52 protein-coding genes (2 of these 52 running past the window's edge) are annotated in these 56,321 nt (G+C 73.0%); 27 read left to right on the top strand and 25 right to left on the bottom strand.

Going from position 1 to position 56,321, the window contains the following annotated elements; genetic code table 11:
* On the top strand, positions 1-2,656 hold the 3' portion of the coding sequence (locus ACTVAJ_RS27510; RefSeq protein ID WP_470391194.1) for a condensation domain-containing protein. The gene continues 833 nt to the left of window position 1, outside the view; only the last 2,656 of its 3,489 coding nucleotides appear in the window; its start codon lies off the left edge, out of view; the stop codon is at positions 2,654-2,656.
* Between the two features lie 70 nt (positions 2,657-2,726).
* Here ACTVAJ_RS27510 and pyrF read toward each other — a convergent pair whose 3' ends face one another.
* The 3 genes from pyrF to ACTVAJ_RS27495 are packed head-to-tail and all read right to left on the bottom strand — an operon-like array spanning position 2,727 to position 4,599.
* Positions 2,727-3,617, bottom strand: coding sequence for an orotidine-5'-phosphate decarboxylase (gene pyrF / locus ACTVAJ_RS27505; protein ID WP_470391193.1), 891 nt, complete (start codon positions 3,615-3,617; stop codon positions 2,727-2,729).
* Positions 3,618-3,634: 17 nt separating this feature from the next.
* Positions 3,635-4,357, bottom strand: coding sequence for an HAD family hydrolase (locus tag ACTVAJ_RS27500; RefSeq protein WP_470391192.1), 723 nt, complete (start codon positions 4,355-4,357; stop codon positions 3,635-3,637).
* Complete coding sequence (locus tag ACTVAJ_RS27495) at positions 4,354-4,599, bottom strand: MbtH family protein (protein WP_470391191.1); 246 nt, start codon at positions 4,597-4,599, stop codon at positions 4,354-4,356. Before ACTVAJ_RS27495 ends, ACTVAJ_RS27500 begins: the two co-directional genes overlap by 4 nt.
* A gap of 188 nt (positions 4,600-4,787) precedes the next feature.
* Between ACTVAJ_RS27495 and ACTVAJ_RS27490 the strand changes: the two genes are divergently transcribed.
* A complete protein-coding gene (locus ACTVAJ_RS27490) occupies positions 4,788-5,804 on the top strand; it encodes a 3-deoxy-7-phosphoheptulonate synthase (RefSeq protein ID WP_470391190.1) in 1,017 nt (338 codons plus the stop codon).
* Positions 5,805-5,862: 58 nt separating this feature from the next.
* On the opposite strand, the gene ACTVAJ_RS27485 is transcribed toward ACTVAJ_RS27490, so the two are convergent.
* Positions 5,863-7,602: a condensation domain-containing protein gene (locus ACTVAJ_RS27485; protein WP_470391189.1), complete on the bottom strand. Its 1,740-nt coding sequence runs from the start codon at positions 7,600-7,602 to the stop codon at positions 5,863-5,865.
* Positions 7,603-7,629: 27 nt separating this feature from the next.
* Entirely contained in the window at positions 7,630-8,910 is a 1,281-nt protein-coding gene (locus ACTVAJ_RS27480; RefSeq protein ID WP_470391188.1) for a helix-turn-helix domain-containing protein, read from the bottom strand.
* A gap of 284 nt (positions 8,911-9,194) precedes the next feature.
* Here ACTVAJ_RS27480 and ACTVAJ_RS27475 point away from each other — a divergent pair, with 284 nt between their 5' ends.
* Entirely contained in the window at positions 9,195-9,458 is a 264-nt protein-coding gene (locus ACTVAJ_RS27475; RefSeq protein ID WP_470391187.1) for an acyl carrier protein, read from the top strand.
* Between the two features lie 1,013 nt (positions 9,459-10,471).
* Entirely contained in the window at positions 10,472-10,828 is a 357-nt protein-coding gene (locus ACTVAJ_RS27470; protein WP_470391186.1) for a hypothetical protein, read from the top strand.
* Positions 10,829-12,299: 1,471 nt separating this feature from the next.
* On the opposite strand, the gene ACTVAJ_RS27465 is transcribed toward ACTVAJ_RS27470, so the two are convergent.
* A complete protein-coding gene (locus tag ACTVAJ_RS27465) occupies positions 12,300-14,078 on the bottom strand; it encodes a PhoX family protein (RefSeq protein WP_470391185.1) in 1,779 nt (592 codons plus the stop codon).
* A gap of 176 nt (positions 14,079-14,254) precedes the next feature.
* Between ACTVAJ_RS27465 and rpmG the strand changes: the two genes are divergently transcribed.
* The 4 genes from rpmG to ACTVAJ_RS27445 all read left to right on the top strand — a co-directional run bounded on the left by rpmG (position 14,255) and on the right by ACTVAJ_RS27445 (position 15,155).
* A complete protein-coding gene (rpmG, locus tag ACTVAJ_RS27460) occupies positions 14,255-14,419 on the top strand; it encodes a 50S ribosomal protein L33 (protein WP_470391184.1) in 165 nt (54 codons plus the stop codon).
* Between the two features lie 19 nt (positions 14,420-14,438).
* The gene (locus tag ACTVAJ_RS27455; protein ID WP_470391183.1) at positions 14,439-14,681 is read left to right on the top strand and encodes a type B 50S ribosomal protein L31; all 243 of its coding nucleotides are present in this window, start codon (positions 14,439-14,441) and stop codon (positions 14,679-14,681) included.
* A 47-nt stretch (positions 14,682-14,728) separates the two neighbouring features.
* Entirely contained in the window at positions 14,729-14,902 is a 174-nt protein-coding gene (gene rpmF / locus ACTVAJ_RS27450; protein ID WP_470391182.1) for a 50S ribosomal protein L32, read from the top strand.
* A gap of 109 nt (positions 14,903-15,011) precedes the next feature.
* Positions 15,012-15,155: a hypothetical protein gene (locus ACTVAJ_RS27445; protein WP_470391181.1), complete on the top strand. Its 144-nt coding sequence runs from the start codon at positions 15,012-15,014 to the stop codon at positions 15,153-15,155.
* A gap of 49 nt (positions 15,156-15,204) precedes the next feature.
* Here ACTVAJ_RS27445 and ACTVAJ_RS27440 read toward each other — a convergent pair whose 3' ends face one another.
* A complete protein-coding gene (locus tag ACTVAJ_RS27440) occupies positions 15,205-16,557 on the bottom strand; it encodes a hypothetical protein (protein ID WP_470391180.1) in 1,353 nt (450 codons plus the stop codon).
* Between the two features lie 219 nt (positions 16,558-16,776).
* Here ACTVAJ_RS27440 and ACTVAJ_RS27435 point away from each other — a divergent pair, with 219 nt between their 5' ends.
* Both ACTVAJ_RS27435 and ACTVAJ_RS27430 read left to right on the top strand, forming a co-directional pair.
* On the top strand, positions 16,777-18,822 hold the full coding sequence (locus ACTVAJ_RS27435; protein WP_470391179.1) for an acyltransferase family protein: 2,046 nt from the start codon (positions 16,777-16,779) through the stop codon (positions 18,820-18,822).
* Positions 18,823-19,120: 298 nt separating this feature from the next.
* On the top strand, positions 19,121-21,397 hold the full coding sequence (locus ACTVAJ_RS27430; RefSeq protein ID WP_470391218.1) for a lysylphosphatidylglycerol synthase domain-containing protein: 2,277 nt from the start codon (positions 19,121-19,123) through the stop codon (positions 21,395-21,397).
* A gap of 22 nt (positions 21,398-21,419) precedes the next feature.
* Here ACTVAJ_RS27430 and ACTVAJ_RS27425 read toward each other — a convergent pair whose 3' ends face one another.
* From ACTVAJ_RS27425 to ACTVAJ_RS27405, 5 genes are all read right to left on the bottom strand, one after another.
* Positions 21,420-21,818 carry a hypothetical protein gene (locus tag ACTVAJ_RS27425; RefSeq protein ID WP_470391178.1) on the bottom strand — a complete coding sequence of 133 codons (399 nt, stop codon included), beginning with the start codon at positions 21,816-21,818 and terminating at the stop codon, positions 21,420-21,422.
* Positions 21,819-21,986: 168 nt separating this feature from the next.
* Positions 21,987-22,760 (bottom strand): hypothetical protein, encoded by a 774-nt coding sequence (locus tag ACTVAJ_RS27420; protein WP_470391177.1) that lies wholly within the window; start codon positions 22,758-22,760, stop codon positions 21,987-21,989.
* 230 nt (positions 22,761-22,990) lie between these two features.
* The gene (locus ACTVAJ_RS27415; RefSeq protein ID WP_470391176.1) at positions 22,991-24,253 is read right to left on the bottom strand and encodes an MFS transporter; all 1,263 of its coding nucleotides are present in this window, start codon (positions 24,251-24,253) and stop codon (positions 22,991-22,993) included.
* A 160-nt stretch (positions 24,254-24,413) separates the two neighbouring features.
* Positions 24,414-24,854 carry a MarR family winged helix-turn-helix transcriptional regulator gene (locus tag ACTVAJ_RS27410; RefSeq protein WP_470391175.1) on the bottom strand — a complete coding sequence of 147 codons (441 nt, stop codon included), beginning with the start codon at positions 24,852-24,854 and terminating at the stop codon, positions 24,414-24,416.
* A gap of 79 nt (positions 24,855-24,933) precedes the next feature.
* Complete coding sequence (locus tag ACTVAJ_RS27405) at positions 24,934-26,730, bottom strand: acyl-CoA dehydrogenase (RefSeq protein WP_470391174.1); 1,797 nt, start codon at positions 26,728-26,730, stop codon at positions 24,934-24,936.
* A 149-nt stretch (positions 26,731-26,879) separates the two neighbouring features.
* On the opposite strand from ACTVAJ_RS27405, the gene aroQ reads away from it, so the two are divergent.
* Positions 26,880-27,347 carry a type II 3-dehydroquinate dehydratase gene (gene aroQ / locus ACTVAJ_RS27400; RefSeq protein WP_470391173.1) on the top strand — a complete coding sequence of 156 codons (468 nt, stop codon included), beginning with the start codon at positions 26,880-26,882 and terminating at the stop codon, positions 27,345-27,347.
* 553 nt (positions 27,348-27,900) lie between these two features.
* Positions 27,901-28,512, top strand: coding sequence for a hypothetical protein (locus tag ACTVAJ_RS27395; RefSeq protein WP_470391172.1), 612 nt, complete (start codon positions 27,901-27,903; stop codon positions 28,510-28,512).
* Positions 28,513-28,648: 136 nt separating this feature from the next.
* Here the strand turns inward: ACTVAJ_RS27395 and ACTVAJ_RS27390 are convergent, their stop codons facing one another.
* Both ACTVAJ_RS27390 and ACTVAJ_RS27385 read right to left on the bottom strand, forming a co-directional pair.
* The gene (locus tag ACTVAJ_RS27390) at positions 28,649-28,981 is read right to left on the bottom strand and encodes an SCO4225 family membrane protein (protein ID WP_470391171.1); all 333 of its coding nucleotides are present in this window, start codon (positions 28,979-28,981) and stop codon (positions 28,649-28,651) included.
* Between the two features lie 169 nt (positions 28,982-29,150).
* The gene (locus ACTVAJ_RS27385) at positions 29,151-30,164 is read right to left on the bottom strand and encodes a GlxA family transcriptional regulator (protein ID WP_470391170.1); all 1,014 of its coding nucleotides are present in this window, start codon (positions 30,162-30,164) and stop codon (positions 29,151-29,153) included.
* A 70-nt stretch (positions 30,165-30,234) separates the two neighbouring features.
* On the opposite strand from ACTVAJ_RS27385, the gene ACTVAJ_RS27380 reads away from it, so the two are divergent.
* Together ACTVAJ_RS27380 and ACTVAJ_RS27375 are read left to right on the top strand one after the other, a co-directional pair.
* Positions 30,235-31,074, top strand: a complete 840-nt coding sequence (locus ACTVAJ_RS27380; RefSeq protein WP_470391169.1) for an alpha/beta fold hydrolase — start codon at positions 30,235-30,237, stop codon at positions 31,072-31,074.
* A 119-nt stretch (positions 31,075-31,193) separates the two neighbouring features.
* Positions 31,194-32,540: a TIGR01777 family oxidoreductase gene (locus ACTVAJ_RS27375; RefSeq protein WP_470391168.1), complete on the top strand. Its 1,347-nt coding sequence runs from the start codon at positions 31,194-31,196 to the stop codon at positions 32,538-32,540.
* 20 nt (positions 32,541-32,560) lie between these two features.
* On the opposite strand, the gene ACTVAJ_RS27370 is transcribed toward ACTVAJ_RS27375, so the two are convergent.
* The gene (locus tag ACTVAJ_RS27370; protein WP_470391167.1) at positions 32,561-33,430 is read right to left on the bottom strand and encodes a LysR family transcriptional regulator; all 870 of its coding nucleotides are present in this window, start codon (positions 33,428-33,430) and stop codon (positions 32,561-32,563) included.
* Positions 33,431-33,498: 68 nt separating this feature from the next.
* Here ACTVAJ_RS27370 and ACTVAJ_RS27365 point away from each other — a divergent pair, with 68 nt between their 5' ends.
* Complete coding sequence (locus ACTVAJ_RS27365) at positions 33,499-34,371, top strand: EamA family transporter (RefSeq protein WP_470391166.1); 873 nt, start codon at positions 33,499-33,501, stop codon at positions 34,369-34,371.
* 216 nt (positions 34,372-34,587) lie between these two features.
* Here the strand turns inward: ACTVAJ_RS27365 and ACTVAJ_RS27360 are convergent, their stop codons facing one another.
* The 4 genes from ACTVAJ_RS27360 to ACTVAJ_RS27345 all read right to left on the bottom strand — a co-directional run bounded on the left by ACTVAJ_RS27360 (position 34,588) and on the right by ACTVAJ_RS27345 (position 38,855).
* Positions 34,588-36,909: an FdhF/YdeP family oxidoreductase gene (locus ACTVAJ_RS27360; RefSeq protein ID WP_470391165.1), complete on the bottom strand. Its 2,322-nt coding sequence runs from the start codon at positions 36,907-36,909 to the stop codon at positions 34,588-34,590.
* 66 nt (positions 36,910-36,975) lie between these two features.
* Entirely contained in the window at positions 36,976-37,452 is a 477-nt protein-coding gene (locus tag ACTVAJ_RS27355) for a YbaK/EbsC family protein (RefSeq protein ID WP_470391164.1), read from the bottom strand.
* 121 nt (positions 37,453-37,573) lie between these two features.
* Entirely contained in the window at positions 37,574-38,371 is a 798-nt protein-coding gene (locus ACTVAJ_RS27350; RefSeq protein ID WP_470391163.1) for a siderophore-interacting protein, read from the bottom strand.
* 88 nt (positions 38,372-38,459) lie between these two features.
* Positions 38,460-38,855, bottom strand: a complete 396-nt coding sequence (locus ACTVAJ_RS27345; protein WP_470391162.1) for a winged helix-turn-helix transcriptional regulator — start codon at positions 38,853-38,855, stop codon at positions 38,460-38,462.
* Positions 38,856-38,971: 116 nt separating this feature from the next.
* Between ACTVAJ_RS27345 and ACTVAJ_RS27340 the strand changes: the two genes are divergently transcribed.
* Complete coding sequence (locus ACTVAJ_RS27340) at positions 38,972-39,829, top strand: SDR family oxidoreductase (protein WP_470391161.1); 858 nt, start codon at positions 38,972-38,974, stop codon at positions 39,827-39,829.
* A gap of 228 nt (positions 39,830-40,057) precedes the next feature.
* On the opposite strand, the gene ACTVAJ_RS27335 is transcribed toward ACTVAJ_RS27340, so the two are convergent.
* Genes ACTVAJ_RS27335 through ACTVAJ_RS27320 form a run of 4 tightly spaced genes read right to left on the bottom strand, consistent with a single transcriptional unit; the run spans position 40,058 to position 43,622 of the window.
* Positions 40,058-40,678: a response regulator gene (locus ACTVAJ_RS27335; protein WP_470391160.1), complete on the bottom strand. Its 621-nt coding sequence runs from the start codon at positions 40,676-40,678 to the stop codon at positions 40,058-40,060.
* Positions 40,675-41,931, bottom strand: coding sequence for a sensor histidine kinase (locus ACTVAJ_RS27330; protein WP_470391159.1), 1,257 nt, complete (start codon positions 41,929-41,931; stop codon positions 40,675-40,677). The genes ACTVAJ_RS27335 and ACTVAJ_RS27330 overlap by 4 nt, the downstream gene beginning before the upstream one ends.
* A gap of 3 nt (positions 41,932-41,934) precedes the next feature.
* Entirely contained in the window at positions 41,935-42,687 is a 753-nt protein-coding gene (locus ACTVAJ_RS27325) for an ABC transporter permease (protein ID WP_470391158.1), read from the bottom strand.
* A gap of 26 nt (positions 42,688-42,713) precedes the next feature.
* On the bottom strand, positions 42,714-43,622 hold the full coding sequence (locus tag ACTVAJ_RS27320; RefSeq protein WP_470391157.1) for an ABC transporter ATP-binding protein: 909 nt from the start codon (positions 43,620-43,622) through the stop codon (positions 42,714-42,716).
* 656 nt (positions 43,623-44,278) lie between these two features.
* Here ACTVAJ_RS27320 and ACTVAJ_RS27315 point away from each other — a divergent pair.
* The 9 genes from ACTVAJ_RS27315 to ACTVAJ_RS27275 all read left to right on the top strand — a co-directional run bounded on the left by ACTVAJ_RS27315 (position 44,279) and on the right by ACTVAJ_RS27275 (position 53,400).
* Positions 44,279-45,682, top strand: a complete 1,404-nt coding sequence (locus ACTVAJ_RS27315) for a family 2B encapsulin nanocompartment shell protein (RefSeq protein ID WP_470391156.1) — start codon at positions 44,279-44,281, stop codon at positions 45,680-45,682.
* A 35-nt stretch (positions 45,683-45,717) separates the two neighbouring features.
* Positions 45,718-47,073, top strand: a complete 1,356-nt coding sequence (locus ACTVAJ_RS27310) for a family 2 encapsulin nanocompartment cargo protein terpene cyclase (RefSeq protein ID WP_470391155.1) — start codon at positions 45,718-45,720, stop codon at positions 47,071-47,073.
* 78 nt (positions 47,074-47,151) lie between these two features.
* Positions 47,152-48,012, top strand: a complete 861-nt coding sequence (locus ACTVAJ_RS27305) for a geranyl diphosphate 2-C-methyltransferase (RefSeq protein WP_470391154.1) — start codon at positions 47,152-47,154, stop codon at positions 48,010-48,012.
* 112 nt (positions 48,013-48,124) lie between these two features.
* The gene (idi, locus tag ACTVAJ_RS27300; protein WP_470391153.1) at positions 48,125-48,724 is read left to right on the top strand and encodes an isopentenyl-diphosphate Delta-isomerase; all 600 of its coding nucleotides are present in this window, start codon (positions 48,125-48,127) and stop codon (positions 48,722-48,724) included.
* Positions 48,725-48,737: 13 nt separating this feature from the next.
* Entirely contained in the window at positions 48,738-49,277 is a 540-nt protein-coding gene (locus ACTVAJ_RS27295; RefSeq protein ID WP_470391152.1) for a class IV adenylate cyclase, read from the top strand.
* Between the two features lie 535 nt (positions 49,278-49,812).
* Positions 49,813-51,351: an alanine/glycine:cation symporter family protein gene (locus ACTVAJ_RS27290; RefSeq protein WP_470391151.1), complete on the top strand. Its 1,539-nt coding sequence runs from the start codon at positions 49,813-49,815 to the stop codon at positions 51,349-51,351.
* A gap of 197 nt (positions 51,352-51,548) precedes the next feature.
* A complete protein-coding gene (locus ACTVAJ_RS27285) occupies positions 51,549-51,848 on the top strand; it encodes a DUF1540 domain-containing protein (RefSeq protein WP_470391150.1) in 300 nt (99 codons plus the stop codon).
* A gap of 231 nt (positions 51,849-52,079) precedes the next feature.
* Positions 52,080-53,009 carry a CobW family GTP-binding protein gene (locus tag ACTVAJ_RS27280; protein ID WP_470391149.1) on the top strand — a complete coding sequence of 310 codons (930 nt, stop codon included), beginning with the start codon at positions 52,080-52,082 and terminating at the stop codon, positions 53,007-53,009.
* A gap of 1 nt (position 53,010) precedes the next feature.
* Complete coding sequence (locus ACTVAJ_RS27275; protein ID WP_470391148.1) at positions 53,011-53,400, top strand: Fur family transcriptional regulator; 390 nt, start codon at positions 53,011-53,013, stop codon at positions 53,398-53,400.
* Here the strand turns inward: ACTVAJ_RS27275 and ACTVAJ_RS27270 are convergent.
* Positions 53,355-53,831, bottom strand: a complete 477-nt coding sequence (locus ACTVAJ_RS27270; protein WP_470391147.1) for a MarR family winged helix-turn-helix transcriptional regulator — start codon at positions 53,829-53,831, stop codon at positions 53,355-53,357. The genes ACTVAJ_RS27275 and ACTVAJ_RS27270 overlap by 46 nt on opposite strands.
* 104 nt (positions 53,832-53,935) lie before the next feature.
* Here ACTVAJ_RS27270 and ACTVAJ_RS27265 point away from each other — a divergent pair, with 104 nt between their 5' ends.
* Complete coding sequence (locus tag ACTVAJ_RS27265) at positions 53,936-54,619, top strand: NADPH-dependent F420 reductase (RefSeq protein WP_470391146.1); 684 nt, start codon at positions 53,936-53,938, stop codon at positions 54,617-54,619.
* A 7-nt stretch (positions 54,620-54,626) separates the two neighbouring features.
* Here the strand turns inward: ACTVAJ_RS27265 and ACTVAJ_RS27260 are convergent, their stop codons facing one another.
* A complete protein-coding gene (locus ACTVAJ_RS27260; protein WP_470391145.1) occupies positions 54,627-55,505 on the bottom strand; it encodes a helix-turn-helix transcriptional regulator in 879 nt (292 codons plus the stop codon).
* Positions 55,506-55,612: 107 nt separating this feature from the next.
* Here ACTVAJ_RS27260 and ACTVAJ_RS27255 point away from each other — a divergent pair, with 107 nt between their 5' ends.
* Positions 55,613-56,321, top strand: partial view of an AMP-binding protein gene (locus ACTVAJ_RS27255; protein ID WP_470391144.1) — the start only. Its footprint extends 980 nt past the window's final position; only the first 709 of its 1,689 coding nucleotides appear in the window; the start codon lies at positions 55,613-55,615; the stop codon falls past the right edge of the window.

Raw genomic sequence — 56,321 nt, 5'->3', positions numbered from 1 at the left:
CTTCGCCGCGGTCCTACACCGCTACACCGGCCGCGACGACCTCGTCCTGGGGACGGCCGGCCTGGGTCGGCCCGGGGCGGAGTTCCAGCGCACCATCGGCTATTTCGCCACCACGCTGCCGCTGCGGCTGCGCCCGTCGGCCGGGCTGTCCTTCGAGGGCTTCCTCGACCAGGTCGCGGACACGCTCTACGACGCGCTCGACCACCAGATCGTGCCCTTCGGCAAGATGGTCGAGGAACTGCGGCCGGAGCGGGGCCCCAGCCACGGCCCCCTGGTCCAGGTGATGTTCTCCCGTATCGAGCCGATGGCGGGCGAACTGGTGCCCGGTGTGTTGTCGGTGCGCGCCGAGGAGAAGGCCGCCCGGCTGCGCTCCCGGTTCGACCTGATCCTCGAACCCGAGCTCACCCCCCGGGGGCTGCGGGCCTGGGTCGAGTACGACACGGGACTGTTCGACGAGGAGTGGGTGCGCTCCCTGTGCGCTCACTACGCCCGATTCCTCACCGGAGCGCTGCGTGCCCCGGGGACCCCGATCGGTGAGGTGCCCATGCTGGTGCCGAAGGAGGACCCCACCCTGGCGCATGGCGACGGCCCCGTGGACGTCGTCCTCAACGACGCCGGCACGGTCGCACCTCCGCGGCTCCTCGGCCTCGTCCACCGGTACACCCCCGGCCCGGCCGACGCCCCGTCGCCCGGTGGTGCCTTCGAACCCGAATGGGAGCTGGGTCACCGGACGGCGGCCGGCGAGACGGTCCGGGTCGGCCGGGCCGACCGCATCCCCGAGGTCAACGGGATCAGGGTCCCCCTGGACGTGGTCGGTGCGGTGGTGGCCGTCCACCCGGACGTGCGCTCCTGTGACGTGGAGGTCGAGCGCGACGAGCGGGGGAGGGACACGATCGTCGCCCGTCTGAGGCCCTCGTCCCCGGGCACCGGGGTCACCCCCGCACTGGAGGAGTACCTGGCGGAGAAACTCCCCCGGTACGCGATGCCCACCCTGGTCGTGATCGGTGGCGCGGGGGCGGACACGGCCCCCGCCGCGGACCGGGAGGAAAGCTCCGAGAGAACGCTCGGGATCGTCCTGGACCTGTTCCGCGAGGCCCTGGAGGACCCCTCGGCGGGGCCCGACGACGACTTCTTCGCCGCGGGCGGGTACTCCATGCTCGCCGCGAACCTGGTGCGCACGCTCCGCCTCCGGCACGGGATCGACGTCCCGCTCAAGCTGTTCTTCCGGTCGCCCACACCGCGTGGCCTGGCCGAGGCGCTCACCCGCGCCGTGCGACCCGGCACCGCTGCCGGGGAGGACGGTCGCCGTGCGGGCGGCGGGGAGGGCGAGGGGGCGCCGCTGACCGCAGCCCAGGCGGACATGTGGGTGGTCAGCAGGCTCTCCCCGGACGTCCCGGTGTACAACGTGCCGATGGACGTCACCATCGACGGCCCGCTGTCCGTGGACGCGTTCAAGCACGCCTTCGACACCGTCGTGGCCCGCCACGAGGTGCTGGGCAGTACCTTCTCGCTCAGCTCCGGGGCCCTGGTCCGTCTCCGTCCGGGATCGGGGCATCCGCGCCTGCGCACCTTGGACCTGTCGTGTCTGGCCGACGACACCGGGCGGGAGGTCGACCGACTGGCCGCGCGGGAGGCCCGGCACGTCTTCTCCCTCGGTCAGGAGGCGCCCCTGAGGGCCGTCGTGGTGAGACAGCACGAGCGTCGGCACCGGCTGCTGCTGACCTTCCACCACATCGCCATGGACGGGGTCGGTTTCTCCGCGTTCTGCCACGAGTTGGGCGTCGCCTACCGGGCGGCCCTGGAGGGTGCGGATCCCGGCCTGCCCGAGCCCGAACCCACCTGGGACGAGTACGCCCGTTGGGAGGGCGAGTGGATCGCGGGTGGCCAGCAGGACCTGGTCGCCTACTGGACCGAGCGGCTGGGCGACATGGGTCGGCCGGGTGTACCCGCCGAGCTGCCCCGCGGCCCCCGGAAGGGGTTCGGTGGCGCCTCGGTCCGCCACCGGCTCGACGACGCTCTGGCCTCGGGGCTGGCGGCCCTGGCCTCCCGGTGCCGCGTCAGCCCGTTCGCGGTCACCACCGCGGCCCTGTGCGTCCTGTGGTCCTCCCTGACGGGGGAGACCGACCTACCGATCGGCACTCCGGCGGAGAACCGGCACCTGCCTGGCTCGGGGAGCCTGGTCGGCTGCTGTGTCGGCTCCCTCGTCCTGCGGATCGACCTGTCCGGGGCCCCCTCCTTCGCTGAGGTGGTCCGCAGGGCGGAGCGGACGACGCGGGAGGCCTACCGGCACCAGGGCGTGCCGATGTCCACCCTGCTGCGGCTGGCCGGGGCCGACCGGGGCGCGGGGCGCACCGCTCTGTTCCAGGTGTCCTCCGAGTGGCAGGAGCGGTCCGGCTCCGACCTGGAGCTGGAGGGCTGCGTGGTCAACGTCGGGTTCACTCCGAGCGGGGCCATCCACAACGAGCTGTCGCTGACCGCCACGCGCACCGGCGCCGGAACCGACCTCGAACTGGGCTACAGCACCGCTCTGTGGACTGAGGACGGGGCCCGGTCCTGGCTTGACGCTGTGGTGCGGATCCTGACCCTGGCGGTGGAGGAGCCCGGGACCGTGCTCGGCGGGTTCGCCGACTGCGCCGGGGCCGTCCGCGGGGCCTGAGGCGGTCGGGGCCGGACCCGCGTCCGGCCCCGGTTCCTCCCGCCGCGGGAACCGGCGGGAGGACGGCTCGCTACACCCCGCCCGGGAGCCGGGCATCGCCGTGCCCTGCGTCCCCGCGGAGCAGGACCGACCGCCACCGGTCCAGCGAGGAGCGCAGTGCCCCCCGGTCGGGGCCGTGGCGCAGGACACCGGTGGTGACGGTGAACAGCGCCCGGTCCCGGAGCGGAGCCGCGGCCCCGAGGACCTCAGCGGTGACGCGGTCCCCCCGTCCCAGTCCGGGGACCTCCACCAGAGAGGTCGCCAGCCTGCGGTACAACCCGGCGGACTCGGGCGACCGCGCGCCGACCACGGCGGCGGCCGGGCCGATCGGCAGGTCGGGGGCCCGCCGTCGGTTCCACGCGCTCACCTCGTCGGCCAGGTGTTGGGCCACGGTGCCCGCCCCGCGGCGGGCGAGCTGTGTCGCGTCCGTGGCGTGGTTGGAGGTCCGTACCAGGACGAACACCTGGGCGCCCGTCTCCTCGGCCCGGTGCAGCAGGGGTGCCAGGGAGGGGAGGCCCATGAAGCACTGAGCGGTGACGGCATCCCCTCCCAGGACGCTGTCGGCGCCGAGGTAGAGGTCGGCGTACGCCTCCATCGTGTCGTCGGCGTCCCCCACCTTGGCGTCCATGAGGACCAGCGAGCCCCGGTCGTGCGCCCGGTCGGTGAACCATCGGAGCAGATCCAGGCCCGGAGGGCCGAAGCGCGCGAAGAAGGGGGTCTGGACCTTGAACACGGCCAGGGAGTCCCCGGCGGCCTCCAGGACGGTCGAGCAGTAGGCGCGGGCCCCGGCGGGGCCCGGATCCAACCCCCAGGCGGTGAGCCATCGGTCGGAGGGAGCCACACCCAGGCACAGGGGGGAGCGCTCGGCCGCGAGCGCCGCCCATCGTTCGGGGAACCCGGGGAGCTGAACGGTGGCGTGCACGGTGCGGAGACCTTTCGTCAGGAGGCGGTCGACAGGTCGGCCGCCTCGTCGAGGGAGCGGATCGTGGTGACACGCGCGGGACGCGGCCCGGGAGGGGGACCCGTGCCGTCCCGGTCGAGCCAGACCCCGTGGAGCCCCGCCCGGGCCGCACCCAGGGCGTCGGCTTCCCAGCGGTCCCCGACGTAGAGGGTCGCGGAGGCCGGCACCCCGAGGGCGCGGCACCCGGCGTCGAAGATGCGGGGGTCGGGTTTGGCGGCGCCGTCCACGTCGTCGCAGCACACGATCGCCGCGAACCGGTCACCCACCCCGAGGCGGTCCAGCTTGCGCTGTTGGTAGTCGTGGGTGCTGTTGGACACCACGCCGATCGCCACTCCTGCGGTGCGCAGCCGGTCCAGCACGTGCGGGACGTCGGTGTAGAGCTGGAAGGCGCGTTCACAGCGGCGCAGGTAGTCGGCGACCCAGGCGTCCCGCTCACGCCGGGAGGGCCCGATGCGCAGCCCGGTCCGTGCGCAGAAATCGACGGCCCGGGCGCGGCGCTGCTCCTGGAAGGTGAGCTCGCCGTGCAGGAAGCGTCCGTAATGGGTCTCGGACAGCTCCCGCCACAGCTCGATCGCCTCGCGCACCCCTGCCTCGGTGACGCCGGGGGAGAGCACGCGCAGGTGCTCGGCCAGCCCGGCGTCCATGGCCTCGCTGAAGCGGACGAGCGTGTCGTCCACGTCGAAGAGGACGGCGCGGATCACGCGCGCGACTCCGCGGCGGCCGCGCCTTCCTCCCCGGTCTCCATGAACGCGCGCAGGCTCTTGGGCCGCATGTCCGTCCAGATCGTGTCGATGTGGGCCAGGCACTCCTCCTTGGTGCCCAGGAAGCCCGACCGGTACCAGCCCTCGGGAAGGGAGCGGTCCTCCCACCAGACGGAGTACTGCTCCTCGTCGTTGTGGACAACGGTGTAGCGGATGGTTTCGTCCTCGGTGGCCTCGATCACGGGGGTCTCCTTCGGTCAGGGTGGAAGTTGACAGTCTGAGCGTACTCGCAACTTAACTATTGTTTCAATATCTGATCTAATTATTGACTGCAGTCAATATCTTTGGGAGGTCGAGATGAGGAGACCCCGCACATGAGACACGAGTCCGTACGGCAGGCACCCGAAGAAGGCCGGAAGGGGGCGGCCGCGTGATCGTCGAACTCACCCCGGACGCCCCGGTCGCCCGGGTCAGGTCCCTGGCGGCCCGGCTCGCCGCCCACCCCGACGTGACCGCCTGGCCGGTCAGCCTCGGCACGCGCTCCTTCATCGTGGTCAGCGGCGACGAATCCTTGGTCGGCCCGGTCGACTCCCCCCTCGTGGCCGCGGCGCACAGCACCCTCGAACGCGGCTACTGGCTGGTCGCGGCCGACAACAGGGTCCTGTCCGGGCCGGTCGGCGTCGGCGCTGGCGCGGTCGGCGACGGCGGCTTCTGGTGCGCCGCGGGGCCCTGCGCGCTGGAGGACGTGGAAGACGCCCTGGAGACCTCCGCCCTCGTCCGCGAGCAGGGGGCCGCGGCCCTGCGGATGGGCCTCTTCAAACCCCGCAGCAGCCCCTACCACTTCCAGGGCCGCGGCCGGGAGGGGCTGGCGGACCTGGAGCTGGTGCGCTCCCGTGTCGGCCTGCCCGTCGTCACCGAGGTCATCGACCCCCGGGACGTCGAGCATGTGGCCGCGGTGGCCGACTGCCTCCAGGTGGACACCCGGAACATGGTCAACCGGGCCCTGCTCGCAGAGTTGGGCGGATGCGACCGGCCCGTCCTGCTCATGCGGGGCCTGCGCTCCTCGGTCACCGAGTGGCTGCGCGCGGCCGAGTTCGTGGTGAGCCGGGGGAACCCGAACGTGGTGCTGTGCGCGCGGGGCGTGGCCTCCTTCGACGACTCACTCGCCTTCCAGCCCGATTTCGGGGCGATCGCGGAGGTGCGCCGCAGGACGGGACTGCCGGTGGTCTTCGACCCCAGCCACAGCACGGGTCGGCGCTGGGCCGTGGCCCCGGCCGCCCTCGCCGCCGCGGCCTTCGGAGCCGACGGGCTGCTCATCGAGTCGCACGTGCGCCCCGAGCGCGTCCACCGGCCCGGGGACGGTCCGCAGATGTACCCCCCGAACGCCGTGGGTGAGCTGTTGCGCGCCTGTGAGCGGGTCCGAGGGATCGCTGCGGCCTTGGCCTGAGTCCCCGGGGGCCACGAACGGGGGGGGCGGGGCCGCGCCGCGCCCCCCCGTTCACCTGTCAGGGCGTGGGCGCCAGGGCCGCCAGCACCTCGTCCTCGTCCAGCCGGGACAGCGAGAGGCGGGTCAGCTCGTCCACCAGAGCGGCCTGCTCGGGCACGGTCGTGCGCGCGAACAGGTCGGCGACCGGGACGGGCACCCCGGCCTCCTCCTCCAGCCGCAGAGACAGACGGGCCACGGTGAGGGAGTGGCCACCCAGGTCGAAGAGCCCGTCCCCGGGCGCTCCCGCGGTCCCCAGCAGCTCACGCCAGATGTCGGCGACGGCCTCCTCGGCGGGAGTGACGGGGACGAAGCCCTCCTCGTCGTCTAGGTCCCACACCAGGTCGTCCCAGAGCCCGTCCGCCTCATCGGCCCTGTCGGGCGCGGGCGCCGCTGCCCCGATCACCGGCGGATCCGGGAGCGAGGCCACCGGGGCCCCCGGATCGGAGACCAGCACCTCCAGCACCCGCTCGTAGCGTTCGGCCAGGTCGGCGATGGTTGACCGGTGGTAGAGCCCGTCGTCGTACCCCCAGTGGCAGGTGAGTCCGTCCTCTCCCGCGACCACCTTCAACATGAGGGGGAAGGCGGCGGCGGTTCCCTCGAAGGCGAACGGCTCGCAGTCGACGCCGGGCAGGTCCAGGTGTGGCTCCCCGTGCCGCTCCAGGGAGAAGGTCGTCTGGAAGAACGGCATGCCCGAGGAGCGGTCCGGGGACAGCTCCCGTACGAGCAGGTCGAAGGGCGCCTCGCAATGGGCGAGGGCGCCCAGGAAGTTTCCCCGCTCAGCGGAGAGCAGGTCCTGGAAGGAGGAGTCGGGATCCACCCGGCCCCGCAGGGCGAGCAGGTTCAGGAAACAGCCGATCAGCGGTTGGGTCAGCGGGTGGGAACGGTCCGTCACCGGGGCGCCGACGGTGAGGTCGGACCGGCCGAGCGCGCGCCACATCAGGACGCGGAAGGCGGTCAGGCCCAGGACGAACGGCGATACCCGCTGCTCCCTGGCGACCTCCGTGAAGCGCGTCGACAGGTCCCCGGGAAGGGAGCGGACCAGGAGGGCGCCCGCACTCGTACGCCGCTGGGGGAGCATGTCGGCGGGGAGGGGAGGGTTCGGTGCCCTGTCCAGGCGTTCACGCCAGTAGGAGAGCAGGGCGTTCAGGTGCGGTCCGGACAGCCGCTCGTGCTGCCAGAGGGTGACGTCCGGGTACTGGACCTCCAGTGGTTCCGCGGGCCCCGCGCCGCGGTAGTGTCCGGCCAGTTCGGCCAGCAGCAGCCCGGTGGACTCGGCGTCCGTGGTGATGTGGTGCTGCACCAGCAGCAGGACGTGGTCGTCGGGCCCGACGGTGAAGAGCCGGGCCCGCAGCAGGGGGCCCGACTCCAGGTCGATCGGCCGGGCGGCCTCCGCGCAGACCGCCTCCCGTAGGGAGTCGTCGTCGGGGAAGGGACCGGTGACGGTCTCCAGGTCAGGTTCGACCGACGCAGCGACCCGTTGGGCGGGGCCGGTCGAGTCCGTCGGGAACACGGTCCGCAGTGCCTCGTGCCGGTTCACGAGGGCGGCCAGGGCGTTCCGGAGCCGTCCGGGGTCGACTCGGCCGCGCAACCGGAGCGCGACCGGGTCGTTCAGCGAACCGGGCCGGGGAGCGGCCCGGTCCGCGAACCACAGCCGGACCTGGGGATGGGAGAGAGGGACCGGGGCCGCGGGGTCCGGTCGCGGGACGGGGGCGGACGCGGGCCCCGGAGGGCGGGTGCTGCGAGGTCCTCGTTCGGTCATGGCCGATCTCCTCTCTCGGGGGCGTCGCTACCCCTGGTCCTCGTTCTCGGTGGCCTGGTCGATCCGTTTCCACGCGGCGACCGCGCGCTGGTAGTCGCCTGCGGCCTCCCAGGAGGCGGCGCAGTCGCGGAGCATCCGGACGCACGCGTCCGCCTCCCCCAGGCGGAGGAGTGCCTCGGCCGCGGTCTCCTGGAGCTCGGCCCATAGGCGGTCGGGCAGGGCGTCGGGCCGCAGCGCGAGCTCCTGGTGGATCTTCACGACCTCCCCGGGCTCATCGCCCAGGAGCCTGAGCCTGGCCCGCATGACCTGGATCGCGGGCTTCTCGTCGTCGGCCAGGAGCATCTCCGCGGCCGTCTCCGCGTTCCGCAGCCAGCGCTCGGCCAGGGGCAGGTCGCGCTCGATCGTCAGCAGGGTGGCGGCGATGGAGCGGCTGAACCGGATCCACTCGCGCGTGGACATGTCCTGGAACCTCAGGTTCTCGAGCGCGACCTGGAGCGAGGTGTAGGCGGCGTCGTGGTCACCGATGATCGCGTAGGCGCGGCTCGACACCCAGTTGGACCGCCCGACGACTCCCTTCTGGCCCAGTGCCCGCGACAGTTCGAGCAGTTCCCGGAGCGGAGAGGGGATCTCGTGCACGGCGTCGAGCTCGCACAGGATCGAGACCAGGATTCCCAGCAGCTTGATGTGTTCGACGCTGCCCCGGATCTGGGGCTCCTCGGCGATGGGCCGCGCCTTGAGGGCGATCTCCTTGGCCTCGTGGAACGCGCCGGAATCGCGCAGGGCCGCAGCCAGCCCGGTCAGGGCGGAGATCCTGAGGGTCGGCTGGTGGTTGATCCGGGGCGAGGTCAGCATCTCGCGATACAGAGTGACGCGTTTGTCGTGCAGGTGAAGAACCTGGAGCACGTGGTTCAGTGTGTTCCCGACCTGTACGAGGTGTCGGTCGTCGTCGGTGCGCAGGGCCTCGCGGTAGGCCTCCTGGAGCAGGGGCAGCGCCTCCTCGTACGCGTCCATCTCCAGGGTGTTCAGCGCGTGCTGGAACGTGGAGGTGAGGTCGTGACGGGGCTCCTTGCGCGGGGCCAGTTGCTCGGCGGGGCGATCCAGGAGGACGCTCACCGGCACGTCGAGCTTCTGCGCCAGGAGCAGGACCACGTTGAGCGTCGGGACGCGCTTGCCGGACTCGATCAGGGAGATGTAGCTGGACGTGATCTGGCTGCCCGCCAGGTCGCGCTGGGCCATGCCCTTGTCTGTTCTCAGACGGCGGAGCCTGAGGCCGAACTCCGGCTGCGAGATGTCGATGTTCTGTTCCATTGCCGGGGGATGGAAGGGTGAACCTTCTTGGTTCATGCGCTGTGCACCGTTCTCTTGCCGCCGAGACACCTCCTCCACCGCGGGACCCAGGGGCTGGTGTCTGCCAGTCCCCGACGGCCGCCGGGTGGGATGCGAGACGCGCGGTTCTTCATGCCTGTTGTTTTGCCGGGTGGTCGATATGTGCCCTTGGTGTAGTTTCTTCTCCTTCTCACTAGCCTCGACTGCCATGCGAGTTGACTGTTATTCTAACTATAGTTGATCACTATAGTTGCATGGGGGCAAGGGTGGACACGAAGGATGCGAGCTCTCGTTCCGAGCTGCTGCGCCGACTGATCGACCACTGCTATCAGGTGGTACTGCCGGGCGCTGAGGTGGGGGAGGCGCAGGACTTCTTCGAACTCGGCGGCGACAGTCTCCAGCTCATCAAGCTGGTGGCCGCGGTCCAGGAGGAGTTCGGTGTGTCCGTGGACGCCGCGCGCTTCTTCGAGGAGCCCACCGCGCTGCGTCTGCTGGAGGAGGTGGAGGGCTGCCTGTCCCTCGACGTCTGAGGGCGGGCGGACTCCGGGGTGCCGGTCAGGGCCTTCTGCCTGGGGTTTCGACCCACGGTCGCGGGGAGCGCGGTGTGGATGCGGTCGTGTCGATGCGACGTCGACACGACCGTTCGCCTACCCGGGGCTCCCGAGGACGGGCTCCCGGGCGGGCCGACTCCGCCCGGGTCCGCCGACGACAGGCAGGACCGGACCGCCCGCGTCGGGAGAACGCCCGGCTGCCCGGGGGACGCGGGATCCTGCCAGTACACGCGGGGCGGTTCTGGCGCTGCGGTCTCCTCGCTTGACGGCACAATGGTCGGGAGTGGACGCCTGTCCACCGAACCGGGGCCGGACCAGACGGCCTCTCGGAACGGGTCGGTGTCCGAACGCTGCGGATGCCGCCACGAAACCACCACCACGTCGTTGGGTGGAAGTGCCCGAAGCTGTGGCGCGAGGGCGGGGCGTGGAACCCCTGGCACGCCGAGTGGGCGTTCCAGTTCGAACTTTCCCGTACGGTGCGGGGCGCGCCGCCAGGTGCGTCGGGCGCGCGCTCCAGGATGGGGCCCGGTCCCAGTTCGGTCACGTCAAAGCGTTGATCCGCTCGGCTGACGAGGCGACAGAGGCGGAGGTTCGGGTCGCCGATCCGGCAGGCGTTGAGGACACGGCGTCTGCCGAGGGAGTCGGCGGAGGCCGAACGCGGTGTCGGCACCGGGGTGCGCATCCGGAGGATCACCGCCCGCGTCGGGGACGCAGTCCCCTCCTGGCAGGCGTCCTGCTGTGTGCCCTGGCCGCCGCGGTGCTCACCACCGACGCCCCGCACACCCGGACCGACCCGCCGCCCATCTGGTCCAGGACCTGCACGCCGACTACGCGCTGACCGTCAAACGCCGCCAGACCATGTTCGTCGAGTTCAAAGCACTTTTCTGGGCTCAGGGCCCCACGTTGGGCACCACCCGGCACCGCGGCCGCGGGCGAGCCGGGACCCGCACCGCCAAAGCCATCGCCCCGGCCGGGCCACCGGCTTTCCGCGCGTGGTCCAGGCGGTGCGCGTGCGCCGCCACGTCACCGAGCTGCGCGCCGGGAAGGCGTCGTGGACCGTGGCGTACGCGGTGACCCCGCTGGAGGTCGGGCGGGCAACGGCTGCCCGGATCGGCGCTGTGGTGCGGGGGCACTGGAACATCGAGGCCTGGCACCACGTCAAGGACGTCTCGTTGGGCGAGGACGCCTGCAGGGTCCGCTCCGCACGCGCCTCCGGCAACCTGGCCGTACTACGCTCCGTCGCCGTCCTGTCTCTTGGGCGGTCGGGCCGGGACACGCTGCCCGACACGATGCGGTGGGTGTCGCACGAGGTGTTCACTCGCTCTTCGGATGTGATCGGACTCCCGTGAACAGCACGAACATCACCGCCCACCGAGAATGAAACAACCCTGGGACACTCGGGAGGTTCATCCGCGCTGGCCTGGGATTTCCCGTACCGGGGGCCGTCATCCGATCGTATCGAAGGTCTCCTGGAACGCATGCGGGTGTCGTGTTCCGTGGCGGCGTACCAGCCACGGATCTCGTCGGGAAACGGAGCGGGCAGCGCGGGGACAGGCCGATGTTCGAGCCGTTGATGGGCGCTCTGCGTCTGCCGTGACGCATCGGACGACTGCGTACCCGCCCTGACCGTGTGCCGGGCGACAGAATTCACTCGAGCAGGGCAAACCGGGCCCATATGTGTCCGCGTCGCATCAAGGCGACCATTGATCAACCCCTTGGCCAGTGTGAACACCGTCGGCGTCATGGGTCGGCGGGCGGTCGGTCTGCGGCTTTCGACCAGCGGTGCTATCGCGACCGCAACACGGTAGAGCGGGCGATCAACCTGCTCGAGCAGAACCGGACTGTCGCGACCCGCTATGACAGGCGAGCCGCGATCTTCGGCGGGAGCGTGCAGGTGATCTCGATCCGGGTCTGGTTGTGCGACCATACACGTCCAGAAACAGTGCCCAGGCGTCGACGACGGCCTGGATGTGGTCGGTCGTGGCTTCTTGAGGCGGGTGTCGCCCGGTTGCCCCGGCAGGGTAACGAGGACCGATGGCGCCCCGGGTGTCACATGACGGGCTGCCCGTGCCGGGGCGCGGGGCGGTTGACACTCCCTGGTGTTTCCGGGGGTGGGGAGCGGATCGTTGGGGCGAACGCGCTCCGTCCCTGGCGCGGTCCCGGAGCGGCACAATGCTCCGCGAGACGGGTGCCCACCTGTACCGGACCTCGCACTGGTGAGCGCACGGGGGTGAAATTCGCCCTATGCGGGCCTCACACCTCGCCTGTTCGACTCGCGCACCCCGTTTGAAATGCGGTTTTGTGGCGTGCCCAGCAGGATTGGAAACTGGGGCCATCGGGTGGGAAGTCCGGTTGATGCGTGCCGCCGCGTGCTTTTTCGTGTCACTCCATTCCAACCGCCGTGTCGCCTGGTGCCGTGTCAGTACGGAATCGAGGAGCACGAACAGAGCACGAATCGGCGGTTGGTGGCGTCCGATGGGGCCTCGCGAGGTTCTTGGTGCCGGTGGGGTGTCAAGTATGTTCTCTGGTGAGGTTGCCACTCCGAGGATGGTGTGAGGTGATCGGAGTGGGCGGACCCTATGATTATGGGCGATACTTTGTATCTTATGTCACTTTGTGCGAATCTTTTTCATTTTATTATTTTTGTCTTGTTTTCAACAACATGCAAATTCGCGCTGGCTGAGAGAATGAAAGCCCAGTTCAGGAGGGCTGCTCCCCGCGCACGCGGGGATGGACCTCACGGTCTCACCGACTGCCAGGGTGCTACCGGCTGCTCCCCGCGCATGCGGGGATGGACCGCCGCGACCCCCAGACGAGAGGTCAGGTGCCGACGACGCCGCCGTCCTCGCGGCGGACCACCACGACGGCCGAGCGGGGGCGCCCCCGCCGTGCGTGCTCGGGCCAGTTGCTCACCGCGCGGGGGTCGGCCGCCGTCGGATCGCCCAGCGGCGACCCCGACCACCCCGGTCCCCGCACGCTCACGAACAGGGTCCGCTGGTCGGGGGCGGTGCTGACACCGGAGATCCCGCACCCGCGCGGTCCGGTGAGGAACCGGCGTACCCGGCCGGTCTCGGGGTCGGCGCACAGCAGCGCGCTGTTGCCCAGGTCGGCGCGTTGGTCGGCGTCGCCCAGGCGGACGACGTCGGTGGTGATCCACAGCCGCCCGTCGTCCGCGCAGTACACCCCGTCCGGGGCGGCGAACCGGGCGCCGTCGGAGTCGTCGGAGGAGCTCGGCCGGGTGAACTCCCGCCAGCCCAGCACCGTCGCCCCGTGGTCGCCCGACCCCTCGTTCAGGACCAGCACCCTGCCGCCGCGGCCCGCCCGGGCCTCGGGCAGGTAGACCTCGCCCGTCTCGGGGTGCACGGTCGGGCGGCCGGGCGAGCGCAGTTCGGTCGCGCCGGCGGTGTCGGCCGCCTTCCGGGCCCGCAGGAGTACGTCGGCCTGGTCACGGAACCCCTGGTCCCTGGTGAGGCCGTCGCGGCCGTGTTCGAGCCGGATCCACTCGCCGGTGCCGTCGTCGTCGAACCGCGCGGCGAACAGCGTTCCCTCGTCCAGGGGGCTGGTGGTCGCGGTCCGCACCTCCTTCCAGTCGTGCTCACCGACGAACTTGTACACGTGGCTGGTGTCGCTCATGTAGACCACCGGTCGCCCGCGCGACTCGGTGACCGCGGCGCCGTTGTGCGCGATCCGGCCCAGGGCGGTCCGCTTGACCGGGGGAGAGACCGGGTCCCAGGGGGAGATCTCCACCGTCCATCCGAACCGGTACGGCTCCTCCGGCGACTCGGCCAGGTCGAACCGGGGCTGATGCAGGTGCCAGTCGTAGGCGGAGCCGTCGGCGGCCAGCCCGTAGCGCCGCTGAACCCCACTGGGGCGCCAGTTCCGCTCCCGGGTGCCGAAGACGTCGGAGACCGTGTTCTCCCCGGTCAGGTAGGTGCCCCAGGGGGTGACCGCGTGCGCGGTGCCGCCCAGGGCCCCGCGCGCGTCGGACCCCGCGGTCAGGGCGTCGTGTCCGTGCAGGGGGCCGGAGAAGGTGACGTGCGACGACGCGGTGATCCGGCGGTTGACGTCCGAGCCCACCATCCTCCAGCGGCCGTTGGAGAGCTTCACCCGGACCACCGAGGCGCCCAGGGAGACCATCTCCTTGGCGGTGCGGTCGGGGGTGGCCGCCCGGCCGCCGTCGGCGTGCAGCAGCACGGGGTCGGCCGAGGCGTGGTTGATGACGAGGAGTCCGCTGCGTGTGCCGTCGCGGCGGGGGTTGACGGGCAGGAAGTGCAGTCCCGAGTGTCCGGTTCCGATCTGGATCCGCGCCTCGGCGGCGGTGTTGCCGGCGTCCGGCCGCCACGTCGGGCCGAACGAGTGCAGCGGTGCGCCCCACGGGGCGATGACGTGGGCGGTGTACCCGGCGGGGACGGTGACGTCGTCGGTGCGGGCGATGGGGACGGGGGAGAAGGTCACGGAGGTACCGTCCACCGGTGCCGCGTGGGCGGGGGAGAGGGGGACCCCGGCCAGGGCGGCGGCGGCCAGCGTACCCAGTCCCGCCCCGGTGCGCAGGGCCGCTCTGCGGCTGGGGTGCGCGTGGTCGTTCGTGCGGTGCGCCATGGCCCTCTCCTCGTTTCGGTGCGTCCCCGCACCGGCCGCGAACCCTGCTTCAAGTGACGAGAAAAGCACAGTCGGTGACTTTCCGGGTGAAGGTTCCCGTGTGTGCGCGTGTCGTTCGGAGTGGGAATGAAAACGGTTATCATTGTGTTCCAGTGGCGGACACAGGAGGAGGAGCCATGGCACGCAACGAACTACGACCCGTCGTCAGACTCCGGTCGACCGCCGGGACCGGCTACACGTACGTGACCCGCAAGAACCGGCGCAACACCCCGGACCGCCTGGTCCTGCGCAAGTTCGACCCGCGCGCCCGCCGACACGTCGAGTTCCGCGAGGAGCGCTGACCCACCGCCAGGAGGCGACATGAAACCCGGAATCCACCCCGACTACCGCCCCGTGGTCTTCCGCGACCGCGCGGCCGACTTCGCGTTCCTCACCCGGTCGACCGCCACCAGCGACAGGACGATCGAGTGGGGCGACGGGCGGACCTACCCGCTCGTCGACGTCGAGATCTCCAGCGCCAGCCACCCGTTCTACACCGGTACCGCCCGCGTGGTGGACACCGCCGGGCGCGTGGAGCGCTTCAAGCGGCGCTACCAGCGCTGACCACCGGCGGGGGCGCCGCCCCCGTACCCCACAGGAAGGACCACCCCATGGCCGTACCCAAACGGAGGACGTCCCGCGCCAACACGCGCAAGCGCCGCGCGCGGTGGAGGGCCACGGCACCCGAACTGGTTCCCGTGACCCTCGACGGCCGCGACCACCTGGTCCCCCGCCACCTCGTGCGGGCCCACCGGCGCGGCCTGCTGCCCGCGCCGCCGGTCTGACCGGCCCCGGGCCCACGCGGTGACCGAACCGCCGCCCCCGGACCGGTTCCCGGCCGGGGGCGGACGGCGGTCGGGGCGGGGCGTCTCAGCGGCTGACCCCGCGACCGCGGTGGCGTCCCAGGAGAACAGCACCCCCAGCGCGACCGCGTCGGCGTTCCCGGAGATCGCCGAGACGGTGCTCAACCACGAGAACGGCATGGGGAACGCGGTGGACAGGAACGTCAGGGTCCACGGCGGGTGTTCGGCTGCGTAGCCGAACACCCGCCTTCCGAGGTCCGCGTCCGTGCCGGGTGGCGTCGTGGTCATCGACCCGGTCCCTTCGGTGGGCAATGTCGGCGGGTGCCACGTGCCGTCCGCGCGGACCTCGATCCCGTGGCCGGGGGAGGTCCGGGATCTCTCCACCCGGGCCCGGGGGTCCTCCCGCCGTTCTCGGCCACCTCCTCCCGGTTCACCCCGACCGGACCGAAGGAGACGGTCCCGCCCCCGTCGACCGTTCGCAGCGCCGGGGGCAGGTGCGTCCGCACCATCGCCCCGTCGATGAGCCGGGCCCACTCGGCCGGGGCCTCGAACAGCAGGCCCCTGGCCGACAGTGACGCCCCCACCACGCCGGTCGGCCTGCCTGCGACACCGAAGGTCATCACGACGCCGTCCGCGCCGACCAGGGTGTAGGTGGGCATCGGGACACCCCGTACCACCATCCGGTACGCCAGGACGGTGGTGGACCGCCAGGGGAGATCGAACACCCGTCCCCCCTGGAGGGTGACCCGCGCACCGTGTTCGAGGACGTCCGGACGCGATCCCCGGCACCTGCGCAACGTCAGGACGTGGTCGACGAGGGTCCAGGCGCGGTGGGCGAGGACCGCCAGGAGGACGAGCGCGAAGACCGTTCCCCACAGCAGGACGGTGAGTCCGAGGACGACCAGCGCGACGATGCCGCCGGCAGCCGGGACGGAAGGGGGCGGCGGGGTCCGTGCCACCGTGGGGCTCCTGGGGCATGGCCGGTCGGGTCGGAATCGGGTCCCCTCCACCCTCCTCGCCCCGGTGGCGGCGGTCTTGAACGCATGTTCCTCCCGGTCCCGCCTGCACACGCCCCCGGTCGCGACACAGCCGTCGACCAGCGCCCCGGGCGTCACCCCCGCCAGCTCCCGTACCTCGGGGTCCAGGCGCCACGGCCTCGGGGAGCGGACGTCCAGGAACGCGTGCACAGCCCGCAGACGGGCCTCCCACCCCCGTGCCGACCCGACCTGATCGCGCAGCCGCCACGCCCGGCCGCCCCACAGGTCGTCGAGGCCGACGACGGCGCCGTGCAGTTCCCCCGGTGCCACACCGAGCAGCGCGTACGCGGCCGTGGGCGGCACGCGCACCTCCACGCACTCCACGTTGCGCCCGGTGATCCGCACCGATGGCGCCGCGAGTCCGACGGCCACGCCCGCGGGACGGTGCGCGCCCGTGCCGCCGCCGTCCACGGCCAGCGCCTCGTCGTTGAGGGGAAGCACCGCGGTCACGAGCGGTTCGGGGACCACGCGCATGTCGAGCCCCGCGCCGACCCGGTCGCGGAAACCGACCACGTCCGCGTCCCGCCGAACCCCGGCGCGGACCGAACGCGCGACCTCCCGCCCGCCGACCCGCGCGGAACGGACCTGACCCGTATCCATGCCCGACATGCTGGGCGGGCCGGAGGGCGGCGGGAGGGACGGGACCCGCCCGCGAACCGACCGCTGCCCCCGAACCGGCGTGCGCGTACCACCGTCCGTACGGCACGGCGGCGGTGGCGGTGGCGCACAGTTCAACCGGAGTACGTCCCGCGGTCATCCGGGACGGGCACAATGGCCGACCTCCCCATGCCCTGACCCCGTGAAAGCGAGCGCCCGCCCGTGTCCCCTCCCCTGACTTCCGGTAGGACCGGGAGCGCGCGGCGTGCCGTCGCCGGCACCGGCGGGCACCGTCCCGAGATCGACGGCCTGCGGGCCGTGGCGGTGCTCCTGGTGGCCGCCTACCACGTCTGGCTGGGGCGGGTCTCCGGCGGCGTCGACGTCTTCCTGACGCTGACGGGCTTCCTCATCACCGCCTCCCTGGTGCGCGCGGCCACCGGCGGGGGGATCCGCTACGGCGCCTTCCTGGCCCGGCTGGCCGCGCGCCTGGTACCGACCGCCGCCGTCGTCGTCCTGGCGACACTGGCCGCGACGCGGTTGCTCCTGCCCGAGACGCTGTGGCGCGAGGCGCCCGGGGACGCGGCCGCGGCCCTGCTCTACCACACGAACTGGCGCCTGGCGCTGGGCTCGGTGGACTACCTGGCGCGGACGGGCGACCTCGATCCGCTCCAGCACTTCTGGTCGCTGTCGGTGCAGGGGCAGTTCTACCTGGTGTGGCCGGCGCTGGTCGGGGTGGTCGTGTGGGCGGCCCGGCGCGGTGGCCGCGATCCGCGCCGCCCGCTGGTCCTGGCCCTGTCCGCGGTCCTCACGCTCTCGCTGGCCTACTCGGTGCTGATCACCCGGCTCGACCAGCCGTGGGCCTACTTCGACACCGGTGCCCGGCTGTGGGAGTTCGCGCTCGGCGGGCTGCTGGCCCTGCTGCTGTCGAGGGCGGAGCCGCCGCGGGCGGTGCGTGTGGCGCTGGGGTGGAGCGGTCTGGCGGCGCTGGTGCTGTGCGGGGCACTGCTGCGGGTGTCGTCGGTCTTCCCCGGGTACGCGGCACTGTGGCCCACCCTGGCCGCCGCGGCCGTCGTCGTGGCGGGTACCTCGGGTTCCCCCTTCGGGGCCGACCGGCTGCTCACCCTGCGGCCGCTGCGCTACCTGGGCTCCATCTCCTACGCGCTGTACCTGTGGCACTGGCCGCTGCTGGCGTTCTACCTCTCCGCCACCGGACGCGGCCTGGCCACCCCGTGGGCAGGTGCGGCCGTTCTGGCGGTGTCGGTCCTCCTGGCGGCGGTGACCACCCCGGTGGCCGACCGGCTGGCCGCCCTGGGGCGCGGGGGCGGGGGCCGGGCGCTGCGGCGCGGCACGGCGGTGGCCCTGGCCTGTGCGCTGCCGGTCCTGCTCACGGCGGGGGCCTGGTCCGGACTCCAGTCCGCCGAACGTGCCCGGTGGGAGAGGCTGATCGCCGACGGCGACAGCTACCCGGGTGCGGCCGTGGCCGACGGCGACGGCCTGCCGGACCTGCCGGTCTATCCGCCACCGGCCCTGGCGGTCGAGGACGCCCCCGTGACCTACGACGACGGCTGCAACCAGACGACCGCCGACGCCGAGGTGATCACGTGCGTCTACGGGGTCGACGACCCGGTGCGCACGGTGGCGCTGGTGGGCGGCTCGCACGCGGCGCACTGGTTCCCCGCACTGGAGGACGTCGCCCGGGCCCACGACTGGCGACTGGTCAACATCGTCAAGGGCGCCTGCCTGTTCACCGACGCCCCGCAGACCTACAGGGGGGAGCCCTACACCTCCTGCGCGGAGTGGAACCGCGGGGTGATGGCCGAACTCGCGCGGCTGCGGCCCGACACCGTCTTCACCACGGGCACCACGACCAGCCTGGACACCTCGGCCGGATACGGCCGGGAGCAGGTCGTGGACGGCTATGTGGACCGGTGGCGCGAACTCGGGGAGATGGGCATCGACGTGGTCGCCGTGCGCGACACCCCGAGGTTCGCCTTCGACGTTCCCGGCTGCCTGGCCGAGGCGGCACCCGGGGAGTGCACCTCGGCCCCGGAGGAGTCCATGGCGCCGGTGTCACCGCTGGAGGAGGTCGAGCTGCCCGAGAACGTGACGTCGCTGGACCTGACCGACCGGTTCTGCGCACCCGACGTGTGCCGCCCGGTGGTCGGCAACGTCCTCGTGTACTGGGACAGCGGCCACGTCGGCGCGACGTTCATGCGCACCCTGGCGCCGGAGCTGGAACGGCGGTGGGCCCTGGCCGAGGGCTGGTGAGATCCGCGGTCTCCGGGCCGCCCTCCGCCGCGGGACCTGTTCGCCCCCGCCCGGCGCGGCCACCACGCACCCCGGCGCGTCCGCGCCCACCGGCGGTGCCGCCCGCCTCCGGCGGGGGACACGCCCCGCGAAACACCCTGGCCACGTGGTCGGCGGACCGCCGCCGGTCGGGCACCCTGGGGTCGTGACAACCCCAACCCAAGCGCAGACCCCCGCACCGGGGCCGCACACCGCGCGTGCCCCGCGCAGACCCGTCGACCTGCTCGTGGGCACCGTCGGTCTGCTCGCCGTCGCCGCCATGCTGCTCGCCGTACGCGTCCTCTCCGACGGTGAACCGGTCACCGGACCGGCCGACCTGCGCGCACTGCTGCCCCTGGGGCTGCTCCTCCTCGTCGCGGTGGCCGCCAACCTCCTGATCATCGTCCTGGTCTGCTTCGTCGTCCTGCGCACCCTGCTCCAGGGCCGCCATCGGGACCTGGCCCGCTCGGTCACCGCGGCGGTGAGCGCCTACGCCCTGGCCTCGCTGATCAACGCCCTCCTCGCGGCCCTCCTGGGCTCCCGCCAGGTCCTGGACACGCTCACCGGCACACCGGCCGACGTCTTCACCAACGCCACCCTGGGCTACGTCGCCGCCGCGATCGCCTTCGCCCGCACGATGCCCTCCGGCCAGCCCCGGGTCCGCTCGTTGCTGTGGACCGGCATCACCGTCGTCGCCGTGTGCTCCCTGCTGGCCCTGGTCACCAGCGTCCTCGCGCTCGTCATGACCGTGCTGGTCGGCCTCGTCTGCGCGGCGTTGGCCCGCTACGCCGTCGGCGCCGGACCCGCGCCGCGCGCCGACCGGCGCATCCACGCCGAGATGCACCGGTTCGGCATGACCACCACCGGCATCCGGCAGGCGGGCACCGACGACGAGGGCAACCCCCGCCACGTCGCCGACCTCGACGACGGCACCCGCGTGGAGGTGGCGGTCATGAGTTCGGAGAACACCGCCGGGTTCTGGCGGCGCCTGCGCGACCTGCTCCTGCTGCGGGGCCCCGTCGCGCCGCGGATGCTCTACGGGGTCCGCCGCCGTGCCGAACACGCCGCGCTGATGAGCTTCTCCGCCCGCGAGGCCGGGGTCACCGTCCCCCGGGTCCGGGCGGTGGGTGAGGCGGGCCCCGGAACGGTCCTCCTGGTGCGCGAACTCCTCCCCGTCCGCACCCTGGACACGCTGGAGGAGGCCGACCTCACCGACGCCCTGCTCGACCGCTGTTGGTCGGTGCTGGGCGCGCTGCACCGACGCCGCGTCGCCCACGGGAACCTCGGCCCGGCCACCGTGGGGGTTCTCGACGACGGCTCCGGTACCGTGGCCCTGACCGGAGTCGACCGCGGTACCGTGGCCGCGCCCCAGCTCACGGTCTCCCTGGACGCCGCCGCCATGGTGACGCTCCTGGCGCTGCGGGTGGGCCCGGAGCGCGCCGTCGACTCGGCCGTGCGTGCCCTGGGCGTTTCCGCCACCGCCCGCGCCCTGCCGCTGCTCCAGGCCGCGGGGCTGCCCTACGCCCTGCGCGCGCGGCTGCGGTCGCGGCAGGACCTGCTCAGCGACCTGCGTGCGAGGATCGTCGAGGTCGCTCCCGAGGCGCCGGCCGCACCGGCGCGTCTGGAGCGGATGCGGCCGCGCACGATCGTCAGCGTGATCGTGGCGACCGCGGTCGGGCTGGTCCTGGCCTACCAGCTCGCCGGTGTGGACCTGGGGGGGATCGGCGACGCCGACCCCGGGTGGACGGCCGCCGCGTTCGCCATGGCGACCCTGTGCATGGTCGCCGCGGCGATGGTGCTCATCGGGTTCGTCCCCGTCCCGCTGCCGTGGTGGCGCACGGTCATGGCGCAGTACGCGGGCTCCTTCGTGCGGATCGCCGCCCCCGCCGGGCTGGGTTCGATCGCGATCAACAGCCGTTTCGCGGTCAGGGCGGGCGTGCCCGCGCCGCTGGCGCTGTCGGCGGTAGGCCTGACCCAGCTCGTCGGGTTCCTGGTGCACGTTCCGCTCCTGCTGGTGTGCGCCTACCTGACGGGGACCTCGTACTGGACGGGCTTCACCCCCTCGCCCACCGTCATCGGCGTCAGCATCGCGGGCACGGCCGTGGTCGCCGCGGTCCTGCTCCTCCCCGCTCTGCGGCACCGGGTCGCGGAGCGGGTCGGGCCCTACCTGAGGGGTGTGCTGCCCCGGCTGCTGGACACCCTGCAACGTCCGGCCAGCCTGGCGCTCGGCCTGGGCGGGACGGTACTGCTGACCGTGGCGTTCGTGTTGTGCCTGTACTTCTCGGTGCTGGCCTTCGCCGGGCCGGGGCCGGGGGTGAGCCTGGTCGCGGTCGCGGTCGTGTTCCTGGCGGGCAACGCGATCGGTTCGGCCGCGCCCACCCCCGGCGGTCTGGGCGCGGTGGAGGCCGCGCTGATCGGCGGTCTGACCACCGTCGCGGGGGTCCCGGCGGCGGTCTCGCTCCCGGCGGTCCTGCTGTTCCGGGTGCTCACCTTCTGGTTCCCGGTGCTGCCGGGGTGGGGGGCCTTCTCCTACCTGCAGCGGCGCGCGGCACTGTGAGGCCGGTGCCGGCCGAGGCGGCTCAGGCCCCGGCCACCAGGGCGTCCACGGCGGCGCTCATCCCGGCGCCGTCCAGGGTCACGCGCACGTTCGAGCAGCCGTCCGGGGGCGCCCCGTCGGAGGCGTCGGTCCACTGCGCGACGGTCGCTCCCGACACGAGGGCGTAGGAGTGGACGGCGGGGGACGCGTAGGAGAGCGCACGCTGCCCGGTGGCCCGGGCGGGGCCCTCGGGGGACGGCCGGGTCCCGCGGTGCAGCGCGTCCGCGCTGGAGGGCGGATCGACGCCGTCGAACGGCCGGGTGGCGGACACCGACATCTCGTTCAGCGCGTCGAGGTCGACGCGCTCGAACGGGAACCCCTCCGGGGAGGCGTCGGGTTCCGGCAGCGGGGGCGCCAGGTCCGCGGCGCCTCGCAGTTCCATCCGGGGTGCGCAGCCGACGGTCGCCGCCAGTGCGGCGAGGGGGAGGAGGAAGGGCAGGGGGCGGCGTGCACGGGCCGGAGGCGTCGGGACCCTTCCGCGGGAGGCGCCGGGGTTCGGTTCCCTCCGACGCGCACAGGGAACGGGTGGTTCCGTGCAGGCGGCCGCCCCTCAGACCCCCTCCTCCAGGGCCCGGACGGCTCTGAAGAGCACCGTCCCGAACTCCTCGGCCGCCTCCGCGCGGGCCTGCGCGGCCCGCTCCTCCCGCTGTACCTCGACGCAGTCGAAGTCGGTGGGGACCTCGACGCAGATGTCGACCAGGTCCGGTGTCGAGACCGCCGGAGCCGCGTCCAGGTCCCGGGCCGTGAGGACGAAGTGGACGTCGCCCACCCGGCCCCAGGCGATGAGCGCCGACATGTCCATCCCGTTGTGGACCAGGTCCAGCGCGACCATGCCGCCTCGGTCGGGCAGGTACGGGGAGTCCGCCTCGGCCAGCCCGCCCCGCAGTTCCAGCCCGTCGCCCATGACGACCGTCATCTCCGAGCACCGGTCCACCAGGTCGGCCCACTCCGGGTCGGTGGTCTCCTCGGGAAGACCGCCCGAGGCCAGCGTGTAGGTGTACACCACGGGCGGGGTGGCGGAGACGGCGGTCTGCCCCGCTCCCTCGGCGGCCCTGCCCGGCAGCGCCGCCGTTCCCGCGTCGAGCACCCGCTCGCACCCGGCGGGCTCGACGCGGTCCACCTCCGGTGCGGGTGCCGCGTCCGCGCCGAAGCCGCCGACGTCGGTGCTCCGGACGGCGAACCCCTCCGGGTACGCGTCGGTGTCGGGCAGCAGGGCGTCGAGGTGCTCACTGGAGCCGAGGCGCGGTCCCGGCGAGCAGCCCGCGGTCAGGACGAGGGCGGTCAGCGGCGGCAGGGCGAGAAGCACGCGGTGGTGCGAAGGCATGGGGGTCTCTCTGCGGGAGATGACGGGGGAGGGGTCATCACTTTCTTACGCGAATCGGACACGCGAAGTTCCGTTCCCGGGAGAAGTCGGCCGTGGGGTTTCCGGTTCCGAAACGTGTTCGCCCCGTCGTTACCCACCCGCCGCCGCCCGCACACCACCGCCGGGTCCTGCGCGGGCGGCGGCGTCCTCCGCGGAGGACGGCCCCGGGAGCCGTCCCTCCCCTCCACCGGTCATTCCCCCAGGGTGATGGCCCGCGCCTCCACGTCGGGGGGCTCGGGGCCGTCGTCGACCCGGCGCAGCGCCGCGCGGCCCGCGACCGCGACCATCGCGGCCAGTGCCACCGAGGCGGCCGCCGCGTACAGCGGCGCGCCGGGTGACACGGTCGCGGCCAGCACCGAGGCGGCCGGGGGAGCGATCGCACCGCCGAGGAAGCGGATGGCGGAGTAGGACGAGGAGGCCACGGAGCGCGGCAGGTCGCTGACCTCCATCACGCACTCGGTCAGCACCGTGTTGAGTACGCCCAGCAGCAGCCCGCCCACGACGATGCAGGTGATCAGGCCCGCGGTGGAGTCGATCAGGGCTCCGGCGCACACCAGGTCGACGGCCAGCAGGAGCAGCGCGGTCCACAGCAGGCGGGTGCGCCGCCACCGGCGGGTCAGCCAGGGCGCCAGCAGGACCGAGGTGGCGGCCAGCGCCAGCCCCCAGCCGAAGAAGACCAGGCCCAGCCCCATCTCGTCCAGGCCCAGGGGGAAGGGCGTGTAGGCCAGCAGCGCGAAGAACCCGATGTTGTAGAACAGCGCCGTGAACGCCAGCACCAGCAGCCCCCGCTCGCGCAGCGCGGTGAACGGCGCCGACAGGGGGACCGGTACGCTCCTCGGCACGCTGTCGTCCCTGAGCAGGGCGGTGATCGTGACGAAGCCGACCGCCATCAGCGCGGCGGTGCCGAAGAACGGTCCGCGCCAGCTGAGGCTGCCGAGCAGGCCGCCCATGAGCGGGCCGCAGGCGATGCCCAGGCCCAGGGCCGCCTCGTAGAGGATGATCGCCGAGGAGGACCCGCCGCTGGCGGCGCCGACGATGGTGGCCAGGGCGGTGGAGATGAAGAACGCGTTGCCCAGGCCCCATCCGGCGCGGAACCCGATCACCGACTCCACGTTCCCGCTGGCCCCGGCCGCCGCGGCGAACACCACGATCAGGGCCAGGCCGACCAGCAGGGTGCGCTTGGCGCCGATGCGGCTGGAGACCCAGCTGGTGACGAGCATGGCCAGGCCGGTGACCAGCAGGTAGCTGGTGAACAGCAGTGAGGTCTGGGTCTGTGTGGCGTTCAGCCCGGCGGAGATCGCGGGCAGGATCGGGTCGACCAGGCCGATGCCCATGAAGGCGATCACGCTCGCGAAGGCGACCGCCCACACGGCGCGGGGCTGTCTGAGCAGGGAGGCGGCCGGCGGTTCGCCGCGGTGTCCGTCGGTGTGCGGGGGAGCGGTCTCCACCACCATGGTGCGTGACTCCTGTCGGTCGCAGTGGGGAGGGCGGCGGCCGGATCGGTCGTGGCCCCAAACAGCATAGGTAACCTATGTTAATCATCGGATCGCCGCGCCGGACCACCCCGGGGGTGATCCGTGCGTCACACCGGTCAGCGGTGCCGGGGTGCGGGGGTCAGGCCTCGCCGCGCCGGAGGCGGTCGTCCAGCAGGCGCACCGACTCCGACAGCAGGGCGCGCTCGTCCCCGGTCAGGTCGTCGAAGAGCGGGCTCAGAGCCGCCCCGACCCGTGAGCGCCAGTCCTCCAGCGCCGCCTCACCCGCCTCGGTGAGCTCGTGCAGCTGGGCCCGGCCGTCGTCGGGGTCGGGGCGGCGCAGCACGTACCCGCAGGAGAGCAGGGGGTCCACGACCGCCGTCATCGTCGGCTGCCGCACCCTGCAGTTCTCGGCCAGCACGCCCAGCCGCAGCGGCCCCTTCTCCTGGAGCACGCTCAGGGCGCGCCACGTCGCGGGGGAGGTGCGCTCGCCCGTGGCGTGCGCCGCGTAGCGCCCCAGGCGGTTGCTGATGTTGATCAGGCGCACCAGCAGCCGGGCGACCTCGTCCTCGTCGTTGCTCACGCCACGAGGGTAGTGGGCCCGGGGAGGACGTCGTGCTCCCCGGGCGACCCGCTCCGGCGGCCCTGGGGTCCCCGGAACCTCAGAGCACGTCCGGGGACACGTCCAGCACCGTGCGGTCGCGCGAGGCGACCAGGTCGAACCACGCCCCGGTGCGGGGCAGCTCGTGGCGGAAGAAGAACGCGCCCGCCGCGCGCTTGCCCTCGTAGAACGCGCCCTCGCGGCCGTGCGCCGTGACGAGCTGCTCCAACCACAGCCACGCGACCACCACGTGGCCGACCGCCTCCATGTAGGGGGTCGCGTTGGCCAGGGCCACCGCGGGGTCGCCGTCCGCCCAGGCGTCGGCGGTGACCTCCGCGACCCGGTCCAGGGCCGCGCCCAGCCGGTCCGCGAAGTCGGCCTCGGTCCCGCCGAGGCCGCGCGCCCGTTCCACGGTCTCCCGGGCGGTCTCCAGGAGCACCCCGAGCCGGGCGCCGCCGTCCTGGACGGCCTTGCGGCCGAGCAGGTCCAGGGCCTGGATGCCGTGCGTGCCCTCGTGGATCGCGTTGAGGCGGTTGTCCCGGTAGTGCTGCTCGACGTCGTACTCGCGCGTGTACCCGTATCCGCCGTGCACCTGGATGGCCAGGTCGTTGGCCTCCACGCACCACTGGGACGGCCAGCTCTTGACGATCGGCGTGAGCACGTCCAGGAGCAGCCGCGCGCGTTCGCGCGCCGCGTCGTCGGCTGCGCTGGCGGTCTCGTCGACCAGCCGGGCGCAGTACAGGACCAGGGCGAGGGCGCCCTCCACGTAACTCTTCTGGGCCAGCAGCATCCGGCGCACGTCGGTGTGCTCGATGATGGGCACCTGCGGCCGTGCGGGGTCCTTCTCGTCCAGCGGGCGGCCCTGGAGGCGTTCGCGCGCGTAGGCCAGGGACTTGAGGTAGCCGGTGTACCCCACGGCCGCGGCCCCCGCGCCCACGCCGATCCGTGCGCCGTTCATCATGTGGAACATGTACCTGAGGCCCTGGTGCGGTTCGCCGACCAGGTAGCCGACGGCACCCGGGGCGCCGCCGGGGGTGTGCGCGCCCTCGCCGAAGTTGAGCAGGGCGTTGACCGTGCCCCGGTAGCCCATCTTGTGGTTCAGGCCGGCGGGGACGACGTCGTTGCGCTCCCCGATCGACCCGTCCTCCGCCACCAGGTACTTGGGCACGACGAACAGCGAGATGCCCTTGACCCCCGGGGGGCCTCCCGGGAGCTTGGCCAGCACCAGGTGGACGATGTTCTCCGTCAGTTCGTGGTCGCCCGCCGAGATCCACATCTTGTTGCCGAAGATCCGGTGGGTGCCGTCCCCCGCGTCCTCGGCGCGGGTGGTGATGTCGGCCAGGGAGCTGCCCGCGTGGGGTTCGGACAGGCACATGGTCCCGGTGAAGCGGCCCTCGACCATGGGGCGGACCCACGTGTCGACCTGTTCGGGGGTGCCGTGTGCCATGAGCAGGCGGGCGTTGCCCGAGGTCAGGAAGGGGTAGGCGGAGGTGGCCAGGTTGGCGGCCTGGAAGTAGGCGTTGCAGGCGCCGGCGACGACGTGGGGGATCTGCGCGCCGCCGACGGAGGCGTCCATGGACATCGCGGCCAGCCCCGTCCCGGCGTAGACCTCCAGGGCCTTGCGGACCTCGGGGATGACGTGGACGCGCTCGCCGTCGAAGTGCGGCTCGGAGGCGTCGCTGGCCTTGTTGTGCGGGGCGAAGTGGTCGGCGGCCACGCGCTCGGCGAGGTCGAGCGCGCCGTCGAGGGTCTCGCGCGAGTGCTCGGCGTAGCGGGGGCGCTCGGTGAGGGCCTCCACGTCCAGCCACTCGTAGAGCAGGAATCGCACGTCTCGCGCGGACAACAGGGTGGATGCCACGGGCTGCCTCCTCAACATCATCAACCGACTGGTCGGTATGTTATCCGCATCGCCGGTCGGGGCCGTGACCGGGGTCACCCGGCCGGTGCGGAGCTCGGGAGACACCCTAGGCTGAGGGTTCCGACCAGAGCGAAGGAGTACGCACCCCCATGACCGACGGCCCCGACCACTCCCGCACCGTCCTGCTGCTCAACGGCCCCAACCTCAACCTGCTGGGCACCCGCGACCCCGGGCAGTACGGCACCACCACGCTCGCCGAGGTCGAGCGGCGCGTGGTCGAACTGGGCGGGGAACTGGGGGTGGAGGTGGTCTGCGCGCAGAGCAACAGCGAGGGGGCCATGGTCGACCGCGTCCACGCCGCACGCCACTGGGCGGGCGTGGTCCTCAACCCGGGGGCCTACGCGCACTACAGCATCGCGTTGCGTGACGCGATCGACGCCGTCGAGGCACCGGTGGTGGAGGTGCACATCTCCAACGTCTACGCCCGGGAGGAGTTCCGGCACACCTCCGTGACCGCCCCCGTGGCGGCCGGGTACGTCGCCGGGTGCGGTGTGTTCGGCTACGAGCTGGGGCTCCGGGCGGTCCTGCGGCGCGACGCCGAACGCCGCTCCTGCTAGTACTGCATGGCTGGATCTGGATGACGTGCAGACGCAGGCGCCGCTTGACGTGGTGCCTGCGCGCTGCGGTCTGGTGGCCGCACCGGTGGCCGGCCCGGCCCGCCGGGTTCGATCGCTGGAGGGTCGGGGGTGACGTCTCCCGCACGGGACCGGAGCGGAGCCGGTGATCCGCGCGGTGCCGGTCCAGAAGTCGCTGTCCGTCGCGAGTTCCCGGGTCAAGCGCTGGACCGGTGAAAGCGCCGAGCGGAGCCGCTGAGCGGCGGCGGCCTGCCGAGGCGTCGACTTTCTCCGGTCTCGTCGTCGATGCCTCACGCGCGGTGCGGTCAGGAGGGTGATCAGGTCTGTCGTCACACACGGATCATCGACACCCTCGCCCCCTTGACGGGCCCGAACTTCGGATCCACTCGTCTAGGCTCACGCCATGACGACCTACGCTCGCCGGTACGCCGCCGGACAGCACGAAGCCGTCTGGAACGAGCTACGGGCCCTCGGGGCGCTGCCCGACCGCCTGCGCGAGGACGCGGCCGACGTCGCGACGTAGACGATGCGCCGCGTGGCCGCGCACCTGCGGCGGCTGGCGGAGGACGCGCCCGCGGCGGGCCTGAGGCCCCTGCACGCCTGCGGCCCCACCCCCGCCACCGCCGAGGGGCGCGCGGTGTTCGAGGACATGGGCCGCGACGTGGGAGGCCTGCCCGCGGCCCTGGTCGCCTGCGTGGGCGAGATCGGCCGTTTCAGCCTGCTCGGGGACTGGCCGGAGATCGGGCTCCACCACGACGACTGGGCCGACCTTCCGGCCGGGGGCCGGGTGCCGCTGTGCGATCCCCTCGACCTGCCCGGCCCGGAGGGGCCCGACGGCGAGTGGAAGGACCACTGGAAGGAGGCCCGGGAGCACCAGGCCGATGGCCGCGATCCGGGGCACCCCTTCCGTCTGCCGTTCGCACCGGACGAGGTCCTCAAGCTGGGCTACGGCGGAGGCAGCCACGACATCGAGATTCCCGACACGGGGGCCGACCCGGTGTTGCGGGGTGTCATGTACCGGCCCGGGGTCACGCTCGTGGAGTACCTGCGGGTCGCTGTGGACTGGGGCGGTTTCCCCGGCTGGGAGTTCGTCGAGCGGCCGGTGCCCGACGCCCTGAGCGGGCTCCGGCGGCAACCGGACTTCTGACGCGGGGACCGCCGCCACGCCCTTTCACGCGGCGCCTGCGTCTGCAAGCCGTCCAGATCCGGCTCTGGAGAACCAGGGCGTGTGCGGCGGACGCTGTCCGCCGCGCCTCCACGAACCGGGCGTGAACCGGGGCGGGTCAGTCCCGGTCCGCGCGGGTGAGCCGGCGGACCAGCGCCCGCAGACCCTCCAGGAGCGCTCCGAGGAGGAAGGACTGGACCAGGGCGCACACGATGATCCCGGCGAGGGTGAACCAGGCGGGCCCGCCCGTCGCCCAGATCGCCTCCTCGATGACCGGCACGGCCATGAACGCGGGGAAGGTGAACAGGATGGGCCACACCCAGACGAGTGCGGAGTCGGGGACCGACACCGTGACGGCCGCGGCCACCGCGACGGCGCCGCCGACGATCCCGAGGTAGACGACCGAGACGGGATTGGCGAAGGTCAGACGGATGAGAGGGCGGGCGTTCATCGGTTCTCCCCGAAGGCGTGGTGTGTCCCCATGCTCGGGCACGGTCACGGCCCTGTCGTGAGTATCCGTACCCGGTTCGGGGCGACGGGTCCACCGTCCGGAGCCGGGCCTTCCCGGGGGGAGGACGGCCGAACCGGGTCGGACACCGCGGCCCGCGGACCGCGTGCGGTCACCCCGGGAACCCGGAGGGGTGACCGGGTACGGACCGGGGGGACGGGCGCACCGGTCCCTGGCGGGCTTCGCCGAAGGCCCGTCGGTAGGCGCCGGGCGTGGTGCCGAACCTCGCCCGGAAGCGGCGGCGCAGGTTGACCGCCGAGACGAGCCCGACCCGGGCGGCGACGGTCTCCACGGGAAGGTCGGTCCGTTCCAGCAGTACCCGTGCCGCGTCGAGGCGCTGGGCGAGCAGCCACTGTCCGGGGCTGGTGCCGAGCTGTTCGGTGAACCGCCGGGCGAGGGTCCGGCCGGATACCGCGGCGCGTTCGGCGAGCCGGTCGAGGGTCAGCCGGGTGTCCAGCCGGGCGAGGGCCCACTCCAGCAGCGGCGCCAGCGACCCGTCCGCCCCGGCCGGGGCGGGCTGGGTCGCGTACTGGAGCTGGCTGCCCTCCCGGTGCGGTGGCAGCACCATGCTCCTGGCGATCTGGGCGGCGTACGCCGCGCCGTGGTCGCGACGTACCAGGTGCAGGCACAGGTCGATGCCCGCGCCCGTTCCGGCGCTGGTCGCCACGTCGCCGTGGTCCACGTAGAGCACGTCCGGGTCCACCCGCACCTCGGGGAAGGCGGAGGCGAACCGGTCGGCGTGCCGCCAGTGGGTGGTGGCGCGGCGGCCGTCGAGCAGCCCCGCCTGGGCGAGGACGAACGCCCCCGTGCAGACGGCGACGATCCTGGCGCCGTTGCGGTGGGCGGACCGCAGCGCGTCGGTGACGGTCGGCGGCACCGGTGCGCCGGGCGGCTGCTGGCCGGGGACGACCACGGTGTCCGCCTCCCGCAGGGCCTCCAGCCCCGCGTCGACGAGCATCGCGTAGCCGGCGGTGGTCCGCAGGGGGCCGGGACGCTCGGCGCAGATCCCGAAGCTGTAGCGGGCCGGTACCTCCGGCGGAACGGGACCGAAGACCTCGGCGGCGCAGGCGAGTTCGAAGGGTGACTGGGGTGGGTTGAGCAGGGCCACCACCCGATGGAGGTTCATGGCAGGAATGTACCCAAGAGTGTCTTTTTGGACTCTCGGCCCGAGTGCCGGCCCCGGCCATAGTGGTCGCATGAGCCAAACCACTGAGACGGGTGTGCTGAGGACGGACGTCCTGGTCGACGGCGCGAGGGCCAGCTATCTGACCGTGGAGTGCGAGGGCCCGGCCGTGCTGCTGCTGCACGGGACGTACTGGAGCCGGGTCTGGCTTCCCGTGCTGCCCCGCCTGGCGCGGGCGGGGCTGCGGCCCCTCGCGGTCGACCTCCCCGGACTGGGGCGCTCGGGAGGCGAGCTCACCCTGGAAACGGCCGCGGTCCCGGCCCTCGCGCAGTGGGTGGCACGGTTCGCCTCCGCGCTGGGGATCGCCGGGCCCGTCGCCGTGGCGGGTCACGACATCGGCGGTGCCGTCGCCCAGCACCTTCGTGCCCGCGGTCCGCTGGAGGTGTCCCGGCTGGCCCTGGTCAACTCGGTCACCTACGACTCCTGGCCGGTGCCGGGCGTGGCCCGGTTCCGGGACCCCGCGACCGTCGCGGCGACCACCGCCGCCGAGTTCCTCGCCGCCCGCCGACAGGCCGTGACGACGGCGCTCGCCGGTGCCGCCACCGAGCGGCGGATCGCCGACTACCTGGATCCGTGGACCGATCCGCGGGTCCGCCGCTCCTGGATGGCCATGGCGGGAGCGGCCGACAGCCGCCACACCCTGGACCTGGTTCCCGACCTGTCGCGGTCCACGACGCCCACGGCGCTGATCTGGGGTGAGGACGACGGTTTCCAGAAGGTGGAGTACGCCGAGCGGTTCGCCCTGGAGATCCCGCACACCACGCTCCTGCGTATCCCCGGGGCGGGGCACATCCCCACGGAGAACGCCCCGGACCGGGTCGGCCGCGCCCTCGTCGACTCCCTCAGCGTGTAGCCGCCGCGCCGCGGGCCGCGCCGGGCCCGGCTGGTCGGGCGCCTCGCCGGGGCGGGCGGCGGACGGTTCCCCGGACACGACGGGTTACGGTGGTCCCACCGTCTCACCGAGGGAGGGGCATGGTCTTCCGGTATTCCAGCGTGGTGCCCGTACCGCGCGACGAGGTCTTCGACTGGCACACCCGGCCGGGGGCCTTCACCCGGCTCGCACCGCCCTGGCAGTTCTTCCGCCCTCTGGCCGAGGCCGACTCCCTGCGCGACGGCACCACGGTGATCGGCCTCCCCGGCGGGATGCGGTGGGTCGCCGCCCATCTGCCCGAGCGCTACGACCCGCCGCGCCGGTTCGCCGACCGGCTGGTCTCCCGGCCCCTGGCGCCGCTGTTGAACTGGACCCACGTCCACGACTTCGACGTCGAGGCCGACGGCGCCACACGGGTGACCGACCGGGTCGCCACCACGCTGCCGGACACGCTGCTGCGGCCGATGTTCGTCTACCGGCACGCCCAACTCGCCGACGACCTCGCCGCCTGGGCCCGCGCCCGCTCCTGGCACGACGCCCCGGTGACGGTGGCGGTCACCGGGGCGAGCGGGCTGGTGGGGCGCGGTCTGTGCGCCCTGCTCACCACCGGGGGACACCGCGTGGTCCGCCTGGTGCGCCACGCGCCGGAATCCCCGGACGAGCGCCGCTGGGACCCGCTGGCCCCCGCCGCCGACCTGCTCGACGGGGTGGACGCGGTGGTGCACCTGGCGGGCGAGCCCCTGTTCGGCCGGTTCACCGAGGCCCACCGGACCGCCCTGCGCGACAGCCGGGTGGGCCCCACCCGGGCCCTGGCCGAGGTCGCCGCGGCGGCCGCCGACGGCCCCCGGGTGTTCGTCACCGCCTCGGCGATCGGCTACTACGGTCCGGACCGGGGAGACGAGGTGCTCACCGAGGACAGCCCGCGCGGTGACGGGTTCCTCGCCGACCTGGTCGCCGACTGGGAGGCCGCAGCCCGCCCGGCCGCCGAGGCGGGGCTGCGCTGCGTCCTGGTGCGCACCGGCATCGTGCAGACCCCGGCGGGCGGCGTGCTGGGGTTGCAGTACCCGCTGTTCGCCGCCGGTCTGGGCGGCCGGATCGGCGACGGCCGCCAGTGGATGTCGTGGATCGGGGCGGACGACCTCGCCGACGTCTACGTCCGGGCCGTCCTGGACGAGCGCCTGTCCGGCCCGGTCAACGCGGTGGCCCCGAACCCGGTGCGCGGCGCCGAGCACGCCCGGACCCTGGCCGCCACCCTGCGCCGTCCCGCCCTGGTACCCGTCCCGGAGTTCGGTCCGGCGCTGCTCCTGGGCCGCGAGGGCGCCCAGGAGGTGGCCCTGGCCGACCAGCGGGTGGTCCCCGAACGCCTCCGCTCCCTCGGGCACGTGTTCCGCCATCCCCGCCTGGACGGCGCGCTGGCCCACCTGTTCGGCCGCCACCGCCCCGACTGAGCCCGGCCGCGCCCCCTGACTCAGGCGTGCCCGCGGTACAGGTCGGCCAGGAGGGCGACCGCCGCGTGCGTGGCGGGGTGCGGGTCGTGGCGCCGCCAGATCAGGCGCACCGGTACCGGTGCGGCGTCCCGCACCCGCCGGTAGACGATCCCGTCGCGGCGGTACTGGGTCACCGTGGAGCGCGGTGTGACGCCGACGCAGCGGCCGGTGGAGATCGCGGCGAGCCAGTCGTCGACGTCGTGCGTGTACTCCAGCGCCGGACGGTCGTCCTCCGGCCACAGGTTCACCGTCGTACTGCCCGTGCGCCGGTCCACCACGAGCGTGCGCGCGCGGATCTCCGCCAGGCCCACCGAACGGCGCCGCGCCCACGGGTCGTCGGCGGCCAGGGCCACGTAGCGCGCCTCGTGCCCCACCACGGCCTGGTCGTGGCGGCGGGCGTCGACGGCGGTGCGCACCACGGCCAGGTCGCACGTGCCCTCGGCGAGGCCGCCGGTGGGGGAGTTGTTCCGCACCAGGTGCAGTGCGACGTCGGGGTGCCGCTCGTGCCAGAGGCGCTGGAACTCGGCGGTGTGGCGGCCCATCGCCGACCACGCGTGCCCGACGAGCAGCCGGGTGTGGCCGCTCGCCGCCTCGCGCAGCAGGTGGTCGGCCTCCGCGAGCAGGTGGCGCGCCCGGGCCAGGACCTGGACCCCTGCCGTGGTCGGGGTGCACACCCGGCTGGTGCGGTGCAGCAGGCGCACGCCCAGGATCCGCTCCAGGGACGCGAGTGTGCGCGAGACCGACGCCTGGGACACCCCGAGTTCGAGTGCGGCGTCGCTGAACCCCCCGGTGTCCACGATCGCCACCAGGCAGCGCAGGTGCCGCAGCTCCAGGTTCGTGTTCCCCTCCATACGCTCAGCGTATAGAACGCGCGCAGGATGCATTTTGCGGATGGGTCGGGGGCGCCGAGAGTCGTGCCATGGCCACTCACGACTCGACAACGACCGCCGCCGGGCCCGGGACCGGCTCCGACCGCTGGTCCGGGACGGTGCTGATGCTGGGCAGCGGACTGTCCAACCAGGTGGGGGCGTCCGTCGCCGCGCTCGCCTTCCCGGTCATGGGACCGGTGGGCACGGTGGCGGTTCGCCAGTGGGTGGCCGCCGTCGTCCTGCTGTGCGTCGGGCGGCCCAGGCCGCGGACGTTCACCGCCGCGCAGTGGCGCCCCGTCCTGGGACTGGCCGTGGTGTTCGCGACCATGAACCTGTCGCTGTACGCGGCGATCGACCGGGTGGGGCTCGGCCTGGCGGTCACCCTGGAGTTCCTCGGGCCGCTGACCGTGGCCCTGGCCGCCTCCCGTCGCCGCGCCGACGTCGGACTCGCGCTGGCCGCGGTCGGCGCGGTCGCGGTCCTGGTGCGTCCCCAGCCCAGCAGCGATCACGTCGGTCTCGCCCTGGCGCTGCTGGCCGCCGTGTGCTGGGGGTGCTACATCCTGCTGAACCGCGAGGTCGGCGCCCGCCTGCCCGGAGCGCAGGGTTCGGCCGCGGCGGCGGTCGTCTCGGGGGTGCTGTACCTGCCGGTCGGCGCCCTGGCCCTGTGGCACCACCCGCCGACCGGCGCGGCGCTGCTCTGCGCCCTGGCCGCGGGCGTCCTCTCCTCCGCCGTCCCGTTCCTGGCGGACCTGCTCGCCCTGCGGCGCGTACCCGCCCGGTACTTCGGCGTCTTCATGAGCGTGAACCCGGTGCTGGCGGCCCTGGTGGGCATGGTGGTGCTCGGCCAGCACCTGGACGGGGCCTCGTGGGCGGCCGTCGCCGTGATCGTCACCGCGAACGCGGTCGCGGCCACCCGGCGCTGACCGGCTGTGCCCTTCCGGGCCTTGTGCTGCGCCTCGGCCCGGGGCCGGGCGTCCCCGGAGGCAGGGACGCCTCATTCTCGGCTGCGCCTGTCGCCCGTTCCTCGCTCCGCGGCCTGCCCCGCCCACCCGTCGCCCACCACCACCCTCGACGGACGCCTACGGCGCGGCCCCATCCATGAGCACCCTGCCGCCGCCCGAACGGCGACCCCCGGCCGGTCAGACGGCCGCCGCCCCCGAGTCCGCCTCGAAACGCACCACCACCGACTTCGACGTGGGCGTGTTGCTCACCTCGGCGGTGGAGTCCAGCGGCACCAGCACGTTGGTCTCCGGGTAGTAGGCGGCCGCGCACCCGCGCGCCGTGGGGTAGTGCACCACCCGGAAGTGCGGGGCGCGCCGTTCCCTGCCGTCGTGCCACTCGCCGACGATGTCGGTGTAGGCGCCGTCGGCCAGCCCCAGTTCACGGGCGTCCTCGGGGTTGACCAGCACCACCCGGCGGCCGTCGTGGATACCCCGGTAGCGGTCGTCGAGCCCGTAGACCGTGGTGTTGTACTGGTCGTGCGAGCGCAGTGTCTGCAACAGCAGCCGCCCCTCGGGGACCTCCGGCGCGTAGCGGCCGTTGGCGGTGAAGTTGGCCAGCCCCGTCGCGGTGGGGAACCTCCGGTCGTCGCGCGGGGCGTGCGGCAGCGTGAACCCGCCCGGGCGCCGCGCCCGGGAGTTGAAGTCCCCGAACCCCGGCACGACCGCCTCCACGCGGTCGCGGATCCGGTCGTAGTCGGCCAGCTCCGACCACGCCACCGGGCTCTCGCCGAGCACCCTCGACGCCAGGTCGCGGATGATGTCGACCTCCGAGCGCATCCCCTCCGACAGCGGCGGCAGCACCCCGTGCGAGGCGTGCACCATCCCCATGGAGTCCTCGACCGTCACCCACCGGGGGCGGCCGTCGTGCAGGTCGCGGTCGCTGCGGGCCAGCGCGGGCAGGATCAGCGCGCGCGTGCCGGTGACCACGTGCGAGCGGTTGAGCTTGGTGGACACGTGCACCGTGAGCCCCACGCGGCGCATCGCGTCCTCGGTGACCAGGGTGTCCGGGGTGGCCGCCACGAAGTTGCCGCCCATCGCCAGGAACACCCGCACCCGGCCCTTCGCCATCGCGCGGATGGAGTCGACGGTGTCCAGGCCGTGTTCGCGCGGGGGGTCGAACCCGAACTCGGTGCCCAGGGCGTCCAGGAACGCCTCCGCGGGGCGCTCGAAGATCCCCATCGTGCGGTCGCCCTGCACGTTGGAGTGCCCCCGCACCGGGCACACGCCCGCGCCCGGCCGTCCGACGTTGCCGCGCAGCAGCAGGAAGTTGACCACCTCGCGGATGGTGGGCACCGAGTGCTTGTGCTGGGTCAGACCCATCGCCCAGCACACCACGATCCGCTCGGACCCGGTCACCATCCGCGTGATGCGCTCGATGAGCTCGCGGTCCAGCCCGGTGGCCCGCTCCACGCGCGGCCAGAACTCCTCCTCGGGCTCGGCCAGCAGCTCGCGGGAGAACTCCTCGAACCCGTGCGTGTGACTGTCGACGAACGCCCGGTCGAGCACGTCCTCACCGCGCAGGTCGGCCTCCAGCAGGAGCCGGTTCACCGCCGAGAACAGCGCCAGGTCGCCGCCCAGGCGGATCTGCGCGAACAGGTCGGTGAGTTCGGTGCCGCGCCCGATCAGGCCCCGCGCCGTCTGCGGGTTGCGAAAGTCCCGCAGCCCCGCCTCCGGCAGCGGGTTGACCGTGATGATCCGCGCGCCCGACCGCTTGGCGCGCTCCAGCGCGCTGAGCATGCGGGGGTGGTTGGTGCCCGGGTTCTGGCCCGCGACGATGATCAGGTCGGCTTGGTACAGGTCCTCCAGGGACACGCTTCCCTTGCCCACGCCCAGGGTCTCGGTCAGCGCCGACCCGGAGGACTCGTGGCACATGTTCGAGCAGTCGGGCAGGTTGTTGGTGCCCAGGGCCCGCGCGAACAGCTGGTAGCAGAAGGCGGCCTCGTTGCTGGTGCGGCCGGAGGTGTAGAAGACGGCCTCGTCGGGTGAGTCCAGACCGCGCAGCTCCTCGGCCACCAGGTCCAGCGCCCGGTCCCACGTGACCGGCTCGTAGTGGGCGGCGCCCTCGGCCAGGTACAGGGGCTCGGTGAGACGGCCCCGCTGGCCCAGCCAGTACCCGGACCGCCCGGCCAGTTCGGCGACCGGGTGTTCGGCGAAGAACTCGGCGGTCAGCGCCCTGGCCGTGGCCTCCTCGGCGACGGCCTTGGCGCCGTTCTCGCAGAACTCCGCCCGGTGCCGCCGTTCGGGTTCGGGCCAGGCGCACCCGGGGCAGTCGAAGCCGCGCTTCTGGTTCACGGCGAGCATGGCGGGAACCCCGCGCCGGACCCCGGCGTGCTCCCCCACCTGGCGGACGCTGTTGATGACGGCGGGCAGGCCGACGGAGCTCTTCTTGGGCGGTCCCACCCGGGGGGCGTCCTGGGCGGGGTCGGGCTGTGCGGAGTGCTGGTGTGTCACACTCCGCATTGTTCCACCGCGCGCCTTGGCGGGGAACCAGGTGGGAGGGGTGGACGGGCGGGGCGGGGCGCGCCGCTAGTTCACCGCGGCGGGGGTCCCGGCGGTGATCGCGACCAGTTCGGTGTAGTCGGTCGGGAACACCGTGCGCGGGGTGCCCGCGGCCGCCCACAGGCGCGGGTAGTCCTCCAGCGCGGTGTCGACCACGGTCTCCACCGGGGCCGGGTGGCCCACGGGGGCGACGCCGCCGATCGCCTGACCGGTCGCGGCGCGCACCTCCTCGGCGGTCGCGCGGCGGACGCGCCCCCGTCCCAGACGCCCGGCGAGCAGGGCGGGATCGACCCGGTGCCGCCCGCTGGTCATGACCAGCAGGGGGCGCTCGTCGGCCATGAACACCAGGCTGTTGGCGATCGCACCGACCTCGCAGCCCAGGGCGTCGGCGGCCTCGGCCGCCGTGCGCGCGGAGGCCGGCAGCTCACGCACCGTCCCCGCGGCTCCGGCGCGCTCCAGCGCCCGGGCCACCTGACGGCTGCGCTCGGGAAGGCTTTCGCCCACGGGTGTCCCGTCCCCTCGTTCGCGTTGTCCGTGCGCGGTCGCACCGACCGCGGGTCCCTTTCTTCTACCACGCGGCCGCGGCCGTCTCCCAGGGGGTGTCCGGCGCGCGGGCCGCCGCGCGTCAGTCCATGGCGGCGCGGCCGTGGCGCCAGTAGCCGATGAAGGAGATGTCGGCCTTGGGTACGTCCCGCTCGCGGACCAGGTGCCGGCGCAGGCCGGTGGGCAGGGCGTTCTCCCCGGCCACGAAGCAGTAGGGGCGGCCCTCGGGCAGGTCGGCGTTCCTGACGGTCTCCAGGGCCAGGGCGCCGGGGACGGCGTGCGGGTCCGTGCGCGGCAGCCAGTGCACGGACACGCCCGCGGGGGCGGCCAGGTCGCGGACGTCGTCCGCGGAGGGAACCTCCATGTAGACCCGGGCGCGCAGGTCGTCGGGGGCCTGCTCCAGGATCGACAGCAGGGCGGGCACGGCGCTCTCGTCGCCGACGAGCAGGTGCCAGTCGGCGTCCTCGGAGGGCTGGTAGTAGGCGCCCTCGGCCAGGATGCCCATCTCGTCGCCGGGGCGGCAGGCCCCGGCCCAGGCGGAGGCGGGGCCGGCGTCGCCGTGGTCGACGAACTCCATGTCGAGCTCGCAGCGTTCGGGGTCGAAGCGGCGCACGGTGTAGTTGCGCACGTGCGGGCGTCTGCTCCTGGCCATGGCGTAGAGCTGGACGACCCACTTGCGGTCGGCGCTCGTGGGCATGTGCAGCCGGTCCTGGCCCTCACGCGGCAGGAAGATCCGGACGAACTGGTCACGCCCGAGATGGGGGAAGTCCGCCAGGTCCGCACCGCCCAGGGTCACGGTGACGAAGTGCTTGCTGGTCCGCTCCGTGCGTACGACACGGGCTCGGAGCATCGCACGGCGGCTGGGCTGTTCGACGCGCACGGGGCCTCTCTCCTCGACGGGGGACGCGGCCGACACCGACCGCACGTCGTTAGGTTAGCCTAACCAATTCTTTTCGTCGATACGGGGTCTATCCCTCGCCGACCGGGTTCCCGTCCTCGCCGGCCACCAGCGGCACGTGGGTCTCGGCCCAGTCGAGCAGGGGGAGGAGCAGGCCGGTGACCTCGCGCCCCGCTTCGGTGAGGCGGTACTCCACGTGCGGGGGCACGACCGGCCGCGCCTCGCGCAGGACGATGCCGTCGCCCTCCAGTGTGCGCAGGGTCTGGGCGAGCATCTTCTCGCTGATGCCGCCGATGCCGCGCAGCAGTTCACTCCAGCGCCGGGGGCCGCCGTGCAGGGAGACCAGGACGAGGACCCCCCACTTGCTGGTGATGTCGCCCAGCAGCCGGCGGGAGGGGCAGTCGGCGGACAGGGCCCTGCCGCGCGGCCACGCGCCAAGGGCGGTCCGCGGTGCTTCGTCGCTCATGCTTCCAACTTACCAAAAGGTGGGTACACCACTTTTGGAATGTGCCGACGACGTGCCCGGTTGCTACCGGACAGCGACCGGGAACCGCCCGGTCCGTCCCTGGAAGGAACACCACCATGAGCGTCGTCGTCACCGGAGCCACCGGACACCTGGGCCGCCTCGTCGTCGAGGAACTCCTCGGTGCCGGGCACCCCGCCGACCGGATCACCGCCGCGGGGCGCGACGCGGAGCGGCTGGCGGCGCTCGCCGAGCGCGGCGTGGCCACCGCCCGCATCGACTTCGAGGACCCCGCCTCGCTCAAGGCGGCCTTCGAGGGGGCCCGGGCCGTCCTGCTCGTTTCCGGCAGCGAGCTCGGCAAGCGCGTGGAGCAGCACCGCAACGCGATCGAGGCCGCCCGCGCCGCCGGGGTCGGGCACCTCGTCTACACGAGCGCGCCCAGGGCCACCACCACGAGCCTCGTGCTGGCCCCCGAACACAAGGCGACCGAGGAGATCCTCACCGCGTCGGGCCTGGAGTACACGATCCTGCGCAACGGCTGGTACCACGAGAACTACGGGCAGCAGCTGCACCAGGCGCGGGAGACCGGTGCCGTCGTCGCCAGCGTCGGAGAGGGCCGCGTCGCCAGCGCCGCGCGCCGGGACTACGCCGCCGCGGCCGCCGCCGTCCTGCGCGACCCGGCACGGCACGCGGGCGCGGTGTACGAACTGTCCGGCGACACGGCCTGGGACCTGGACGACCTGGCCGCGGCGCTCGGCGAGGCCCTGGGCCGCGCGGTCGCGGCGACCAACCTCACCCCCGAGGAGCACCTGGCCGTCCTCACCGACGCGGGTGTGGACGAGGGCACCGCCCGGTTCGTCGTCGCCCTGGACGGCAACACGCGTGACGGAGAGCTGGCCGACACCAGCGGTGAGCTGTCCCGCCTGATCGGCCGTCCCACCACCCCGCTGGTCGACTCCCTGCGCGCCCTGGCCTGACCCTTCGGGCCCGGGCCCCGCGGCTCACCCGGCCCGGCCGGTCACCCCAGGACGGTGCTCCAGGACCGGCCGGTCGCCCGGGAGGTCACCGACGGCCAGGGCGGCGGTTCGGAACGTCCCGAACACGCGGGCTGCCATCCTCGATGCCGGTGCCCGCTTCACCCGGACACCGCGAGGACGGTGCCACGCCCGGCTTCGGGCCCGCTTCGCTCCGGCTTCGCCGGTCCGCTACCGGATCAGCCCCCGCCGGTAGGCCTCGGCGACCGCCGCGGCCCGGTCGCGCACCCCCAGCTTGGCGTAGACGTGCTGGAGGTGGGTCTTGATACTCGCCTCGCTGATGAACAGGCGCGCGGCCGCGGCGCGGTTGGACGCCCCGTCCGCGACGAGCCGCAGCACGTCCAGTTCGCGGTCGCTCAGCCCCGGCCCCACCGGTCGGCGCACCTGGTCCATGAGGAGCCTGGCCGCGGTCGGGGCCAGGACGGATCCGCCCCGGTCGACCGTGTGCACCGCGCGCACCAGTTCGTCGGGGGTGGCGTCCTTGAGCAGGTACCCGGTGGCCCCCGCCTCGATCGCAGGCAGGACGTCGGTCTCGCTGTCGAAGGTGGTCAGCACGAGGACGCGTACCCCGGGTGCCTCGCGCGCGAGCAGCCCGATCGCCTCGACCCCCGACATCACCGGCATGCGCAGGTCCATCAGCACCACGTCGACGCCGAGCCGCCGGGCGCGCTCGACCGCCTCGCGGCCGTCGGCGGCCTCCCCCACCACCTCGATGTCCTCCTCGGGCGCGAGCGCACCGCGCAGACCGTCGCGGACGATGGGGTGGTCGTCGGCGATCAGTACCCGGATCATGCGGTCCCCTCCTCCACGGGGATGGCCGGGACGGTCACGCTGACCGCCGTGCCCCCGCCCTCCTCCGACTCGATCTCCATCCGGCCGCCCACCCCGCGGACGCGCTGACGCATGCTGGCGAGCCCGAAGCCGTCGCGGCCGCCACCGGCCATGCCGCGCCCGTCGTCGCGCACGTCCAGGAGCACGACGTCGTCGAGGTAGGACAGGGTGACGCCCACCCGGGAGGCGTCGGCGTGCTTGGCCACGTTGGTCAGCGACTCCTGCGCGACCCGGAACAGGCAGACCTCGATCGCCGGGCTCAGGGCGACGCGCTCCCCGGTGATCCGCAGGTCGGGACGGAGCCCCCACTGCTCGCCCCAGCGCCGGGACAGCTCCCCCAGCGCCTCGGGGAGCTGGCTCTGCGCGAGCTGCCGGGGCCGCAGGGCCCGCACGGACCTGCGCGCCTCGGTCAGGCTCTCCCGGGCCAGGGAGAGCGCGCGGTCCACGTGCGGCCGCGCCGTGTCGGGAGACTGCCAGGAGCGCTGCGCGGCCTGGATCTGGGTCACGATCCCGGTGAGCCCCTGGGCCAGGGTGTCGTGGATCTCCCGGGCCATGCGCTGGCGCTCGTCCACCACCCCGGCCCTGCGGGCCTGACCGACCAGCTCCGCGTGCAGCTCCGCGTTCTCCTCCAGCGCCGCCTCCAGTCTGGCCACCATCCGGCGGCGCTCGCGGTGCTGCTCGGTGCTCTTCTCCGCGACCACGAAACCACCGCCGATGGCCACGGTCTGGATCGCGACCACACTGACGAAGAGGAACACCTGCTGGAGGGTGGGCGGCTCGGGTCCGGGGCCCGGGATGCCCATCGTCCTGCTGTGGAGGATGATCGAGGTCATCGCGATTCCAGCGAACGAGAACGGCGTCGGCAGTACCGTCGCGTGGAAGAACGGCGTGATGGCGAAGACCAGGAAGAGCGTGTCGTGCGCCATGAGCAGGGCGCACGACACGAGCAGGCCGACGAAGTAGACGGTCGCGGGTACCGGGCGCCCGCGCCGTTCGGGCGTGGCGAGCGTGTGGCCGAGCAGGACCCAGCCCGCCGCGAACAGGGCGAGGCCGAGCCCGGTGGCCTGGTCGGTCCAGTCCCGGCCCGGCTGGGTGAGGACCATGACCGCGGACGGCACCAGCAGTACCCAGGGGACGAGGACGACGAACCGCTCCCACCAGCGGTCCCAGTCGCGGTCGGTGTCGGCACCGGCCCCGCCGCAGCGTCGGCCCATCACTCACTCCCAGCGGAACACACGCGCCGCCACCGCGGCGGCCACCACGGCGATCCCCGCCATTATCGCCAGTTGCGCGAGGGCCGGAGCCCCCGCCGCCTCCGCGCCGGACCAGGCGTCCATCAGCAGTTGCACCCCCGGCGGCGTGAACTCGCCCATCCGGACCAGGAAGTCCGGCAGGAAGACCCTCGGGAGGAACACCCCTCCCACGAGCATCAGCGCCATGTACACCGCCATCGACACGCCGTTGGCGGCACGGGAGGTGGGGACCAGCGCGGCGACCAGGACGCCCAGGGCGACGAGGGCGGCGGCTCCGACCAGGAACGCCCCGGCGAACAGCAGCGGTTCCTCCGGCGGGGCGATGCCGAGGACGAGCCAGGAGGAGAGCAGCAGGAGCGCAGCCGAGGCGACCATGGCCGTGAGCACGACGATCAGCTGCGCGGCCAGGACCATGCCCGGATGCACCGGGGTGGTCGACATCCGCCGCAGGACCCCGCTCTCCCGGTAGGCGGCCAGGGAGGAGGGCAGGTACTGGATACCGAGGATGCCCATCCCCAGGACGAGCGCGGTGGGGGCCCAGGTGTCGATGAACCGCAGCCCGCCGAACTCCGGGGTCGGTTCCCGCATCATCGGCAGGGCGGCCAGACCCAGGAGGATCACGGTCGGCAGGGCGACGCCGATGCCGACCGCCGCGGGTTCGCGGGCGAGCAGCCGGGCCTCGGCCAGGATGAGGTGGCGCAGGGCGGACAGGGACACGGTGGAGCTCCTCCGGGGTGTGGCGGTCACGGGGCGGGCCTCCGTCCGGTCAGGGTGACGAAGGCGTCGTCCAGGCTGGTCTGGCGGACGCGCAGGTCCTCGGGGGCGACCCGCTCCCGGGCGAGGAGGGAGGTCACCGCGTGGAGGAGGTCGCCGTCGCCGCCGACCCGCAGGTGGGGGCCGTCCCGGTGCACCTCGCCGACCTCGGGCAGCGCAAGGATGAGGCGTTCGTCGAGCTCCGCCGACACCCGGAAGTCGAGCCACTGGCCGGGCCCGGCCCGGGAGATCAGGCCGTCCGGGGAGTCCAGAGCGGCGATCCGGCCACCGTCGATCAGCGCGACGCGGTCGCACAGCCGCTCCGCCTCGTCCATGAAGTGCGTGACGAGGACGACCGTCACCCCCGATTCGCGGACGCGTTCGACCAGCTCCCAGGTGTCCCGCCGGGCCTGCGGGTCCAGTCCGGTGGTCAGCTCGTCGAGGATGACCACCTCCGGTGACCCCACCAGGGCCAGGGCGATGGACAGCCGCTGCCGCTGTCCGCCGGACAGCCGCCGGTACTGGGTGGCGCGCTGGTCGGCGATCCCCAGCATCTCCAGGAGGTCGTCGGGGTCGGCGGGGGAGGGGTGGAAGGAGGCGTACAGCCGGAGGGCCTCCCCGACCCGCAGCCGTTCCGGCAGCCGGGCCTCCTGGAGCTGGACGCCGAGCCGTCGGCGCAGCTCGGCGCGGTCCCGACGCGGGTCCAGACCGAGGACGGAGACGGATCCCCCGTCGGGGACGCGCATGCCCGCCACGCACTCGACGGTGGTGGTCTTGCCCGCCCCGTTGGCTCCCAGAACCCCGAAGATCTGACCCGCCTCGACGGAGAGGCTCACGTCGTCGACGACCACCTTCTCCCCGTAGCGCTTGTGCAGGTTCCTGACGTCGATGATCGGCATGGGTCGAGCATCGCGCGCGGCGCGGGGCACGCGGATCCCCCGCCCGGCCACCGGATCGGTTGATGCGCGCATCGACCGATCGGCGGACCCGGCCTGACGGCCGGAGCGGGCGCGTGCGCGCGGACACACCCGGTTTTCTCCGGCCGGATGCCGTTCGTGTTCGTCTTGTGTGATTTTGGTGGATTAGCCGTAAGGCGGCTTCTTCAGGTGGCCGTAATTCGCCGGATCATCCGCTCCCTCTTCAGTAACTATTTCCTGATATCAAAGACAAAACGACCATACTTGCTGTTCGGCTCCCCCGGGTTTCCGGCACCGCGGAACCATGGTGAAGTCGCAGATCATCGTTGAAACCGGAAGGATTTTCCCGGGTGGAGCCCGGTCGGTCCGTTTCCGGTTCCAGGCCGCTCTCCTGGAATTGGGACGGGGAAGCGTGCGCCCTCGGTCGGGAGCCCCCGGTGAATAATCGCGAATCGGTTGTGTGACCAGAGTTCGGCCTCTTAGTGTGTCCAGCGGTTTACGGAGCGCGTCTGACCAGTCACGACGGCTGTCTTGCACACGTGAGCCGACCGCGAGCAACCCCCGAGGACCTCCTGACCGCGCCCCGACAGGACCGCGCGGGACGGACCCGCGACCAACGACGAGGAGAGACACGGCGGATGTCGATCGACTCAGCTCCTGAGGTGCGAACCGAGGAGCAGCAGAGCCTGGCGACCGCGGCGGCGCGGAACCTGGCCACCACCACCAAGTCCGCACCCCAGATGCAGGGGATCAGCTCCCGCTGGGTGCAGAGGATGCTCCCGTGGGTGCAGACCGACGGCGGGACGTACCGCGTCAACCGGCGGCTCACCTACACCGTCGGCGACGGCCGGATCGAGTTCAACCAGACCGGATCCGAGGTCCGGGTCATCCCGCAGGAGCTCGCGGAGCTCTCCCTGCTGCGCGGCTACGACGACGAGGAGGTCCTGCACTCCCTGGCGGGCCGGTTCTCCCAGCGCGAGTTCGAGCCCGGCGACGTGCTCGCCCAGGAGGGCACCCCGGCCACCCACCTGTACCTGCTGGCGCACGGCAAGGTGCACAAGACCACCGAGGGCCCCTACGGCGAGACCACCCGTCTGGGCGTCCTGGCCGACGGTGACAAGTTCGGTGAGCGGTACCTGCTCGACACCCAGCCCAACTGGGAGTTCACGGTCAAGGCCGCGACCGCGGGCACGCTGCTGGAACTGCCGCGCGACCAGTTCATCTCCCTGGTGGACGACTCGCCCAGCCTCCAGGCCCAGATCCACCGCGTCCAGAGCCTGCCCAGGCACCAGCAGAACAAGTACGGCGAGGCCGAGATCGCGCTGGCCTCCGGCCACGTCGGCGAGCCCGACCTGCCCGCGACCTTCGCCGACTACGAGCTCAGGCCCCGCGAGTACGAGCTGAGCGTCGCGCAGACCGTGCTCCGGGTGCACAGCCGGGTCGCGGACCTCTACAACAAGCCGATGAACCAGACGGAGCAGCAGCTGCGTCTGACCATCCAGGCCCTGCGCGAGCGCCAGGAGCACGAGCTCATCAACAACCGCGACTTCGGCCTGCTGCACAACGCCGACTTCAAGCAGCGGATCCAGACCCAGGAGGGGCCGCCCACCCCGGACGACCTCGACGACCTCATCACCATGCGGCGCAACACGCAGTTCCTGTTCGCCCACCCCAAGGCGATCGCCGCGTTCGGCAAGGAGTGCAACAAGCGCGGCCTGCCCATCGGCACCGTCGAGGTCAAGGGCCACCACCTGCCCGCCTGGCGCGGTGTTCCGCTCCTGCCCTGCGGGAAGATCCCGATCTCCGCGCACCAGACCTCCTCCATCATCGCCGTCCGTGCCGGTGAGGACAACGAGGGCGTCATCGGCCTGCACCACACCGGCCTGCCCGACGAGGTCGAGCCCGGCCTCAACGCCCGGTTCATGGGCATCTCGGAGAAGGGCATCATCTCCTACCTGGTCAGTACCTACTTCTCCGCCGCGGTCCTCGTTCCGGACGCCCTCGGTGTCCTGGAGAACGTCGTGGTCCGGCCGCGTGACTGACCGTTCGCCGCTGACAGGGAAGGAGGGCTGAGACGGTGTCACTGCTGTCCCGGATGTCCGCCTCCACCGCCACCCACTCGGCGGTGGACCTGGTGGAACTCCTGCTCCGTGACCCGCAACGGCCTGGTAGGCGGGACCTGCTCGCGCCGCCGACCGCCCCGGCCCGGGAGGGAGGGGAGGGCGCCGCCGGGACCCGGCTGGCCGCCCGGCCCGCGGGGCTCGGCAGCGCGGCCGCCACGGCCCTGCTCCCCGGGCGCGCCGTCCCGGCTCCGTTCGGGGGCGGCGCGCCGGCCCCCCGCAGACGGGGGGCGGTACTCCGGATCCCGGCCGCCCCGCCCGGACCGACGCTGCCGGGCGGCTCCGGCGGTCGGGTCGGGGAGATCGCTGAGGGCAGGGCCGCGGCCACCGTCGAGCCGCGGCCGCGCAAGGGCCGTCAGGACCTGGTGCTGTACTGCCCGCCGGCCATGCGCGACGATCCGGCCCTGGGAGAGGAGGTCGACCGCCGCCTGGTCGCGTGGGCCGAGGAGGTGGGGATCTACCCCGGCCAGCTCGACAAGGTCAGGAAGGCCGGGTTCGGGCGGTTGATGATGCTCGCCCACCCCGAGACCGACGACCCCGACCGTCTGCTCGCGGCGGCCAAGTGCGGTCTGTCGGAGTGGTCGGTGGACGACCACTACGTCGACGGGGAGGTGGAGGAGGCGCGGCCGGAGCTGCTCGGCCAGCGGCTGGCCATCGCCCACTCGGTCATCGACCAGGCCCACCTGCCGCTCCGGTACGCGCCGCAGCTGGAGAGGGTGGTGCGCGACGACCCGGTGTGCGTCGCGCTGCGCTCGGCGATCGACAACCTGTCCACCATGGCGACGACGTCGCAGGTGCGCAGGCTGCGCCACGAACTGGCCATCATGTTCGTCGCCTACAACCAGGAGGCCGTCTGGCAGGCCCGGGGGCAGCGGCCGCCGGTGTGGGAGTTCCTCATGCACCGGCACGAGAACAGCTTCATCCCGTGCATGGTCCTCATCGACGCGATCGCGGGCTACGAGCTGCCCTACGGCGAGTTCGCCGACCCCCGGGTCCGCCGGGCGTTCACGCTGGCGGGTACCGCCACCGTGATCGTCAACGACCTGTACTCCATGGCCAAGGAGGACCCCGGTGACTTCAGCCTGCCCCGGCTGATCGCCACCGAGGAGGACTGCTCGCTGAGTGAGGCCGTCGAGCAGACCGTCCAGATCCACGACGAGCTCATGCACACCTTCGAGGCCGAGGCCTCGGCCCTGGCCGCCGCCGGGTCACCCGAGCTGCGCCGGTTCCTGGCGGGCACCTGGGCCTGGCTCGGCGGCAGCCGCGAGTGGCACTCCTCCAGCGGCCGCTACCACGGCACGAGCAACGACTGAACGTCCGAGGGGCGCGTCCCCCGACCCGGTCCGGCAGAACGCCGGGCCGTTCGTTTCACGACAAGGAGTTTCCCCGACATGACGTCGACCATGCCCTCCTCCGAGCAGGTCCTGCGCACCGACTACCAGAAGTCCGTCGCCGCGTACTGGAACGCCGAGAAGGACCCCGTCAACATCCGTCTCGGAGAGGTCGACGGTCTCTTCCACCACCACTACGGGATCGGCGACTACGACCCGTCCGTGCTGGAGGGGCCGGAGGAGACCCGCGACGAGCGGATCATCGAGGAGATGCACCGGCTGGAGACCGCCCAGGCCGACGTACTCCTGGACCACCTCGGCGACGTGGGCCCCGACGACCGCGTCATGGACACCGGATCCGGCCGTGGCGGTACGAGCTTCATGGCCAACCGGCGCTTCGGCTGCCACGTGGACGGCGTGAGCATCTCCCAGAAGCAGGTGGACTTCGGCAACGTCCAGGCCCGGGAGCGCGGCGTCTTTGACAAGGTGGCCTTCCACTTCCGGAACATGCTGGACACCGGTTTCGCGTCGGGTTCGCTGCGGGCCAGCTGGAACAACGAGTCCACGATGTACGTGGACCTGTTCGAGCTGTTCCGCGAGCACGCCCGCCTGCTGGAGTACGGCGGCCGCTACGTCACCATCACCGGTTGCTACAACGACGTCACCGGTGGCCGCTCCAAGGCGGTGAGCCGTATCGACGAGCACTACACCTGCAACATCCACCCGCGCAGTGCGTACTTCCGGGCGATGGCGGCCAACAACCTCGTGCCGATCAACGTCGTGGACCTGACCGACCAGACCATCCCGTACTGGGAGCTGCGGGCGCGGTCGTCGGTGGCGACCGGGGTCGAGGACCCGTTCCTGACCGCCTACAAGGAGGGCAGCTTCCACTACCTGCTCATCGCGGCCGACCGGGTGTAGTCCGGAGCCGACGCGGGCGCCCACGGCCACCGCCGCGGGCGCCCGTCCCGTCCGGGGCCGCGGGTCGGCCCCGGACCCGTGTCCAGCCCACAGCCGATTACGAAGGACATCGATGACGACCACTCCAGCCGCCGGGTACGCCGGCCGGTCCGCTCCCGGCGGCGGCCCCGAACAGCCGATCATGCTCGAACTGGTCGACGAGGCCGGTGCCACGATCGGCACCGCCGAGAAACTGTCCGCGCACCGGGCGCCGGGTCGGCTGCACCGGGCCTTCTCGGTCTTCCTCCTCGACGACCGGGGGCGGGTGCTGCTCCAGCGCCGCGCCCTGGGCAAGTACCACTCGCCCGGCGTGTGGTCGAACACCTGCTGCGGTCACCCCTACCCGGGCGAGCCGCCCTTCGCGGCGGCGGCGCGGCGGGTCGGGGAGGAGCTGGGGGCGGCCCCCGCCCTGATGCGCGAGGCCGGAACGGTGCGCTACCACCACCGCGACCCGGACTCGGAGCTGGTCGAGCGGGAGTACAACCACCTGTTCGTGGGGACGGTCGGCGACGCTCCGCGGCCCGACCCCGCCGAGATCGCGGAGACCGTGTTCGCCGGCCCCGCCGAACTGGAGCGGATGACGGGCGACCGGCCGTTCTCGGTGTGGTTCCCCACCGTGCTCGACGCCGTACGCCCCGCGCTGCGCGGGCTCGCCGCCGACGCGGGCTGGTGACGGCGGGACCGCCATGCGGGAGATCGAGACCAAGTACCGGGTGGTGGACCCGGACGCGCTCCTGGCCGCGTTGGGGGAGGCCGGGGTCATCCTGGGGGACCCGGTGCTCCAGGACGACCAGGCCTACGCCCCGGCGGGGTGGGCACCGGGGATGCCCAGGACCGGGCGCACGTTCTGCCGTCTGCGCACCCAGGACGGACTGCACGTCTTCACCACCAAGACGCCCACGGCCAACCCCATGGAGTGCACCGAGCACGAGACGGCCGTCGCCGACCGGGGGCAGATGCACGCGGCCGTCGTGCGGATGGGGTACGCGCCCAGTCTGCGGATCGTCAAGGACCGCCGAGTCGGAGTGCTGCGCGACATGCTGGTCTGCGTCGACCGGGTGGAGGGTCTGGGGGTGTTCCTGGAACTGGAGGTGGTCGTGGACGACGACCGCGACGGCCCCGCGACGCAGGCGGGGATGGACGCCTGGGCGCGCGGGCTCGGGGTGGAGCTGGAGTACACGACCGACACCTACGACGTCCTCGTCCGCGCGGCGCAGGACACCTGAGCGCGGGAACCGAACCCGGACCGGCCGAGCCCGGGGCGAAGTTCCCGTCCCGGTCTGGACCACCGTGGACGGGACGGCCTCCGGAGGACGCGGAGGCGGGCGGCAGGTGTACCGGCTGGAGTAACGAATGAATAACGCCACTGTTCGGCGCGGTGTCGCCGGGCGGTGGCGGCGGTCGGCGCCCGACGGCAGGCGGGAAGCCCCGCGCCGTCGGGCTTGGCGCGTTCCCGGACACTCTCGTGTAAACACTGATGACACACCGTCGCGATCTGGTGTGGCGCATGGGTCAAAAGTAAAGCTTCGCCGCTTTTGTGTTGCTTGCCACTCTTGCGGGCTTAGGATCCCGAAAGTGAAGTTCGGCTAAAGCCTCCCCGTAGGGAAGCTAAACCCCCGCTCGCCGGCGGGGACCGGATTCAGCAAGCCCGTTCGACGGACCGGAACCGACCGCCCACGAGGCGGACGGAGGGTCCCGTGCGGCCCGACCACCGGGCGCACGGAACCGTTCCGCGTCCTCCCCGGCCGAAAGGTGCGCTCCATGACCAGCGCTGACGCCGTACCCCAGCAGCAGAGCATCGGCGAGACCGTCGAAGGCGCAGTCGACGCCGTGTTCGACCCGATAGCGACGCTGCTCAGCGACGTCGTGTTCGCCAAGATCCCCGTCTTCGGGACGGAGTTCCCCTGGATCGTCGGTTGGCTCATCGCGGCCGGTGTGGTCTTCACCGTCTATCTCGGGTTCCTCCAGTTCCGGAAGCCCCTCACCGCTGTCAGGATCGCCCGGCACGGACTCGGCAAGGACGCTCCGGGCGAGGTCACGCACTTCCAGGCGCTCACCGCCTCCATCTCCGGCACCGTGGGACTGGGCAACATCGCGGGTGTGGCCATCGCCGTGACCATCGGCGGCCCCGGTGCCACGTTCTGGATGGTCCTCGCGGGTCTGCTGATGATGGCCGTCAAGTTCGCCGAGTGCACGCTGGGTGTGAAGTACCGCGAGATCGGCCCCGACGGACAGGTCAGCGGCGGCCCGATGAAGTACCTCGCCAAGGGGCTGGCCGAGCGCGGATGGGCGCCGCTGGGCAAGGTCCTGGCCGGGCTGACCGCGGCGTTCGTCCTCATCTTCGCCGTGGCCGGCGGCAACATGTTCCAGGCCAACCAGACCCTCGAACAGCTGCGCACGGTCACCGGCGGTGAGAGCGGCCCGCTGGGCGGCAGCCTCGGCTCCTTCGCCTTCGGCGTGGTCCTGGCGGTGCTCGTCGGCTTCGTGGTCATCGGCGGCATCACCAGCATCGCCAAGGTCACCAGCAAGCTCGTGCCGAGCATGGCGCTCCTCTACGTGGCGGGCTGCCTGGTCGTCATCGGCGCCAACGCCTCCCTGCTGCCCGGCGCGATGGCTTCGATCATCGAAGGGGCCTTCGCCCCGGCCGGTGTCGCGGGCGGCGCCGTCGGCGCGATGATCATCGGCTTCCAGCGCGCGGCCTTCTCCAACGAGGCCGGAATCGGTTCCGCGCCGATCGCGCAGGCCACCGTCAAGACCGACTACCCCGCCAGCGCCGGTCTGGTCGCCATGCTGGGCCCCTTCATCGACACCGTGGTCATCTGCACGATGACGGCGCTGGCCATCGTCATCGCCTCCCCGCAGTCCTGGCTGGACGCCCGCGAGGCCGCGGCCGACGGCGCGGAGCTGCCCGGCGGCGTGAGCCTGACCTCGGACGCCTTCGCCACCGTCATGCCGTGGTTCCCCTACGTCCTCACCGTCGCGGTCATCCTGTTCGCGCTGAGCACGGTCATCACCTGGTGCTACTACGGCCTCAAGGGCTGGACGCACCTGTTCGGCAACGGCCGGCGCAGCCAGCGCGTCTACCTGGTCGTGTACTGCGCGTTCCTGGTGGTCGGCTCGGTCCTGACCCTGGGCTCGGTCCTGAGCCTGGCCGACGCGCTGGTCTTCGCGGCGGCGCTGTTCAACATCTTCGGCCTGTACCTGCTGGCGCCGGTCGTCAAGAGGGAGCTGGCCCGGTTCCTCGCCCACCTGCGCGGCGAGGACGAGTCCGGCGCCCGCCAGGAGGAGCTCGTCGGATAGCCCCGAGGCCCCCGGCCCCCGGCCCCCGTGAGAGACGCCCGCCCGGCCTGCCCCGGGTGGGCGTCCTCGCGTCCCGGGGCGCGCAGGCACGGTTCGGGGTCTCACCGCCGAATTTCCATGACACGGAGTGTTCTTTTGGAAGCTGCGTGTGATCACTGGAAGGCTCTGGTGTACGTCGACACACTGGAGGAACCGCGATGAACCTGCCCCTGGCGAACCTGCCCCTGGTGAACTCGTGCAGCGCGGACGCGTGTTCGTACAACACGGACCACAACTGCCACGCCCAGGCCATCACCGTGGGCGAGACCGAGCACGCCCAGTGCGACACCTACGTCAGGGTTCCGGCCCAGGGCGGCGACCCCGTCGCCACGGGGCACGTCGGCGCCTGCAAGATGTCCGACTGCCAGCACAACGTCCGACTCGAGTGCCAGGCCCCGGGTATCGCCGTCGGATACGTGGAGAACCAGGTGGACTGCCTCACCTACACGCCGGCCTGAGCCGTCGTCGGCCGGTCTCCGTCGGACCCGGTCCGGGTTGTGCCGCCCGGGCCGCCCCGTCTCCGCCGTGGGCGCGTGCCGCGACCGGTGGCCGTCCATCCCGTCCCGCCTCGCGGGATGCGATACTCCGCCTTGATTGGTTATGGTAATCATTCTCAATCAAGGCTCCGTCCCGTTCCGGCGACCCCGGACGCGGGGCGGGGTCCGCGCTGTGAGGCGGGGGCGGGTGGCGTGACGACGACGAAGGCAGGGCGGCTGCCGGTGACGGTGCTGTCGGGGTTCCTCGGGGCGGGCAGGACGACCCTGCTCAACCACGTGCCGAACAACCGGCGGGGGCTGCGCGCGGCGGTCATCGTCAACGACATGGGCCAGATCAACATCGACGCGAACCTCGTGCGCGGCGGGGGCGCCCTGTCGCGCACCGGGGAACGCCTCGTGGAGAGGGCCAACGGCTGCATCTGCCGCACCCTGCGCGGCGACCTGCTGGAGGAGGTCGACCGGCTGGCCGCCGAGGGCCGCCTCGACCACCTGCTGATCGAGTCCAGCGGCATCTCCGAGCCCATGCCCGTGGCCGCCACCTTCGCCGCGGACGGCGCCCCCCGGCTCGAACGCGCCGCACCCGACACGATGGTGTCCCTCGTCGACTCCGAACGCGCCTCGCGCGCCCCCGGCCGGGTGGCCGAACCCAACGGCGACCACGTGCCCGAGACTGGGGAGTACGGCATCACCAGCACGGTGTTCCTGGCGGACCGGCCCTTCCGCCCCGGTCTGCTGTGGGGCCTGGTCGCCGACCGCCTGGTCGGGGGCGCGTTCGGCCGCGTGCTGCGCTCCAAGGGCTCCTTCCGACTCCTCACGCGCGCCCGGATCACGGGACTGTGGTCGCAGGCCGGCTCGGTCGCCCGTTTCGCACCCTCCGGTACGTGGAACCCCGCCGACGCGCCGCTGCCTGGCCGTACCCGTGCGGAGCCCGCCCCGGGCGAGGCCGTCTCCCCGCGCCAGGAACTGGTGTCCATCGGTACCGGGCTGCGGCACGCCGAGCCGACCGCGGCGCTGGGCGCCTGTCTGCTCACCGACGCCGAACTCGCCGCCCCCTGGGAGGACCTGCCCGACCCCTTCCCCGGGTGGGACGTGCCCGGTGCGCACGCGGCGCACACGCACTGACATGGCCAGGCACGACGCCGCCGTCCTGGGCGCCCTCGGCCGGGACCCCCGCTTCCGCAGCGCCCAGGAGGTGCACGCGCTCGTCGCCGGGCCGCGGTCCCGGTCCGCCCGTCCGCCGAGCCTGTCCACCGTCTACCGCGCGCTGCGCCGCCTGGCCGACGACGGGGTCCTGGACACCGTGCAGTCGTCCGACGGTGAGCGCCTGTACCGCCTCTGCGGCAGCGACGCCCGCCACCACCACCTGGTCTGCCGGATCTGCGGCGAGGTCGAGGAGGTGCCCGCGCCCGGGGAACTCGCGCCGCTGGTCGAACGCCTCGGGCGCGCGAGCGGCTTCGGCTCGCTCGACTACTCCTTCGAGCTCGTCGGTGTCTGCCCCTCCTGCGTGTCCTGAGGTCGTTCCTCGCACACCGCCCTGAGCAGTGCCTCCTCCAGGGCGGCGCGCTCCCCGCCCGACAGGTGGGCGAGCGGGCCGCCCCGTGCCAGCCGGGCCATGAGGCGCTCGCGCAGCTCGGTTCCGGAGGGGGTGAGGACGAGCTGCTTGGCCCGGCGGTCCGTGGGGTGCGGTCTGCGCTCGACCCACCCGCTCCGCTCCAGGCGGTCCACGACGTAGCTCGCGTTGGGCGGCTCGCAGCACATCCGCGCGGCCAGTTCGCGCATGGTGAGCGGTTCGCCGAGTTCGCGCAGGGCGCCGCCCTGGGTCCGGGTGAGGTCGAACCCGTCCAGGCAGGAGCGGATGTGCGCGTCGAAGCGCCGCGCCAGCTCGTTCACCAGGGCGCGGGTGCGCCGCGTGTCGTCCTCGGCGGGCGGGTCGTCGGTGGCCATGGGTTGAGGGTACCTGATGTTGACAGTTGTAATAGTTCGAGTTGTAATGATTTTCCGTCGGGTCACACCGCCCGCCCCAGCCGCATCCCACGAACGGAGCCACCATGACGTCCTCCCACACCACCGCGCACCCGCGCCGCATCGCGATCCTCGGGGCGGGACGGATCGGGCGCCCCGTCGGACGGCACTGGATCCGTGCCGGACACACGGTCACCTTCGGTTCCCGGACCCCCGACCGGCTCGCGGAGTTGGTCGACTCCCTCGGCGAGCGGGCACGGGCGGCCGACTGGCGCGGGGCGGTCGCCGACGCCGACGTCGTCATGCTCGCCGTGCCCTACGAGGGGGTCGACGCCCTCGTCGACGAGGTCGCAGACCTGGTGGACGGCACGACCGTCATCGACGCCACCAACCCCATGACCGTGTCCGCCGACGGCCGGGTCGTCTCCGCGCTCGGGGCGGGCCTCACCGCGGGGTCGCGCATGGCCGAGCGGCTTCCGGGCGCGGCCGTCGTACGCGCCTTCTCCCACGTGGTGGAGGAACTGCTGGAGACCCGCGCCTTCTCGCCGATGCCGGTGGCCATGGCCTACGCGGGAGACGACGCGCGGGCCGGAGCCGAGGTCGCCGACCTTATCCGCGACACCGGCTTCCAGCCCGTCGACCTCGGCACCCTCGCCGACTCCGCCCCCCTCGACCCGGGCGGCGTCCTCTTCGCCGGGCTGTTCACGGAGGCCGACGTCCGCCACCGCCTCGACCTGGTCCGCCGGGCGGGCGACACCGCCGCGGCCTGACCCCGGATCAGGGCAGCAGCCCCCGGCGGCGGGCGGTCACCACCGCCTCGTGCCGAGTACCCGCGCCCAGTTTGTGCATGGCCGAGCGCAGGTAGGCCTTGACCGTCTCGGGGCGCAACGAGAGCCGGGTTCCGGCCTCGGCGTTGCTGCACCCCAGCGCCACCTGCGCCAGGACGTCGACCTCCCGCGGCGACAACGGCGACGCCCCGACGGTGGCGGCGGGCGCGCCCCCGCGCCCGCCGCCACCCAGCCCGGCCAGCCGTCGGGCGGCGTCCAGGAGTTCGTCGCGCATCCCCTCGTCGTCGGCCCGCCGGGCCAGGGAGCGAAGCCTCGCGTGCAGCTCCCGGACCTCCTCGGCCGCCGTCGCGTCGGGCAGCACGCCACCGTTGGCCCGCTCGGCCCGGAGCAACCGCAGCCGCCGGTCGACCTCGTCGCGTACGGCGAGTTCGCGGCCGAGCTCCCGCGCGGCCGCGACCAGCGCGTCCGTGGCCCGCTCGCCGAGGACCGCGCCGCGCGAGGCGCCGTAGAGCACACCCGAGACCGCGCCGGACACCACCACGGGCACCGCGACCACCGAACGCAGCCCCTCGGCCAGGACCGGGCCGTCGTAGTCGTGGGTGATGGAGGCGGCCGAACCGTAGTCGTCCACCGCGTCCGGCCGCCGCGACACCAGGACCCGGCCGCCCAGGCCCGAGGCCGCCGCCACCCGGAGCCCGCGCAGCCCGTTCGTGCGCACGCCGATGAACTGCGTCAGGCGCATCCCGTCCCCGGCCGCCGCGCCGCCGAAGGCCACGGGCAGCCCGGCCCTGCGCCGCGCCGTCCTGAGGGCCAGGCGGAAGGCGTCCCCGTCATCCGGCCGCATCGAGTCGTCCCGGTTCGCGCTCACCGAACCACACCCTTTCGGGGGTATCCAGCCGTTCGTGTGACATGGAGCATACGGGGGTGTAACACACTCGTCGGTTTCGACAGACCCGGACACGAAGGGGGAGGGGCGTGACCCACACCGGCCCCACGGTTTCCCAGCAGGAGGACCACACACCGGCCACGGCTGCCGCCGAACGCGTGCGGGAGCTCATCGGCCGTTTCGACGCACCGGACGCGTGCGTGTCCGAGCTCCTGTGCGACCGGCACCCCGCCGACGCGGTCGCCTTCACCGTGGTCGAGTCGGACCTGTCCTCGCGCGACCTCACCTACGGGTGGCTGTCCCGCGAGTCGGCGCGCTTCGCCGCGGCCCTGGCCGAACTCGGGGTGGGCCCCGGCGACGCCGTCGCCGTCCTCATGGGCAAGTCCGCCGACCTGCTGGTGGCGCTCCTGGGCATCTGGCGACGCGGCGCGGTCCACGTTCCGCTGTTCACCGCCTTCGCCCCACCGGCGATCGCACTGCGGCTGGAGGCCAGCGCGGCCCGTGTCGTCGTGGTCGACCACGACCAGCGGCCCAAGCTCGGCCCCGGCCAGGACCTTCCCGCCGACCCTCCGTGGCGCGTGGTCGTCGCGGGTGGCGAGCCCACCGGGGACGACCTGTCGCTCGCAGGCCTCCTGGACGCCCACCGGGGCGACGAGCCGAAGGCGGCCCCGGTGGCGCGCGGCGGCGACGCGGAGTTCGTCCGCCTGTTCACCTCGGGCACCACCGGCACACCCAAGGGGGTACCGGTGCCGATCCGGGCGCTGGCCTCCTTCCAGGCCTACCTGGAGCTGGGCCTGG

The organism is Nocardiopsis sp. KDC1DS13DA1, from assembly GCF_055632325.1.
This window is presented reverse-complemented; position numbering and strand designations above follow the sequence as displayed.

Bases quoted from the DNA above. Each gene is read 5' to 3' on its own strand.
- ACTVAJ_RS27485 (WP_470391189.1), bottom strand. From the start codon at position 7,602: ATGACCGAACGAGGACCTCGCAGCACCCGCCCTCCGGGGCCCGCGTCC.
- ACTVAJ_RS27480 (WP_470391188.1), bottom strand. From the start codon at position 8,910: ATGGAACAGAACATCGACATCTCGCAGCCGGAGTTCGGCCTCAGGCTC.
- ACTVAJ_RS27465 (WP_470391185.1), bottom strand. From the start codon at position 14,078: ATGGCGCACCGCACGAACGACCACGCGCACCCCAGCCGCAGAGCGGCC.
- rpmG (WP_470391184.1), top strand. From the start codon at position 14,255: ATGGCACGCAACGAACTACGACCCGTCGTCAGACTCCGGTCGACCGCC.
- ACTVAJ_RS27455 (WP_470391183.1), top strand. From the start codon at position 14,439: ATGAAACCCGGAATCCACCCCGACTACCGCCCCGTGGTCTTCCGCGAC.
- rpmF (WP_470391182.1), top strand. From the start codon at position 14,729: ATGGCCGTACCCAAACGGAGGACGTCCCGCGCCAACACGCGCAAGCGC.
- ACTVAJ_RS27440 (WP_470391180.1), bottom strand. From the start codon at position 16,557: ATGGATACGGGTCAGGTCCGTTCCGCGCGGGTCGGCGGGCGGGAGGTC.
- ACTVAJ_RS27430 (WP_470391218.1), top strand. From the start codon at position 19,121: ATGCTGCTCGCCGTACGCGTCCTCTCCGACGGTGAACCGGTCACCGGA.
- ACTVAJ_RS27425 (WP_470391178.1), bottom strand. From the start codon at position 21,818: ATGGAACTGCGAGGCGCCGCGGACCTGGCGCCCCCGCTGCCGGAACCC.
- ACTVAJ_RS27420 (WP_470391177.1), bottom strand. From the start codon at position 22,760: ATGCCTTCGCACCACCGCGTGCTTCTCGCCCTGCCGCCGCTGACCGCC.
- ACTVAJ_RS27415 (WP_470391176.1), bottom strand. From the start codon at position 24,253: ATGGTGGTGGAGACCGCTCCCCCGCACACCGACGGACACCGCGGCGAA.
- aroQ (WP_470391173.1), top strand. From the start codon at position 26,880: ATGACCGACGGCCCCGACCACTCCCGCACCGTCCTGCTGCTCAACGGC.
- ACTVAJ_RS27390 (WP_470391171.1), bottom strand. From the start codon at position 28,981: ATGAACGCCCGCCCTCTCATCCGTCTGACCTTCGCCAATCCCGTCTCG.
- ACTVAJ_RS27385 (WP_470391170.1), bottom strand. From the start codon at position 30,164: ATGAACCTCCATCGGGTGGTGGCCCTGCTCAACCCACCCCAGTCACCC.
- ACTVAJ_RS27380 (WP_470391169.1), top strand. From the start codon at position 30,235: ATGAGCCAAACCACTGAGACGGGTGTGCTGAGGACGGACGTCCTGGTC.
- ACTVAJ_RS27375 (WP_470391168.1), top strand. From the start codon at position 31,194: ATGGTCTTCCGGTATTCCAGCGTGGTGCCCGTACCGCGCGACGAGGTC.
- ACTVAJ_RS27370 (WP_470391167.1), bottom strand. From the start codon at position 33,430: ATGGAGGGGAACACGAACCTGGAGCTGCGGCACCTGCGCTGCCTGGTG.
- ACTVAJ_RS27365 (WP_470391166.1), top strand. From the start codon at position 33,499: ATGGCCACTCACGACTCGACAACGACCGCCGCCGGGCCCGGGACCGGC.
- ACTVAJ_RS27360 (WP_470391165.1), bottom strand. From the start codon at position 36,909: ATGCGGAGTGTGACACACCAGCACTCCGCACAGCCCGACCCCGCCCAG.
- ACTVAJ_RS27345 (WP_470391162.1), bottom strand. From the start codon at position 38,855: ATGAGCGACGAAGCACCGCGGACCGCCCTTGGCGCGTGGCCGCGCGGC.
- ACTVAJ_RS27340 (WP_470391161.1), top strand. From the start codon at position 38,972: ATGAGCGTCGTCGTCACCGGAGCCACCGGACACCTGGGCCGCCTCGTC.
- ACTVAJ_RS27335 (WP_470391160.1), bottom strand. From the start codon at position 40,678: ATGATCCGGGTACTGATCGCCGACGACCACCCCATCGTCCGCGACGGT.
- ACTVAJ_RS27330 (WP_470391159.1), bottom strand. From the start codon at position 41,931: ATGGGCCGACGCTGCGGCGGGGCCGGTGCCGACACCGACCGCGACTGG.
- ACTVAJ_RS27320 (WP_470391157.1), bottom strand. From the start codon at position 43,622: ATGCCGATCATCGACGTCAGGAACCTGCACAAGCGCTACGGGGAGAAG.
- ACTVAJ_RS27315 (WP_470391156.1), top strand. From the start codon at position 44,279: ATGTCGATCGACTCAGCTCCTGAGGTGCGAACCGAGGAGCAGCAGAGC.
- ACTVAJ_RS27305 (WP_470391154.1), top strand. From the start codon at position 47,152: ATGACGTCGACCATGCCCTCCTCCGAGCAGGTCCTGCGCACCGACTAC.
- idi (WP_470391153.1), top strand. From the start codon at position 48,125: ATGACGACCACTCCAGCCGCCGGGTACGCCGGCCGGTCCGCTCCCGGC.
- ACTVAJ_RS27295 (WP_470391152.1), top strand. From the start codon at position 48,738: ATGCGGGAGATCGAGACCAAGTACCGGGTGGTGGACCCGGACGCGCTC.
- ACTVAJ_RS27290 (WP_470391151.1), top strand. From the start codon at position 49,813: ATGACCAGCGCTGACGCCGTACCCCAGCAGCAGAGCATCGGCGAGACC.
- ACTVAJ_RS27285 (WP_470391150.1), top strand. From the start codon at position 51,549: ATGAACCTGCCCCTGGCGAACCTGCCCCTGGTGAACTCGTGCAGCGCG.
- ACTVAJ_RS27275 (WP_470391148.1), top strand. From the start codon at position 53,011: ATGGCCAGGCACGACGCCGCCGTCCTGGGCGCCCTCGGCCGGGACCCC.
- ACTVAJ_RS27270 (WP_470391147.1), bottom strand. From the start codon at position 53,831: ATGGCCACCGACGACCCGCCCGCCGAGGACGACACGCGGCGCACCCGC.
- ACTVAJ_RS27265 (WP_470391146.1), top strand. From the start codon at position 53,936: ATGACGTCCTCCCACACCACCGCGCACCCGCGCCGCATCGCGATCCTC.